The 57,671-nt window shown below is 40.1% G+C and carries 53 protein-coding genes and 1 tRNA gene (1 of these 54 running past the window's edge); 35 read left to right on the top strand and 19 right to left on the bottom strand.

Annotated features, from left to right (window positions below; translation table 11 throughout):
* Nucleotides 1-419: the 5' portion of a RadC family protein gene (radC, locus tag ACH30E_RS13420; protein WP_490825393.1), read on the bottom strand. The gene continues 271 nt to the left of window position 1, outside the view; 419 of the gene's 690 nt are visible here — the first part of the coding sequence; it begins with the start codon at nt 417-419; its stop codon lies beyond the left edge, outside the window.
* A 73-nt stretch (nt 420-492) separates the two neighbouring features.
* Here radC and ACH30E_RS13415 point away from each other — a divergent pair, with 73 nt between their 5' ends.
* Together ACH30E_RS13415 and ACH30E_RS13410 are read left to right on the top strand one after the other, a co-directional pair.
* Nucleotides 493-1,446: a ribose-phosphate pyrophosphokinase gene (locus tag ACH30E_RS13415; RefSeq protein WP_294993615.1), complete on the top strand. Its 954-nt coding sequence runs from the start codon at nt 493-495 to the stop codon at nt 1,444-1,446.
* Nucleotides 1,447-1,936: 490 nt separating this feature from the next.
* Nucleotides 1,937-2,527, top strand: coding sequence for a 50S ribosomal protein L25 (locus ACH30E_RS13410; protein ID WP_294993618.1), 591 nt, complete (start codon nt 1,937-1,939; stop codon nt 2,525-2,527).
* Nucleotides 2,528-2,581: 54 nt separating this feature from the next.
* On the opposite strand, the gene ACH30E_RS13405 is transcribed toward ACH30E_RS13410, so the two are convergent.
* Nucleotides 2,582-3,871 carry a sensor histidine kinase gene (locus tag ACH30E_RS13405; RefSeq protein WP_294993621.1) on the bottom strand — a complete coding sequence of 430 codons (1,290 nt, stop codon included), beginning with the start codon at nt 3,869-3,871 and terminating at the stop codon, nt 2,582-2,584.
* Nucleotides 3,872-3,971: 100 nt separating this feature from the next.
* Between ACH30E_RS13405 and pth the strand changes: the two genes are divergently transcribed.
* The 9 genes from pth (at nt 3,972) to ACH30E_RS13360 (ending at nt 12,963) form a co-directional block, all read left to right on the top strand.
* Nucleotides 3,972-4,547 carry an aminoacyl-tRNA hydrolase gene (pth, locus tag ACH30E_RS13400; RefSeq protein WP_490825394.1) on the top strand — a complete coding sequence of 192 codons (576 nt, stop codon included), beginning with the start codon at nt 3,972-3,974 and terminating at the stop codon, nt 4,545-4,547.
* A 118-nt stretch (nt 4,548-4,665) separates the two neighbouring features.
* Nucleotides 4,666-5,277, top strand: coding sequence for a fumarylacetoacetate hydrolase family protein (locus ACH30E_RS13395; protein ID WP_490825395.1), 612 nt, complete (start codon nt 4,666-4,668; stop codon nt 5,275-5,277).
* Nucleotides 5,258-7,366, top strand: a complete 2,109-nt coding sequence (locus ACH30E_RS13390) for an alpha-ketoacid dehydrogenase subunit alpha/beta (protein ID WP_490825396.1) — start codon at nt 5,258-5,260, stop codon at nt 7,364-7,366. The genes ACH30E_RS13395 and ACH30E_RS13390 overlap by 20 nt, the downstream gene beginning before the upstream one ends.
* 45 nt (nt 7,367-7,411) lie before the next feature.
* A tRNA-Met gene (locus ACH30E_RS13385) sits at nt 7,412-7,485 on the top strand.
* A gap of 114 nt (nt 7,486-7,599) precedes the next feature.
* Nucleotides 7,600-7,998: a VOC family protein gene (locus ACH30E_RS13380; protein WP_490825397.1), complete on the top strand. Its 399-nt coding sequence runs from the start codon at nt 7,600-7,602 to the stop codon at nt 7,996-7,998.
* Nucleotides 7,999-8,035: 37 nt separating this feature from the next.
* Nucleotides 8,036-8,662, top strand: a complete 627-nt coding sequence (locus tag ACH30E_RS13375; RefSeq protein ID WP_490825398.1) for a hypothetical protein — start codon at nt 8,036-8,038, stop codon at nt 8,660-8,662.
* Nucleotides 8,663-8,997: 335 nt separating this feature from the next.
* A complete protein-coding gene (locus ACH30E_RS13370) occupies nt 8,998-10,218 on the top strand; it encodes a glycoside hydrolase family 5 protein (protein WP_490825399.1) in 1,221 nt (406 codons plus the stop codon).
* Nucleotides 10,219-10,464: 246 nt separating this feature from the next.
* Nucleotides 10,465-12,087: a M20/M25/M40 family metallo-hydrolase gene (locus ACH30E_RS13365; protein WP_490825400.1), complete on the top strand. Its 1,623-nt coding sequence runs from the start codon at nt 10,465-10,467 to the stop codon at nt 12,085-12,087.
* Nucleotides 12,088-12,495: 408 nt separating this feature from the next.
* The gene (locus tag ACH30E_RS13360) at nt 12,496-12,963 is read left to right on the top strand and encodes a response regulator (protein ID WP_294993691.1); all 468 of its coding nucleotides are present in this window, start codon (nt 12,496-12,498) and stop codon (nt 12,961-12,963) included.
* Nucleotides 12,964-13,032: 69 nt separating this feature from the next.
* On the opposite strand, the gene ACH30E_RS13355 is transcribed toward ACH30E_RS13360, so the two are convergent.
* A complete protein-coding gene (locus ACH30E_RS13355; protein WP_294993694.1) occupies nt 13,033-14,427 on the bottom strand; it encodes a hypothetical protein in 1,395 nt (464 codons plus the stop codon).
* 178 nt (nt 14,428-14,605) lie between these two features.
* Between ACH30E_RS13355 and ACH30E_RS13350 the strand changes: the two genes are divergently transcribed.
* The 7 genes from ACH30E_RS13350 to ACH30E_RS13320 are packed head-to-tail and all read left to right on the top strand — an operon-like array spanning nt 14,606 to nt 18,505.
* The gene (locus ACH30E_RS13350; protein WP_294993696.1) at nt 14,606-15,166 is read left to right on the top strand and encodes an RNA polymerase sigma factor; all 561 of its coding nucleotides are present in this window, start codon (nt 14,606-14,608) and stop codon (nt 15,164-15,166) included.
* A gap of 25 nt (nt 15,167-15,191) precedes the next feature.
* On the top strand, nt 15,192-15,512 hold the full coding sequence (locus ACH30E_RS13345) for a hypothetical protein (RefSeq protein ID WP_490825402.1): 321 nt from the start codon (nt 15,192-15,194) through the stop codon (nt 15,510-15,512).
* Nucleotides 15,513-15,522: 10 nt separating this feature from the next.
* A complete protein-coding gene (locus ACH30E_RS13340) occupies nt 15,523-16,074 on the top strand; it encodes a Spy/CpxP family protein refolding chaperone (RefSeq protein WP_490825403.1) in 552 nt (183 codons plus the stop codon).
* 57 nt (nt 16,075-16,131) lie between these two features.
* On the top strand, nt 16,132-16,881 hold the full coding sequence (locus ACH30E_RS13335) for a YHYH protein (protein ID WP_294993704.1): 750 nt from the start codon (nt 16,132-16,134) through the stop codon (nt 16,879-16,881).
* 24 nt (nt 16,882-16,905) lie between these two features.
* Entirely contained in the window at nt 16,906-17,289 is a 384-nt protein-coding gene (locus tag ACH30E_RS13330) for a hypothetical protein (protein WP_490825404.1), read from the top strand.
* Between the two features lie 2 nt (nt 17,290-17,291).
* Nucleotides 17,292-17,930, top strand: a complete 639-nt coding sequence (locus tag ACH30E_RS13325; protein WP_490825405.1) for an SCO family protein — start codon at nt 17,292-17,294, stop codon at nt 17,928-17,930.
* Nucleotides 17,927-18,505 (top strand): toxin-antitoxin system YwqK family antitoxin, encoded by a 579-nt coding sequence (locus tag ACH30E_RS13320; protein ID WP_490825406.1) that lies wholly within the window; start codon nt 17,927-17,929, stop codon nt 18,503-18,505. Before ACH30E_RS13325 ends, ACH30E_RS13320 begins: the two co-directional genes overlap by 4 nt.
* Nucleotides 18,506-18,784: 279 nt before the next feature.
* Here ACH30E_RS13320 and ACH30E_RS13315 read toward each other — a convergent pair whose 3' ends face one another.
* Together ACH30E_RS13315 and ACH30E_RS13310 are read right to left on the bottom strand one after the other, a co-directional pair.
* Complete coding sequence (locus ACH30E_RS13315) at nt 18,785-19,978, bottom strand: pyridoxal phosphate-dependent aminotransferase (RefSeq protein WP_294993716.1); 1,194 nt, start codon at nt 19,976-19,978, stop codon at nt 18,785-18,787.
* Nucleotides 19,979-20,077: 99 nt separating this feature from the next.
* Nucleotides 20,078-20,461, bottom strand: coding sequence for a DUF1573 domain-containing protein (locus ACH30E_RS13310; RefSeq protein WP_294993720.1), 384 nt, complete (start codon nt 20,459-20,461; stop codon nt 20,078-20,080).
* A 321-nt stretch (nt 20,462-20,782) separates the two neighbouring features.
* Between ACH30E_RS13310 and ACH30E_RS13305 the strand changes: the two genes are divergently transcribed.
* Nucleotides 20,783-23,173 carry an alpha-ketoacid dehydrogenase subunit alpha/beta gene (locus tag ACH30E_RS13305; RefSeq protein ID WP_490825407.1) on the top strand — a complete coding sequence of 797 codons (2,391 nt, stop codon included), beginning with the start codon at nt 20,783-20,785 and terminating at the stop codon, nt 23,171-23,173.
* Between the two features lie 150 nt (nt 23,174-23,323).
* Here the strand turns inward: ACH30E_RS13305 and ACH30E_RS13300 are convergent, their stop codons facing one another.
* From ACH30E_RS13300 to ACH30E_RS13290, 3 genes are all read right to left on the bottom strand, one after another.
* Nucleotides 23,324-23,743: a thiol-disulfide oxidoreductase DCC family protein gene (locus ACH30E_RS13300; protein WP_294993726.1), complete on the bottom strand. Its 420-nt coding sequence runs from the start codon at nt 23,741-23,743 to the stop codon at nt 23,324-23,326.
* Nucleotides 23,744-23,896: 153 nt separating this feature from the next.
* Nucleotides 23,897-24,619, bottom strand: coding sequence for a YebC/PmpR family DNA-binding transcriptional regulator (locus ACH30E_RS13295; RefSeq protein WP_294993729.1), 723 nt, complete (start codon nt 24,617-24,619; stop codon nt 23,897-23,899).
* Between the two features lie 93 nt (nt 24,620-24,712).
* Nucleotides 24,713-26,212 (bottom strand): amino acid permease, encoded by a 1,500-nt coding sequence (locus tag ACH30E_RS13290; RefSeq protein ID WP_490825408.1) that lies wholly within the window; start codon nt 26,210-26,212, stop codon nt 24,713-24,715.
* Between the two features lie 152 nt (nt 26,213-26,364).
* Between ACH30E_RS13290 and ACH30E_RS13285 the strand changes: the two genes are divergently transcribed.
* From ACH30E_RS13285 to ACH30E_RS13270, 4 genes are all read left to right on the top strand, one after another.
* Nucleotides 26,365-27,612 carry a dicarboxylate/amino acid:cation symporter gene (locus ACH30E_RS13285; RefSeq protein ID WP_490825409.1) on the top strand — a complete coding sequence of 416 codons (1,248 nt, stop codon included), beginning with the start codon at nt 26,365-26,367 and terminating at the stop codon, nt 27,610-27,612.
* A gap of 22 nt (nt 27,613-27,634) precedes the next feature.
* Complete coding sequence (locus ACH30E_RS13280; RefSeq protein ID WP_294993738.1) at nt 27,635-28,321, top strand: DedA family protein; 687 nt, start codon at nt 27,635-27,637, stop codon at nt 28,319-28,321.
* A 61-nt stretch (nt 28,322-28,382) separates the two neighbouring features.
* Nucleotides 28,383-29,615 carry an MFS transporter gene (locus ACH30E_RS13275; protein WP_294993741.1) on the top strand — a complete coding sequence of 411 codons (1,233 nt, stop codon included), beginning with the start codon at nt 28,383-28,385 and terminating at the stop codon, nt 29,613-29,615.
* Between the two features lie 210 nt (nt 29,616-29,825).
* On the top strand, nt 29,826-30,827 hold the full coding sequence (locus ACH30E_RS13270) for a glycosyltransferase family 9 protein (RefSeq protein WP_490825410.1): 1,002 nt from the start codon (nt 29,826-29,828) through the stop codon (nt 30,825-30,827).
* A 98-nt stretch (nt 30,828-30,925) separates the two neighbouring features.
* Here the strand turns inward: ACH30E_RS13270 and ACH30E_RS13265 are convergent, their stop codons facing one another.
* The 8 genes from ACH30E_RS13265 to ACH30E_RS13230 form a co-directional block, all read right to left on the bottom strand.
* A complete protein-coding gene (locus tag ACH30E_RS13265; protein WP_490825411.1) occupies nt 30,926-33,355 on the bottom strand; it encodes a TonB-dependent receptor domain-containing protein in 2,430 nt (809 codons plus the stop codon).
* Between the two features lie 191 nt (nt 33,356-33,546).
* Nucleotides 33,547-34,476, bottom strand: a complete 930-nt coding sequence (gene mdh, locus ACH30E_RS13260; RefSeq protein ID WP_490825412.1) for a malate dehydrogenase — start codon at nt 34,474-34,476, stop codon at nt 33,547-33,549.
* A gap of 139 nt (nt 34,477-34,615) precedes the next feature.
* Nucleotides 34,616-35,128: a TlpA family protein disulfide reductase gene (locus tag ACH30E_RS13255; protein WP_490825413.1), complete on the bottom strand. Its 513-nt coding sequence runs from the start codon at nt 35,126-35,128 to the stop codon at nt 34,616-34,618.
* Between the two features lie 10 nt (nt 35,129-35,138).
* Nucleotides 35,139-35,927, bottom strand: coding sequence for an ABC transporter ATP-binding protein (locus ACH30E_RS13250; RefSeq protein ID WP_490825414.1), 789 nt, complete (start codon nt 35,925-35,927; stop codon nt 35,139-35,141).
* Nucleotides 35,928-35,951: 24 nt separating this feature from the next.
* Nucleotides 35,952-37,169 carry a diaminopimelate decarboxylase gene (lysA, locus tag ACH30E_RS13245; RefSeq protein WP_490825415.1) on the bottom strand — a complete coding sequence of 406 codons (1,218 nt, stop codon included), beginning with the start codon at nt 37,167-37,169 and terminating at the stop codon, nt 35,952-35,954.
* Nucleotides 37,170-37,218: 49 nt separating this feature from the next.
* Entirely contained in the window at nt 37,219-38,034 is an 816-nt protein-coding gene (gene scpB, locus ACH30E_RS13240; protein ID WP_294996777.1) for an SMC-Scp complex subunit ScpB, read from the bottom strand.
* Between the two features lie 130 nt (nt 38,035-38,164).
* Complete coding sequence (gene atpG / locus ACH30E_RS13235; RefSeq protein WP_294996779.1) at nt 38,165-39,046, bottom strand: ATP synthase F1 subunit gamma; 882 nt, start codon at nt 39,044-39,046, stop codon at nt 38,165-38,167.
* Between the two features lie 141 nt (nt 39,047-39,187).
* Nucleotides 39,188-39,784, bottom strand: coding sequence for a DUF6992 family protein (locus ACH30E_RS13230; protein ID WP_490825416.1), 597 nt, complete (start codon nt 39,782-39,784; stop codon nt 39,188-39,190).
* A 174-nt stretch (nt 39,785-39,958) separates the two neighbouring features.
* Between ACH30E_RS13230 and secA the strand changes: the two genes are divergently transcribed.
* The 11 genes from secA (at nt 39,959) to ACH30E_RS13175 (ending at nt 53,494) form a co-directional block, all read left to right on the top strand.
* Nucleotides 39,959-43,264: a preprotein translocase subunit SecA gene (gene secA / locus ACH30E_RS13225; protein WP_490825417.1), complete on the top strand. Its 3,306-nt coding sequence runs from the start codon at nt 39,959-39,961 to the stop codon at nt 43,262-43,264.
* Nucleotides 43,265-43,362: 98 nt separating this feature from the next.
* Nucleotides 43,363-44,034: a deoxyribose-phosphate aldolase gene (gene deoC / locus ACH30E_RS13220; protein WP_490825418.1), complete on the top strand. Its 672-nt coding sequence runs from the start codon at nt 43,363-43,365 to the stop codon at nt 44,032-44,034.
* Between the two features lie 93 nt (nt 44,035-44,127).
* On the top strand, nt 44,128-44,562 hold the full coding sequence (locus ACH30E_RS13215; protein ID WP_294996787.1) for an SPOR domain-containing protein: 435 nt from the start codon (nt 44,128-44,130) through the stop codon (nt 44,560-44,562).
* Nucleotides 44,563-44,568: 6 nt separating this feature from the next.
* On the top strand, nt 44,569-45,750 hold the full coding sequence (locus ACH30E_RS13210; protein ID WP_490825419.1) for a M20 metallopeptidase family protein: 1,182 nt from the start codon (nt 44,569-44,571) through the stop codon (nt 45,748-45,750).
* Between the two features lie 101 nt (nt 45,751-45,851).
* A complete protein-coding gene (locus ACH30E_RS13205; RefSeq protein ID WP_490825420.1) occupies nt 45,852-46,376 on the top strand; it encodes an ORF6N domain-containing protein in 525 nt (174 codons plus the stop codon).
* Nucleotides 46,377-46,509: 133 nt separating this feature from the next.
* Complete coding sequence (locus tag ACH30E_RS13200; RefSeq protein ID WP_294996790.1) at nt 46,510-48,852, top strand: NADP-dependent malic enzyme; 2,343 nt, start codon at nt 46,510-46,512, stop codon at nt 48,850-48,852.
* A 145-nt stretch (nt 48,853-48,997) separates the two neighbouring features.
* Nucleotides 48,998-49,735 carry an MlaE family ABC transporter permease gene (locus ACH30E_RS13195; protein ID WP_294996793.1) on the top strand — a complete coding sequence of 246 codons (738 nt, stop codon included), beginning with the start codon at nt 48,998-49,000 and terminating at the stop codon, nt 49,733-49,735.
* A gap of 73 nt (nt 49,736-49,808) precedes the next feature.
* Nucleotides 49,809-50,294: a DUF4442 domain-containing protein gene (locus tag ACH30E_RS13190; RefSeq protein ID WP_294996795.1), complete on the top strand. Its 486-nt coding sequence runs from the start codon at nt 49,809-49,811 to the stop codon at nt 50,292-50,294.
* 18 nt (nt 50,295-50,312) lie between these two features.
* Nucleotides 50,313-51,719 carry an MBL fold metallo-hydrolase RNA specificity domain-containing protein gene (locus ACH30E_RS13185; RefSeq protein WP_294996797.1) on the top strand — a complete coding sequence of 469 codons (1,407 nt, stop codon included), beginning with the start codon at nt 50,313-50,315 and terminating at the stop codon, nt 51,717-51,719.
* Nucleotides 51,716-52,876 (top strand): galactokinase, encoded by a 1,161-nt coding sequence (gene galK, locus ACH30E_RS13180; protein WP_490825421.1) that lies wholly within the window; start codon nt 51,716-51,718, stop codon nt 52,874-52,876. The genes ACH30E_RS13185 and galK overlap by 4 nt, the downstream gene beginning before the upstream one ends.
* A 210-nt stretch (nt 52,877-53,086) precedes the next feature.
* On the top strand, nt 53,087-53,494 hold the full coding sequence (locus ACH30E_RS13175; protein WP_490825422.1) for a hypothetical protein: 408 nt from the start codon (nt 53,087-53,089) through the stop codon (nt 53,492-53,494).
* Nucleotide 53,495: 1 nt separating this feature from the next.
* On the opposite strand, the gene ACH30E_RS13170 is transcribed toward ACH30E_RS13175, so the two are convergent.
* The 3 genes from ACH30E_RS13170 to ACH30E_RS13160 form a co-directional block, all read right to left on the bottom strand.
* Nucleotides 53,496-53,891 (bottom strand): hypothetical protein, encoded by a 396-nt coding sequence (locus ACH30E_RS13170; protein ID WP_490825423.1) that lies wholly within the window; start codon nt 53,889-53,891, stop codon nt 53,496-53,498.
* A gap of 66 nt (nt 53,892-53,957) precedes the next feature.
* Nucleotides 53,958-54,452, bottom strand: coding sequence for a hypothetical protein (locus ACH30E_RS13165; protein WP_490825424.1), 495 nt, complete (start codon nt 54,450-54,452; stop codon nt 53,958-53,960).
* Nucleotides 54,453-54,487: 35 nt separating this feature from the next.
* A complete protein-coding gene (locus tag ACH30E_RS13160; protein WP_294996807.1) occupies nt 54,488-54,979 on the bottom strand; it encodes an asparaginase domain-containing protein in 492 nt (163 codons plus the stop codon).
* Between the two features lie 146 nt (nt 54,980-55,125).
* On the opposite strand from ACH30E_RS13160, the gene ACH30E_RS13155 reads away from it, so the two are divergent.
* On the top strand, nt 55,126-57,483 hold the full coding sequence (locus ACH30E_RS13155; protein ID WP_490825425.1) for a TonB-dependent siderophore receptor: 2,358 nt from the start codon (nt 55,126-55,128) through the stop codon (nt 57,481-57,483).
* The last annotated feature ends 188 nt before the right edge of the window (nt 57,484-57,671 follow it).

Below are 57,671 nucleotides of genomic sequence, written 5' to 3'. Positions count from 1 at the left end.
CTGTTTCCATGGTTCAGGTAAAGCACCAGGAATACTTCATGCCCTTTATGTGCAATTTTTGCCCTTAAAAACTCAGCTACATCCTTGCTGCTTTTTACCACTTCTTTCTTAACAATAAGCTGATGTCTCCTTAATCCTAATTCCAATGCGGCAGCAATACTAATGGCTTTTGCAGCCCCCAAACCCTTGATGCCAAGTTTACAGATCGATGGAACGGAAAGGTTTCCCATGCTATTCAGGTCGTTATTGCAATGTTGTAAGAGTTCCTTGGCCAATGAAAGAGCAGATTTGCCAGGAATGCCATGGTTAATGAGAATGGCTAATAATTCTGAATCACTTAGGTTTTCGGCACCTTTCAGGAGCAATTTTTGCCTTGGCTGGTCGTCTGAGGCCCACTCTTTAATTGTATTTCTTTGCATGGTAAAAAAAATGAAATTTTCAAATTATTATTTCTTCGGCGAATCTCTATCTTCGCCGCATATTCCCTCGATTATGAATCCATCTGTCAAGATTTTCTCCGGCACAGGCTCACAGAAGCTCGCCGAAAAAATCGCCCAACAATTTGGTGCACCTATCGGTAAAATCAATATCCAGAAATTCAGCGACGGCGAGTTCCAGCCTATTTTCCTGGAAAGTATCCGTGGCGATTATGTTTTTCTGGTTCAAAGTACCTATGCACCAACCGATAACCTGATGGAATTACTGTTGATGATCGATGCAGCTAAAAGAGCCAGCGCATATAAAATCATCGCAGTTATCCCATATTATGGCTTCGCCAGACAGGATCGGAAAGACAAACCAAGGGTTGCAATCGGGTCCAAACTTATAGCAACTCTGTTGGAAGCAGCCGGAGCGGATAGGGTGATAACGATGGACTTACACGCAGCGCAGATTCAGGCCTTTTTTGACGTGCCTGTAGACCATCTTGACAGTTCGGCAATTTTCATCCCATACATAGAACAATTAAAATTGCAAAACCTCACTTTCGCTGCACCGGATGTAGGAAGTACAAACAGGGTGCGCGAAATAGCCAGTTATTTTAATGCAGAAATGGTTATTTGCGACAAACACCGTAAGCGTGCCAATGAAATAGCCAGTATGGTGGTGATAGGAGAGGTTACTGGAAGAGATATTGTTCTGGTTGATGATATCTGCGATACAGGTGGTACCCTCGCTAAAGCAGCAGGGTTATTAAAAGAAAAGGGAGCAAGAAGCGTACGTGCCCTGATTACCCACCCTGTACTGAGCGGTAAAGCCTACGAGAATATCGAGAACAGTGTGCTGGAAGAATTAGTAGTATGCGACACCATTCCTTTAAAACACGATTCTCCAAAAATAAAAGTCATTTCAGTTGCCGACCTCTTCGCCATTGCAATCAGAAATGCCTACGAAAATAAAAGTATAACCAGCCTCTTTATCCATTCACAATTGAAGGGGAGAGGATGATGAGTAAGCTTTAAGCTGCAAGCTCTTACTGTCCGAGGAAAACAGGCTGTGAGCTTCTAGCCTCTAGCTTCTAGCCATGATTGGTGCTTGTTTTAGGTTTTCTGCTATTATTTGAATAAATGGCAGGGCTTGCGAATTAGAAAATTTTAAGTCAGTTACTTAAAGAAATATTTGGTTGTCGTAAATGCACTATCTGCTATTAGTAGAACACGGATCTCCATGATTTTCAAGAACTATCATGATAAATCCTGAAAATCATGAAAATCTGTGTTCCAACATACGCTACACCTATGACTCGCTGTTAAATTTCCCCGGACATCATTGGCCCTAACTTTCATCTGAAAAAACTATATAATACTAAATTATCAGATTGATAATCAATAGTTTATATTCTATTTTGATATTATTTATTTGCTAGTAGCTAGAAGCTGGCAGCTAGTAGCCAAAAATCGAAGATTTTCCCGTACTTTTGCCGTCCAAAATTTTAAACATGAAAACAATTACAATCGAAGGACAACTGAGGACCGAACATGGCAAAAAAGCCGCCCGCCAGATTCGCTCTCAGGAAAACGTGCCAGGTGTAATTTACGGGGGTGCACAGGAGATTAATTTCTACGCTCCTGCAAAGGCTTTCAAGCCCTTAGTTTACACAAGCGAATTCCAACTGGCAGAAGTTAAAGTAGACGGTAAAACTTTTAAATGTATTCTGAAAGATCTTCAGTTCGACAAAGTGGATGATTCATTGATCCACGTTGACCTGCTTGAACTCGTAGACGACAAAAAAGTAGTTGCTACTTTACCACTCAAATTTGTTGGTACTTCTGTAGGTGTTAAAGAAGGTGGTAAACTGGTTACCAAAATGAAAGCACTGAAAGTAAAAACACTTCCTAAAGACCTGAGAGAGAACATCTCTGTTGATATTACCTCACTTGAACTGAATGGCAATATCCGTGTAGAAGATGTAATCGCAGAAAACATGGAAATCCTCAACTCTCCACGTATTCCTATCGCTTCGGTGGTAATGACACGTCAGTTAAAGCAGGAAGAAGCTTCTGCTGCTAAAGAAGAGAAGAAAAAATAATGGGTATCTACTCCAATATTTTAACCCCGGTACAAAATGCCGGGGTTATTTTTTTTATATAGTAGCTGGTATGGAAACATAAAAAACGGTACCCTTGGGTATATTCGTTTCTACCCATATCCGGCCATTGTTTTTTTCTACAAACTCTTTACAAAGTTTTAAACCAAGACCGGTCCCTTTTTCATTCAAAGTACCTCTTCGTGAAATGATATTTGCTGCGGAGAACAACGCATCGCGGGTTGCTTTATCCATGCCATCACCTTCATCTGCAATGGCAATAATTGATTCGTGGTTTAAAGTGCGGTGATTTATGTGAATTGTTCCATTTTTATAACTGTACTTAATTGCATTAGACAATAAGTTTCTTAAGATAATCTGCAGGTGATTTGGATCTACCCATATCGGGCCACCTTCCGCACTAATTTCCACCTTCAAGCCTTTATTTTCAATCTCAGCCTGAAGCATGGAAAGCACCTGGTCCAAACCCTGCCGGAAATCTATTTTTTGAGCAGCAACCTCAATGCCCTCCAATTGACTATTACTCCATTGCAGTAGGTTGTCAAGGCCGCCCTGTAATTGTTTTACATTAAGTGAGATATGATCCGTTATTTTAGTGAATTGCTCATGCGTAAGTTGCTGCTGCTTCAACAGATCTAGTGTACTTTTTAATTGGGCAATCGGTGATCTTAAATCATGCGCAATAATAGAGAAGAGTTTTTCTTTTGTCGTGTTTGAATCAGTCAGCTCATGATTTTTCTTTTCTAAACTTAGCTGACTCTGCTCAAGCTGGGTCTCGTAAAATTTTTGCTCAGAACGATAAAACATCAGCCCCAGAAAAGAAAGGATAATAGCACTGGTCATATTAATCAATACCCTCGAATGAGGTAATTGCTCTAACATCCAGGGAGTAGTATCGGTAAAACGGAGAAAAATAAAGCAGGCAATGGTAAGTATAGAAAGCCATATTATGGTTGAACTTTTCTTGAAAATTAAACTAATAACTACCAGGTTGGTTATAAGATAATACTCATTGCCGTTTTGAAATTTTATGGCGCTAAGACATAACACACTGGTAGATAAAATAGTTAAGACAATGCGGGCTATATGAGCAAAACGAAAATAATTGATGACCAAAAAAATCATTCCTCCTATAAAGTTTAAACTCAACAATCCCGAATTCCAGTAATGCCCTTCAGACAGATTAATAAAAATAAAAACAAGACTATGTAATGAGCCTAGCATCACCATGAAGTTCAATACGCGGGTCTTTTTTCTCTCAATCGCATCAAACTCCACGAGCACACCAATATTGATGATCTTGTTAAAAAGAGGAGGAAATTTCATAGAAAGGGGTACTTCGGATTGAAAATTATAATATATCATTGAAATCCCTTCTTTTTATTTGAGTTACGGATCAAATGGTTGGGTTATTTTTGTATATACTATGAACAAGTTTCTGATAATCGGGTTAGGCAATATTGGTGATGAATACAAGCATACCAGACATAATATCGGGTTCGATGTACTTAGTGCCTTCGTATTAAAACACAATGGCTTCTTTAAATTAGACAGGTTGGCCGAAATAGCCGAAGTAAAGTGGAAGGGTAGAACATTTATCTGTATCAAACCAACTACCTACATGAACCTGAGCGGTAAAGCATTTAAATATTGGATGGATCGCGAAAAAATTGAACTGTCTAATACTTTAACCATTGTTGATGACCTTGCCCTACCATTAAGCAAACTCAGGTTGAGAGGTTCGGGGTCAGATGCGGGTCATAATGGGCTAAAAGACATTCAGCTAACATTGGGTACCGACCAGTACCCCAAACTTCGGTTTGGTATTGGAAATGAGTATCCTAAGGGCAAACAGGTCGATTTTGTATTGGGTAAATGGTTGCCTGCAGAACAGCCTGTTGTACAGCAGAAAATCGATAAATCTGTTGAAATAATCGAGTCGTTTGCTACAATTGGACTGGAAAAAACAATGAATATGGCAAATAACCTCAATTTTTTATAATATACATTTGCGTTTATTCGTTCTCAGTTTCAATATTATCCTTAATCCTCGTTTGAAAAGCCCAACCCTATTCAGTCAGGGTATTTGATTGATTTCTGGTAATATTAAATTAATGTGTATGAAAATTTTTTGTGTAGGCAGGAACTATGTGGCGCATGCGACAGAATTAGGAAACGCTGTTCCTGAAGAGCCGGTGATTTTTATGAAACCTAAATCGGCACTACTTCAACCCAACACACCTTTTTATTATCCGGCATTTACCAATGAACTTCATTATGAAGGTGAACTGGTATTGCGGATTTCTAAAAATGGTAAATACATCCAGGAACATCAGGCAAATCGTTATTACGACGCGGTTACAGTTGGTATTGATTTTACCGCGCGCGACCTGCAGGCTGAACTTAAGAAAAAAGGATTACCCTGGGAAAAAGCGAAAGCCTGGGACCAGTCTGCCGTAATAGGTAAATGGACACCCATTCAACCCGATACATTAAAATCGCCCTTGCAGTTTTCCCTGCATAAGAATAAAGAAGTGGTGCAAAATGGGGATACTGCTAATATGATTTTCAATTGCGATTTTATCATCGCACATATCAGTCAATATTTTTCTTTAAATATCGGCGACATGATATTTACCGGCACACCTGCGGGTGTAGGTGAATGTGTAGTTGGTGATATACTGGAAGGTTATCTGAAAGAAGAAAAAATGTTTGAATTGGAAATCAAATAACAAAACCCACCAGTTAATACGATTGATGCTTACGCCAGAAATATTATTGCAGGCATATAAATACATGGTAACTGCCAAAGCCATGTGCGACACTTATGATGCCAACCGAACGATTTGTAAATATGTACATTCCACCTCACGCGGGCATGAAGCCATTCAACTGGCTACCGGTATGCAGTTATTGCCCTGCGATTGGGTGAGCCCTTATTACCGCGACGACAGCATTATGCTTTCAATAGGGTTTCAACCTTATGAACTAATGCTTCAACTACTGGCAAAAAAAGAAGACCCGTTTTCAGGAGGTCGTTCTTATTATTGTCACCCCAGCAGTCGCGATGAAAAACGCCCTTTTATCATTCACCAGAGTAGTGCAACAGGTATGCAAACCATACCTACTACCGGACTGGCACAGGGAATACAGTACCTGGAGCTAACTGCTTCTGATAAATTGCCTAAAGCTGATGGACAATTACCCATTGTAGTTTGTTCATTGGGAGATGGAAGCGTGACAGAAGGTGAAGTAAGTGAAGCATTACAGTTTGCTGTACTAAAGCAATTACCTATTATATACCTCGTACAGGATAATCAATGGAGCATCAGTGCATCTGCTGAAGAAGTAAGGGCTATGAATGCCTATGATTATGCTGCAGGATTTAAAGGGTTGAAAAGATGGCAATGTGATGGCAGCGATTTTATCAGGAGTTATGAAACGATGGCTGAAGCCATAGAATATACGCGTACTGAGAGAAAACCAGCATTGGTTCATGCTAAAGTACCCTTATTGGGTCACCATACCAGTGGGGTACGCAGAGAGTTTTACCGGAACAGGGAAGACCTGCTGAAACATGGCTCTTATGATCCCCTTCCAAAACTTCGCCTCTTACTGGCAGATGTTGGAATAGCCGAACACCAGATCAGTATCATCGAAAAAGAAGCAACAGAGAAAGTGCTGGCCGATTTTCAACGAGCACAGTTATCTCCTGAACCAGACCCGTCAACAGTTGAAGAACATGTATTTGCACCAACGCCGGTACGCGAGGAGAAAGGCCAGCGAGCCCCAAAAAATGGCGAGAAGGTATTGATGGTTGATGCGGCACTTCATGCCATTGAAGAGTTGATGGAAGCTCATCCTGAAGCCATATTGTATGGTCAGGATGTTGGAGCCCGCTTAGGTGGTGTGTTTAGGGAAGCTGCGACGCTTGCAGATAAGTTTGGTGATCACCGGGTATTCAATACCGCTATTCAGGAAGCATATATAGTTGGTTCAACAACTGGACTTTCGGCACTGGGTATAAAGCCAATGGTGGAAGTACAGTTTGCGGATTATATATATCCAGGTTTTAATCAGTTGGTAACAGAATTATCGAAATCATGCTATTTATCGAACGGTAAGTTTCCGGTGAGCATGGTTTTAAGGGTGCCTATTGGTGCTTATGGCGGCGGTGGTCCTTACCATAGCGGAAGTGTAGAAAGCACATTATTAACGATTAAAGGCATCAAAGTAGCCTATCCTTCTAATGCAGCCGATATGAAGGGCCTGATGAAAGCTGCTTACCATGATCCAAATCCGGTAATTATGCTGGAACATAAGGGACTCTATTGGAGCAAAGTGCCAGGTACAGAAGAGGCTAAAACAGTGGAACCTGATAAAGAATATATTTTACCTTTTGGTAAAGCAAATGTGGTATTGGCTGCAGATCCGGAAAAAGTGAAGAAAGGGGAAACGGTTTGCGTAATTACCTATGGGATGGGTGTTTACTGGGCCAAATCTGCGGCCCAAAATTTTGCCGGCCAGGTTGAAATACTTGACCTGAGAACCCTGTTTCCATTGGATGAGGAGCAGATATACCAAATGGTTAAAAAGCATGGAAAAGTATTGGTATTGAGCGAAGAACAGCAGAATAACTCATTTGCCGAAGCACTGGCACTACGGATAAGTAACCAATGCTACCATTTCCTGGATGCCCGGGTGGAGGTATTAGGCTCACTTAATTTACCGGCAGTACCCATAAATCTGGTCCTTGAAGCTGCCATGTTGCCCAATGCAAATACTGTATCGAATAGGATTGCGAAAATGTTGGCATACTAAGACCGAACCCCTATATTTGCACCCCGTAAATGAAAATTTACAAATGGCGGGGTAGCTCAGGTGGTTAGAGCGTTGGATTCATAACCCAAAGGTCTCGGGTTCAACTCCCGATCCCGCTACTTGTCCGACGAAGTTTCAACGAAGTCGGGCTCATCATAAGGAAAGCCCATAGACCTTACTCTATGGGCTTTTATATTTCAAACTATTCTCAATTGTTGCATTTATTTTGCACTATGCAACAATTTTTAGCCCAAATTTCCCTGGTTGTAAAAGAGTATGATGAAGCAATTGACTTCTATGTAAATAAACTTGGCTTTGAGTTAATTGAGGACACCGTTTTAAGTCCTGATAAAAGATGGGTTCGAATTAAACCTGCAAATGCTCCAACCCAAACTTGTCATTTATTATTGGCAAAAGCTTCATCAACCGAACAGCTAAATGTAATCGGCAATCAAACCGGTGGCAGGGTGTTTTTATTTCTTTATACAGACAACTTCAATAAATCCTATGAATTACTATTGAAGAATAATGTAAAGATAGTAAGACCTCCAAGTGAGGAAAGCTATGGCACGGTGCTCGTATTTAGTGACCTGTATGGAAATTTATGGGATCTCATAGAACCCAAAGCTTAACGAGTATCAAATAAGACAGAAAGTCTATCTTGAGTTTATGAAACCTAATGAAGTCTATAGTCTGAAAAGACCCGTCAAACTAATTCAGGTATTTAGAAATGCAAGTCTATTTGCAAAGGGGGAGAAGATTTTTGAAAAAGGTCGTGATTGGCTTAACTGGCCCGACCAAAAATCTCCGGGTGGATATGTAAAGGATGGTATACTTTATCTACCTAAAATCACAGAAGTTATCGATAGTTTAAATAAGTATACCATACTTTTTCTACTGGATGATTTTTCTGCAAAAGAAAAAGATAAACTCTTCAACTGGAAATCACAATACCATCTTTTTACCCAGTCATCCGGTTCAATTGGAATTGATTTTCTTCAAATAAAAAATGACGAAGCATTGTCGATTTTTTTCAACGGGCCGAATTATACCTGGTATCCTAAGCGAACAGCTTCTTTTAAATTGGCAGAATTGAAACAAGGAAAACCTGTTGAAATTAAACTCAATGGAAAATCAGATGGCCACCACCAGCGTTATTATTTTGAAGAACAATTTTTGTTTGATTACCTGGGCGATTTTTCTTCCTTTACCATCTTGCCAGACTATTCTCCTCCAGTATTAAAAAAAGTTCCAACCGATAAAAAAACGGTTGATCTGAGAGAATTAATCTGGTAAAATATGTACATGGAAAAGCCCCCGGTTAGGGGGGCTTTCTGGTGCTTAATAAGAACCAATATACTGCCATATAAGGTCCTCCGAATTCAGGTCCACCAAACTTGGTGGTATAATATCCGATCTCAAAAACAGAGATTCAAATTGAAGTGTCAAAATTACAATTAATATTTTGTTAAGGCTAGTTAATTGTTACGATCTGATTATTTTCAATGACAAACGGTTGGCGAATTATTACTTTTTTCTGAATCTTGAAAAACTAACAGATGTTTACATTCAGCAGCTGCAGAACTATTTAAAGGCTTTTATGCATAAATTGTTTACCAAAGATTGCGGCCATGAAACACTTATTGCTGATTGTATTTATTTGTTATTCCTTATCAATTAATGCGCAAACATCTTTTGTAACGGTTAAAGGGAAAGAAATCATAGCTCCTGATGGTAAACCCATGCTTATCAAAGGAACCAATCTGGGAAACTGGTTACTACCTGAAGGATACATGTTCAAATTTGAAAAAATAAATGCACCCTGGATGATTGAACAAGTGCTGTTAGAATTGGTAGGCCCAACCGCGAATACAAAATTCTGGAAACAATACCTCGAAAGCTATATAACCGAAACTGATATACAACTCATAAAAAAAATGGGTGCGAATTCTGTGAGGCTGCCATTTGATTATCGGTTGTTTACCAATGAATCTTACCTGGGGGCTAACGACAGCACCAGGGGATTTTTTTATTTGGATAAAGTAATTCAATGGTGCAAGAAAGCAGGTTTATATCTGTTACTTGATATGCATGGCGCGCCTGGTGGACAAACCGGCGATAATATTGATAATAGTTATGGGTATCCTTTCCTGTATACGGATAGTGGGTGTCAGCGAAAAGCGATTGATATCTGGAAATCAATAGCGCATCGGTACAGCAAAGAAACAATCATTCTTGGGTATGATTTATTAAACGAACCAATCGCACATTTTTTCGAACAGGATAAATTGAACCCCTTACTTGAACCTTTATACCGACGCATGGTTCAGGCCATCAGACAGGTAGATAAGAATCACCTCATTTTTTTAGAAGGCTCCCAATGGGCTTCCAGGTTTGATGTTTTCTCTCCGCCTTTCGATAAAAAACTTGTGTATAGTTTTCATAAATACTGGACAGATACCACACAGGAGGTAATTAAGGATTATGTTGATTTTCGTGATAAATACAATGTGCCTATTTATGTAGGTGAAACAGGTGAAAATGACGACAATTGGATTTTAGCATTCAGAAAATTACTGGAGAATAATAATATCGGCTGGCATTACTGGCCATATAAAAAAATGGAAAGTACGAGTTGCCTGATAACTTTTCCCAGTCCCACTTCATGGGATAGTCTTGTGGCCTATACCAAAAAACCGCGCAGCTCCTTTGAGGAAATCCGAAAAGCTCGTCCGCAGGATATCGGTTCCATTCAACAAGCACTAGACAGATTTCTCATTAATTTAAAACGACCAAATTATCGGTTTAATGAAAAGTATATAACAGGTATCGGATTGGTTGGTACCTGGTGATCGAATCATGGGGATCGATTATGCTTATAGACCTTAGACCATAGTCCATAGTCCATGGTCCATGATACATGGTTTATATGAATTGGTTGGTAACTGGTAAATGAATGAAGGAATTAGCGTATACTTATAGACCATAGTCCATAGTCCATAGACAATGGTCCATGGTCTATGGACTATGGTCTACCCGTTCATCCTAAAAAAAGTGTCTCACTTTTACTTTACAGGGGGTTTAGCTATCTTACGGACATGAAAACCAACACTAGCTTATTGCGAAATGGTCGTATCAGGTATATGGCCTCCGCACTTTTCCTTGCTGTTACATTATGCTCAGCGCAAACCGGCTTTGCACAGCGCCCCGGATTTGGAGGCCAGCAGCAGGCAATTAAAGATCCTATTGTAGATGCCATAGTGAAAGAGGGTACCGAGAATTCTCAATTAGAGAAACTTGCACATGAATTAATGGATGGTATTGGTCCTCGTTTAGTTGGTAGTCCTAAAATGAAACAGGCGAACGATTGGGCCGTATCAAAGTATGCAGGTTGGGGTATTACAGCCCGTAATGAAAAATGGGGCGAATGGCGCGGATGGGAGCGTGGTATTACTCATATTGATATGGTTGCACCCTGGACCAAATCGCTCGAAGGCACACAATTAGCCTGGAGTCCTAATACCGGCGGAAAAACGGTAACCGGTGAAACCGTAATTATTCCTGACCTGGCAGATTCTATTGCTTTTCAGCAATGGTTACCTTCTGTCAAAGGAAAATTTGTCCTGGTATCAATGGCACAGCCTACTGGCAGACCTGATTATAACTGGGATGAATTTGGCACCAAAGAGTCTGTAGAGAAAATGAAAAAAGAAAGAAGCGCGCAAACCATGGCATGGTCAGCACGCATCGCAAAAACCGGATACAATGCCCGTACCCTTGCTGTAGCATTAGAGAATGCTGGTGCTTTAGGAGTGGTACAATCTAACTGGTCAAATGGCTTTGGCGTAAATAAAATTTTTAGCGCTAATACTAAAAAAACACCCACTGTTGACCTTGCATTGGAAGATTATGGTTTACTCTATCGTTTAACAGAATCTGGTAGCAAGCCACAAATAAGTGTACGTGCCGATTCAAAAGAAACAGGTGTACAACCCACTTTTAATACCATTGCAGAAATAAAAGGTTCTGAAAAACCAGATGAATACGTGATGTTGTCTGCCCACTTCGATTCATGGGATGGTGGTACAGGTGCAACCGATAATGGTACAGGAACACTTACCATGATGGAAGCTATGCGTATTCTGAAGAAAATATTACCCAACCCTAAAAGAACCATCCTAGTGGGGCATTGGGGAAGTGAAGAACAGGGCTTGAACGGTTCACGTGCATTCGTGGAAGACCATCCTGAAATTGTCAATAATCTTCAGGCTTTGTTTAACCAGGATAACGGAACTGGAAGAGTAACCAATATATCTGGCCAGGGATTCCTGCATTCTTATGAATACATTAACCGTTGGTTATCAAAAGTGCCGGGTAATATCCGTCAGCACATCACCACTAATTTCCCTGGTTCACCCGGTGGTGGTGGGTCTGATTTTGCCTCATTCCTTGCAGCAGGTGCTCCTGCTTTCTCACTAAGTTCATTAAGCTGGTCGTATGGAAACTATACATGGCATACCAATCGCGACACTTACGATAAAATTGTTTTTGATGATGTTCGCAACAATGCCATTTTAGCCGCAATTATGGTTTATATGGCGAGTGAAGACAGCTCAAAAACTTCTCGTGAAAAAAGCGTTTTACCTATCAACCCAAGAACAGGAAAACCAGGCGAGTGGCCTAATCCTACAAAGGCAACACGCAAAGGTGGTTTAAATTAATTTTTGTCTGTAACTATCATAAAAAATCCCTGGTATGTATGTACCAGGGATTTTTGTATTTAAACACCAGTTTTTCGCATCAAAGCATATAAAAGATCCGAAAGCTTAAATCATGGCTTTTGGTCCATAGTCCATAGACCATAGACCATGGACTTTGGACTATGGTCTATGGTCCTTCGTCCAATAGCGCCCCCACTCCTGATTCACACATGTAGTGCTTCTACTACAATTGGTATCCAAGTTCCTACCTGCTTTTAAAGGAAACCAGTATTGTTGGTGGCTGATAATCAATCGTACTTTGTTATTGGAATTAAACAATGTTTGCCGTTAGCATAGAAAATAAGCAACAGCAAATTTTGCTCTTCCTACCCTTGAAAACTGAATAATTTCTTACCTAAAACAAAGTATATGTTCCGGAAAGTATTGGTTGTAAATGATGATGAAATTTCTTTGTTTGTTTCCAGTAGGATGATTGCTAAAACCGGTTTTGCGGCTGAAATAATTACCGCTGTAAATGGCTTGAAAGCATTGCAGGTATTTGATCAGCTTTTATTGAATAGTAAAGAACCTGCTGAAGTACCAGAACTGGTTTTCCTTGATCTGCATATGCCTGTAATGGATGGATGGGAGTTTCTGGAACTTTTTTCTGAGAAATATGCATACATATTTCCTTCTGTGCGGTTTGCGATACTTTCTTCATCCATTGATCCGGATGACTTGTACAAAATAAAACGATTTTCCGCTATTGTAGATATGGTGCCAACTCCACTGAGTTTTGAAATTCTTTCAGGACTAAAGGAAAAATATGCACAAAACAATTTTCAATTTCCTCCGATTAACCATGCTACAGCTTTGCAGGATCAGATGATTGCGTGAATGGTCAATAGTGAATAGTGAATTGGTTTTAGAATTTAAATTTCATTCCATTTCATTTCATTCCTGTTATTACTCTGGGCAGTCTAGTTTGCTGATTACTCTTTTCTTGTTAAATGGATGAATGCTTAGCATCAGGTAACCACCTCCGCTCAGGTTTTTAATTTGTTTCGCCCATTGAAGATTGTGTACGCCAAGTACCAAAGGCCCCGCTTTGAATGCAGCACCTATATGAAACTGTTTCTGACTATTGTATTGTATGGGTAAATAAAATCCCCAGTTAAGTGTTTCCCATCTTGGGGTAATGGTTAGCAGGTTAATTTCACGTGTTAGCAAACGCTTATAATCTGAAGTGCCATGCAGGTTGATATTCAGGTCCGCATTGATGAATAAATTATTGCCAAATGACCGGTCAATGTTGATGATTAGTCTGGTAGGACTGCCAATCTTAAACTGTTTGTTTACGCTGTCAGCATTGGTGAATACGGTGGCTAGGCTATCACGTAAATCACGACCGTTTTGGATATTGGTGAATTTTTGATCCATTACTATATCTGTAATTCCCGGATCTATATTCCTGAACTGAGAGCTAAACTCGCTCGATTTGTATTTGTTAGCACCTATATCCATTAATGCTACACCAATTTTCCATTGGTAATTCAGCGAATTATTCTGTTGATAGCTATTCGTTTTTTCTTCATATAATAAATATTCCACTCCAAGACTAAGCCCAAAATTTGTCAAAGTATTTTTTAAGAAATCTTTTGTGGATGATGAAGTTCCAGAGGCGGTTTCATCATAATTTGACGAGTATCCGAAAGAACCACCACCTGTAACAAAAGTGTACAGTGTATCTGTTGTATTATGGGCTTCGAGAAAACTTAATTTGTTGATACGCGTATAAGCGCCTGAAATGTTTTTCATTACCTGCAAGGTAACTCCGCCTGTAAGTCTGCTGTTATGGTTTTCACTCAGTATGGTAGAATAATTAAAATCGCCCTGTAACCACCCTGAATGGGTTACAAAACCTTCAAGGTAAGGGGTCGTTCTGTTTTGCTGCATAAAATCGTGTATACTGTAAATAGTATCACTTGCAGATAATGGGGCTGTTCGGACATGATTATAACTTCGGGCCCTTAGGTTAAATGCAAAAGCATGTTTGTTATTTGGCTTGTATAAAATATTAAACAAGCTTATATCAACGTTATTATGTAAAAACCTGCTACGATATCCACTGTTTAGTAAAACAGAATCATTGCGCATGTGCAATGAATTCGTACTCACCCTTGCCTGGGCAGTGAATAGGGTAAGATCCCATTTAAAGGCCGAGTTGATAGAGGCGGCCGGATTGTTTTTGATTGCTGTGCTCCCTGCATAAGGCGATCCATAGGTTGACTGGTAGCCCTGAGCAAGCAGTTTAAGGGTGAAAATGCTACAAGCTATGCAGGTAATCAGGTATTTCTTCATAATGTACACAGATACCCACTTTTCTAAGCTTGTTGCTTAAATAGGCAGGGAAAGCTGTTAAACAGTTGATAAAAGGGTTTCTGGGGCAAGTTAACAACCCTGCCCGGAATCAAAAAAATTATTGCATAGCCGAAGGATTTTGTAGGTTGGTACGTCTAATCTTCAATTGATATCTTTTTTGAACCAGGAAGACCTTATTCTACAACTGAAGGCCCGAAATGAACAGGCTTTCCGACAGCTCATTGAAAGTTGTCAGGATATGGTATTTAATACGGTTCTGGGTATAGTTCAGGACTTTCAGGAGGCTGAAGACCTGGCCCAGGAGGTTTTTATCCAGGTTTACCATTCCATTGATGGATTCAGGGGAGAGGCCAAACTTCAAACATGGATTTACCGAATTGCTATTACGAAAGCCCTGGATTGGCAAAGAAAGAAAAAACTCAGGGAAGGTATCCGAACAGCAGCATCCTGGCTGGGAATTGGCGATAAATCAGCAGAGCCGGCCCATTTTGTTCATCCTGGTGTTCAATTAGAGCAAAAAGAAAAGGCTGCCATAGTTTTTAAAGCCATACAAAGTCTGCCGGAAAATCAAAGGGTATGTTTTCTTTTATTACGTACCGAAGGACTTAGCTACGAAGAAGTAGCAGAGATATTGCAGATAAGTATAAAGGCTGTAGAATCACTAATGCATAGGGCAAAAGAAAACCTCCGCAAAAAACTGGCTGATGAACGACCATAAATATTTAACCTATTAAGTCATTAATATGTACAACGAAAACCAAAATAGTAATGACCCGCAAGATTTTTTGGGCAATATTACCAGGGCAAAAGCACCTGATTTTTTTCAAACCAGGCTAATGGCCAGACTGGAGAAAGAAGTGATAGCAGCGCCGCCGTCTATTTTTCAGCGGATATTAAAACCGATTCCGGTGCTTACCTTATTGGTTTTTCTGGCAGTGCTGAACCTGTACACTTTAAGCGATACTTTTTTGCATAAGGAAAAAACTAAAGAGCTTTCAAAGGACAATATTTCCGGATTTGCAAGCGAGTACCAAATCTTTAATACCGTTGATTTCAACAACTAAATAAATCGACATGAATTTTATCACAAAAAATAAATGGTTTGCAGCAGCTTTTCTGGTATTGATTTTACTCAATATCGCTACACTGTCGGCATTTTGGTGGATGAAAAGAGACCGTGCACCTGAAGACCGGCCCCCACAAAACGGGGCAATGGCTTTTCTGGTTAAGGAATTAAGTCTCGACAGTCTGCAACAGGAGCAATTAAAAGTTTTGCGGGATGAACATCGCATGGCTTCACAAGACGCAAGAAAAAATAATAGAGAAGCAAAAGAAAAATTTTTCAGCTTATTGCAAAACGATGAAACAACCGAGGCGGCAATTGATGAAGCAGCAAAACTTTCGGTTCAATATGATCTGGTGCTTACCAGAAATACATTTGATCATTTTAAAAAAATAAGGGCAATGTGTACACCCGCCCAAAAGAAAAAATTTGATGAGATTATCAATGATGTGCTGAGAATGATGAATGGTCCGCAAGGCCCTCCTCCACCAAGAGATGGTGGTATCCATCACCCTCCTCCAGGAGGCCCGCCACCAAGGGAAATGCCGGAACCGGAAAAATAATTTTTTTTTAAGCGAAGGTTTTTTCGGTTGCAAACATCTAATTATAAAATGACAGGTATGAAACAATTTATTTTTGCAACCACAAGCCTTCTTATCGCAAGTGCAACCCTGTTCTTATCTTGTAAAAAAGATACTGCAGGTGCTGGAACAACCACGAATGCAACATTACCAGATGTGTTCAAGAAATTTAATACTACAGTTACCATTTCAGTGGAAGGTAATTATGTGGTATTAAAAAGTACCGGAATCCCTGATCATAAGAGCCCATATTTTGCAACTACAAATGCACAGTATGAAGCATACAATGGTACTAATCCTAATTATGCCAAGAATCCTAATAGTATACAATCGCAGAGTTATGTTTTTAAAATTCCGGTAAGTCCGGTAAAAGCATCTGCTTCAACTACTACACCTTTGGGCCCAATGGGGATTTCAATAAACGGCGTTCCACTGTTTAATCAGTATGCAGCAGGAAATGCCCCACTCACTAATGAAGTCAATAGTTTTGATCAGTACAATGGACACCCGCAACAAACTGGTCAATACCATTACCATGTTGAACCACTGTTCATCACACAACAAAAAGGAAGAAATGCACTGATAGGATTTTTACTTGATGGTTATCCCGTGTATGGACCTATGGAAAACGGATCCATACTAACAACAAGTCAGCTAGACGGATATCATGGACATTTTGCGGTGACAGCAGATTATCCGAATGGGATTTATCATTATCATATCACTGCTGATGCTCCTTATATAAACGGGAATGGATTTTATGGTACACCTGGAACTGTTACTCAATAAATAAAAATACTGTATGAAAAAATTATGCATTTTACCCCTGGTACTGATAGCCACCTGCGGTCTGTTGCAGGCGCAACAAGCAGGTGGCCCCCCAAACCGCCAACTTCGGCAGAACGTTTAAAGCGAATGAATGAAAAATTAAAAGAGTCACTTAAACTAACTGCCAAACAGCAGTCGGTTGTAAATGATGCGTATAAAATGTTTTTCACTGAAGTAGATAAGCTTCGTCCACAAGCTCCACCGCCGCCGCCACCGCCAGACAAGGCAAAGGTTGAACCACTTGCACAAAAACGTGATGCTGCCATCAAAGCTGCATTAACCGCAGAGCAGTATAAAAAATACCTTGAAATAGAGCAAACCCTTCGCCCCAAAGGCCCTCCCGGAGCCCCTAAACCTCCTAAAGAATAATTATGTGGAAGTATTGTTGTTTGATAATCGTGGTAGTTATACAAGCTTGTGGTGGAAAAGAAAATGTGGATGAAGGTCTGCCATTTTATGTAACGGCTGATTTTACGCCGCATTGGTTCACAGAGAAAGAATTAAAAGGACAAATACACCAAATTCCAGATTTTTCGTTCATCAACCAATCTGGACAAGCTGTAACAGCATCAACGGTCCAAAATAAAATTTATGTGGCTAATTTCTTTTTCACCAATTGCCCTGGCATTTGTAAAAGACTAACCAATAATGTATCTCTGGTGCAAGATGCTTTTGTAAATGATGACGAAATTTTGATCTTATCGCATTCGGTTACACCTGAAGCTGATTCAGTAGGCAGATTACAACAGTATGCAAAACAGTACAAGATTAACCAGTCACAATGGCATTTGCTCACCGGAAATCGTGGGGATATTTATTCAATAGCTCGAAAAGCCTATTTAGCTGATGAAGATTTGGGAGAAACACAAAATGAAAACGACTTTCTGCATACTGAAAATGTATTATTGATTGATAAACATCGTAGGATAAGAGGGGTTTATAAGGGAACATCAGAAACAGATATACGAAACCTCATTACCGATATAAAACGATTGAAAAAAGAATCATGAAGTGGTATTGGATGATAGGAGCCCTGTTAGTTTGTTCCTGCAAAGAGAACCTTAAACAAACTATTTATACAAACACCACACCTGTAATTCCTGCAATCACTTTACGTTCGGATAACCTGAACTTAAAACTGGTAAATGGACAGTGGTTTTACCATGATACGCTGTTTAGTGGCAGGTTAGAAGATTTTTATACCAGTGGTATACTGAAGAGCAGGCAGAGTTTTTACAAAGGCAGGGAAGAGGGTTGGCTAATTGAGTGGTTTGAAAATGGACAAATAGCTTCGCAACGATATTACCGGGTGGGTGAGAAAGAAGGAGTACACAAGGGTTGGTGGGAAAATGGGATGCCCAGATTTACTTATCATTTTTCAAGTGGTAAATATCATGGTGATTTTTCGGAATGGATGGAGAATGGACAGCTGGCAAAGCAAATCATTTATAAAGATGGAAATGAGGTCAGTGGCAAAGCCTGGCGGGATAATGGAAAACTGTATATGAGCTTCGAAGTTCGGGGCGGAAGACGTTATGGTTTAATGAATGCTAAGCCTTGCTATTCCCTTAAGAGCGAAAAATAAAAAGTCCCCTGTAGAAACAGGGGACGTCTTCGATTGCTTGCCATATAAGAAAAAAGATAATTCGGTGTTTGTTCCTTCTCCTCTGATTCAATTACCAATCAAAAATAAGTGTTTATTTGATTTCAAAGTAATTTTTTTTATAATTAATATATTTTTTTCTTTTTTATGCAAAAAATAGCATGTTTTGCATAAAATTACAAATATTTAATTATTTATTAATATTAAAATAATAATGGGCTGTATTGGTGAATACAGCCCATTATTGTATTGAAAATCAGCTTATTGTTTGCCTGGGTAAACTTTTAGTGCAGCTTCCAGACAATCCATAGCAGAATCTATATCTTTTAAATTTAATACGTATGCAAGCCTAACTTCCTGCTTACCTAAACCAGGGGTTCCATAAAACCCGGTTGCTGGTGCAAGCATGACGGTTTGATGCTCATGTTCAAAGCTTTCCAGTAACCACTGGCAGAAAATATCTGCGTCATCAATAGGTAATTTGGCTATTGCATAGAAGGCCCCTCCTGGATTTGGACAGAATACACCCGGCATCGCATTCAGTCTTTTTACCAGTAAATCTCTCCTCGAACGATATTCTGCTTTGGTAGTATCGAAGTAATCAGCCGGCAAATCAATAGCTGCTTCCCCTGCAATTTGAGCAAAGCTGGGTGGGCTTAGTCTTGCCTGCGCAAATTTCATTGTAGCATCTAATACTGATTGATTGCGGGTAATAAATGCGCCGATTCTACCACCACAGGCACTGTATCTTTTACTGATGGTATCCATAATAACTACGTGGTCGTCTACACCTTTCAAGTGTAATGCGCTTACCTGGCTGCCATCATAACAAAATTCGCGATAGGCTTCATCAGAAAAAAGATAGAGATTATGACGAATGATGATATCTTTTAGTTGCTCCATTTCAGCAGCGCTGTATAAATAACCGGTTGGGTTATTGGGATTACAGATTACGATTGCCTTGGTTTTGGCGGTTATTTTTTTCTCAAATTCTTCAATCGGGGGGAGGGCAAAACCATTTTCAATATGAGATGTTACCGGCACAACGGTTACGCCTGCAGCAACTGCAAAGCCATTATAGTTTGCATAAAAGGGTTCAGGAATAATAACCTCATCACCAGCATCCAGACAGGCCATAAAACCAAATAAGATGGCCTCACTCCCGCCTGTAGTAATGATAATTTGCTGAGGGGTTACGTCAATCCCAACCGATTTGTAATAACCAACCAATTTCTTACGATAGCTCTCGTTACCCGCACTATGACTATATTCCAGCACTTTGAAATCGCTGTTTCGCACGGCGTCCAGTACCAGTTTGGGGGTTTCAATATCGGGTTGGCCAATATTTAGATGGTATACTTTGGTGCCTTTTTTCTTTGCAGCTTCTGCGTAAGGTACCAGCTTTCTGATGGGGGATGCAGGCATTGCCTGTCCACGTTGACTAATCGATAACATGCCGCAAAGATAGGGTGCAGTACTACATCAAAACAAAAGCGGTCCCTCGATGGGACCGCTTGCATAAATATCAACTATCAATCAGGGTATGGAAAACAATTATTTGCCCGGTTTACCCGCTACTACCTCACCCTCAATTGTTAAAATTACGGGATCATTAATGCCCGCAAACTTAACAGTAACACGCTTGCTGAAAGCACCCAGGGCCGCAGCATTATAAGTTACTTTTATGGTGCTTGATTTTCCTTTCAATAAAGCTTCTTTTTTGTACTCTGGTGTTGTGCAACCACATTCTGCGCTTGCAAATTCAACCACAAGCGGTTTTGAGCCATTATTGGTATAAGTGAAAATATGGGTAACAGGTTTGTTTTGTTCAATTTTGCCAAATTTGTATGAACCTTCAGCGAATTTAATGTCCTGCTGCGCCATAACACTAACCGTACTTATTAGACCAATGATGGCCAGGAATAAAAACTTCTTCATATAATATTTATTTAATTTTCATTTCAAAGTTACAACAGAAACTAAAATACACCATTTAGAGAACCTTAAATTTTATAAGATGGTCCATGGGCCGTGGTCCATAGTCCATGGTCCATAGACCATGGTCGATAGTCCATAGTAAAAACAATTTCGGCTCTCTGGCTCTCCTATGGACCATGGTCTATGGACTATGGTCTCCATCAACATCAACCCTGGTATCTACTACTGCTAATATCATGCCTTTTTTTGCAATAAATCCACAATTTATCCGAAAAACTAATTTCCGTTAGTCCATTCAATTGGTAATGTTATTTTTGTCGCATGGAATCAACTTCTACCCTCGGGTATAAAAACGACATGCTGTCATTCGATGGATTCAGGAATGCAGTGATAGAAGATTACAGGACTGCTGTAGTTAGCAGGGAAGTTAGCCTATTGGGGCGTCGCGAAGTTTTAACGGGTAAGGCCAAATTTGGCATTTTTGGTGATGGTAAGGAAGTAGCCCAAATTGCGATGGCTAAATTTTTTCAACCCGGTGATTTCCGTAGTGGATATTATAGAGATCAGACTTTCATGTTTGCAGCCGGATTAGCAAGCGTTGAACAATATTTTGCTCAACTATATGCCGATCCGGATCCAATGCATGAACCATTCAGTTCAGGTCGTCAAATGAATGCCCATTTTTCCACCCGATTTGTTGATGAACATGGTAACTGGCTCGATCTGGCGAATAGAAAAAATATATCTTCTGATATAGCCCCTACTGCCGGACAAATGCCGCGCGGATTAGGACTAGCTTTTGCTTCACGATGTTTTAGGGCAAGCAAACACCAGGACCAACTCGAGCAACTTAGTCATAATGGAAATGAAATCTGCTTCACCACTATCGGTGATGCAAGTACTAGTGAAGGACATTTTTGGGAAACAATAAATGCTGCAGGTGTATTACAAGTGCCTTTGGCTGTATTTGTATGGGATGATGGATATGGTATTTCAGTACCGAAAAATTTCCAGACTACGAAGGGATCTATCTCTGCTGCTTTAAAAGGTTTTCAAAAACAAGCAGATACAAATGGTATACATATTTATAAAGTGAAAGCGTGGGATTATGCAGGCATGTGTGAAGTATTTGAGGAAGCCCTTGCTAAAGTGCGTGAAACACATGAACCCGCTTTATTTCATGTAGAAGAAGTTACGCAACCACAAGGTCATTCAACCAGTGGAAGTCATGAGAGATATAAAACACCTGAAAGATTGGAATGGGAGAAGGAGTGGGATTGTATCAAAAAGATGAAAGAGTGGATGATCGAAAATGGGCTCGCATCTGTTGATGAACTCGCGGCTGTTGAGGCAGAAGCAAAAGAAATGGTTAAAACAGGCCGTAACCTTGCGTGGGAAAAATATAGTGCTCCTATTAAGGCCCAGGCAGCTCAGGCAAGTGAACTTATTCGCCAGTCGATGGTGAATGATATTGATAAGTATAACCAGTTGCAACAAATGGCCAATGAACTGGCCGCTAACAAAGAGCCACTTCGCAGAGATGTTTTACGCACCATTGCATTGGCCATTGAAGTAGCACCAGGTTCACCAACTGCACAAGACCTGAAAGCCTTACGCAGTGCATTATTAGAAGAAAGTAAAGGTTTATATAATAGTCATCTTTATAATGAAGGTGTTAAAAGCGCATTGAAGGTTCCTGAAATTAAACCCATGATACCTTTTGATGCTGCTAATATGAATGGCTATGAGATACTAAACAAATATTTCGACAACCTATTCAGTAGCAATCCTAAAGTATATGCATTTGGGGAAGATGTGGGATATATTGGTGATGTTAACCAGGGCTTCGCAGGGTTACAGGAAAAACATGGTAAGGATAGAATATTAGATACAGGTATTCGTGAACTAACGATTGTTGGACAAGCCATTGGTATGGCATTGCGCGGGTTGAGACCTATTGCAGAAATCCAGTACCTGGATTACCTGCTCTATGGTTTACAACCATTAAGTGATGATGTTTGTACAACCCATTTCAGAACCGGCGGACAACAAAGCTGTCCTGTAATTATTCGCACAAGGGGCCATCGTTTGGAGGGAATCTGGCATAGTGGATCGCCCATGGGAATGGTGATTAACGCCTTAAGAGGTATGCATGTTTGTGTACCAAGAAATATGGTTCAGGCTGTAGGTATGTATAATACATTATTACAGGCTAATGATCCTGCTATTGTGATAGAATGTTTGAATGGATACCGACTCAAAGAGAAAATGCCGGAAAACCTGCTTGAATATACAGTTCCATTAGGTGTTCCTGAAATCATCAGACCTGGTGAAGATGTAACCATTGTTTCTTATGGTTCTACTTTGCGTATAATCCAGGATGCTGTTGAAAGATTAGACAAAGATGGCATTAGTTGTGAAATCATTGATGTACAAACCTTGTTACCATTTGATACAGGTCATGTAATTCTTTCTTCCCTTCAAAAAACCAATCGAATTATTTTCATTGATGAAGATGTGCCCGGTGGTGCTGCTGCATACATGTTTAACAAAGTAATGGAAGAGCAGGGAGGATATAGATGGCTGGATGCCAGTCCGAGAACACTAACCGCAAAAGCACATAGACCAGGTTATGGTAGTGATGGCGATTATTTCTCTAAGCCTAATGCAGAAGATGTAATCGATGCTGTTCAATCATTAATGGCGGAGTAGGGTATTAGGTGTTAGGTGTGTGGTATTGGGTGTGTGGTATTGGGTATTAGGGTTGTCAATAAACCCTTTTAATACCAAAACTTAATACCTTACACCTAATACCTAATACCTAACACCTAATACCTAACACCTAACCCCTCTAATTGCTGATTAATTATAAAATAATGCTTTTAATTCAGGTGTAGGAACCCAGCATGCTTCTTGTTTACCGAACCATTTATATCGGTTGCGGGCGATGAAGTCGTAAAAGAAATTGCGGATAAAAGTTGGGATAAGGATGAGTGGGTAATACAAGATTCCCCATCCACCGCGCATATACTTCATTACTTTAAGTGCGGCAGTTGATTTAGTGTAGAGTTGCCCATTCTCTAATAAAAGAAAGGAATTAAATGTTGTTGCAGGAAGCGTAAAATGGTCCAACACTTGCTGTCCCAATTCTCCCTGTAAAGATGCAAAACGAAACCTACGTGAAGGATCATGTTTAATCACACGCTGTATACTGGCGTTACATAAATTACATACACCATCAAATAAGATCACTGGATGCTGAAGATCCTTTAGCGTTTGCATATGCAAAGGTACTGAAATTGTATGGCTCTGGTTTAGCTCCTAGCTGCTAGAGGGTATAAAAATACGATCTGCCCATCCTTCGAATAAGCAGATCGTTCAATATTCTAAGCCTTAATTTCTTATGTATTTTCTAGCAGCTAGCAGCTAGAAGCTCTATCCCATATTATGAAACACCTTATTCACGTCCTCATCCTGCTCCAGTCTTTCGATAAGTTTACTCACATCTTCTGCCTGTTCATCGGAAACAGGTACCGTTGTGGTAGGTATCCATTCCAGCTCTGCGCTGATAGGGGTAAGGTTTTTGTCTTCAAGGGCTTTTTGCAGGTTACCGAAATCTACAAATGCGCACCTTAGTACGATGATAGGGTTGCCATTATCATCGTTACTTTCACCCAATTCTTCTAATCCAAAATCAATCAGCTCAAGTTCCAGGTCATCGATGTTTAGTCCTTCAGGTTTTAATTTAAAAACCCCCATTTTTTTGAACTGAAAGCTCACGCTGCCACTGGTACCCATTGCGCCATTCCCTTTATTGAAATGACTTTTTACATTGGCTACTGTTCTTACATGGTTGTCTGTAGCTGTTTCAACCAAGAGAGCCACGCCATGCGGGCCATATCCTTCATATAAAATTTCTTCATAGTTGGAAGTGTCTTTTCCCTGTGCGCGTTTGATAGCGGCTTCTACCCGGTCTTTAGGCATACCAACGCTCCTCGCATTCTGGAAACAACGACGGAGGGCCGGATTCGTTGCTGGGTCGGGGCCACCAGCTTTCACTGCAATTACAATCTCTTTACCAACACGGGTAAACTGTTTGGCCATCCTGTCCCAACGGGCAAACATGGTAGCTTTACGAACTTCAAATATCCTTCCCATAATAATTGTTTAAATGAACGGGCTGCAAAAATAAGCCTATTGGTCATAAAAAAACCCGCTACTTGAGCGGGTTTTAAAATCGGGTACTTCGTATTATGATTCTTTACGGAGTTTACTGTTCTTTTTGCTGTATAGGAAGTACACAACCAGACCAATTGCCATCCAGGCAAAAGCCACTTTAAGGGTTTGTCCATCCAGGGCAACGATCATGCCCAAACATACAACCGCACCAAGGATAGGTACGATAGGTACAAGAGGGGTTTTGAAAGGCCTTTCAATATCTGGCGATTTCATACGCAGAATCCACACGCCAATACTTACCAGTACAAATGCAAACAGGGTACCGAAACTTGTTAAGTCGCCCGCCACATGTCCGGGAACAAAGGCTGAAAACAGACCTACAAATACAAATAGAATCCAGTTTGCTTTATAAGGAGTTTTGAATTTAGGATGCAATTCACCAAAAGCTTTCGGAATCAATCCATCATTACTCATGGTATAGAATATACGGCTTTGTCCCATCAACATCACCAGGATTACAGAAGAGAAGCCCGCGAGGATAGCTACCGTCACTGCTGTAGACAGCCATGCGTATTTAGTCATGTACGTAGATATCGCATATGCTACAGAAGCTTCACGTCCTTTTTCCGGATCAACAAATTCCTGCCAGTTAGCAACACCGGTTAAAACGTGACCAAAGAGTATGTACAGGATGGTACAAACAACCAGTGATCCGAGGATACCGATAGGCATATCACGTTTAGGATTTTTAGCTTCCTGAGCAGCAGTACTTACCGCATCGAAACCGATAAAGGCAAAGAACACTATGGCTGCTCCACCAAGAACACCTCCCCATCCATGTTTGAAAGTACCAGAGTAATCAGCAATTACCTTACCGGCACTATCGGTAACAGCGGCGGTTCCTTCAGGAATCATGTAAGGTGTGTGGTTTTCAGGGCGGATATATTGCCATCCCAGCACAATAAAGAGGATAACAATCGCTACTTTAATAAATACGATAATAGCATTTACGATAGCAGATTCCTGTGTTCCTTTGATCAATAACATGGTTAGTAATAAAAGAATTATTAATGCGGGAGCATTGATAATACCTTTATGTAATACCCCGGCTGAGTCGGTAAAACTCTCGAAGGGGCTATGCGACCATTCATAGGGTATACCTCCATCTAATAGTTTATTGAGATACTCACTCCAGGCAATAGATACCGTTGCAGCGCCCAGGGCATATTCCATAATAAGAGCCCAGCCAATGATCCAGGCAACCAGTTCACCCATGGTTACATAACTGTAAGCATAGGCACTACCGGCAATAGGAATCATTGCTGCAAATTCTGCATAACATAAACCTGCAAAAGCACAACCAATAGCGGCAACAATAAATGAAATGGTTACAGCAGGTCCGGCAGCTTGTCCGGCAGCAGCGGCTGTTCTCACAAACAATCCCGCACCGATAATGGCGCCAATACCAAGGGCTATCAGGTTACCGGCACCCAGGGTCCGTTTTAATCCTTTATCGCCCTGATCTGCTTGTGCCAGTAATTGGCCCAAAGGTTTCTTTACAAATAAACTCATAATACAGTTTGGTTAAGTTTCTGAATAGAAAAGTTTTGGCAAAATAGGTATTTATTGCTTTCAGCCCCCAAAACTTTTAAGAATCGGTGATTTACCACTCTATATAGGCCATTTCACCAGAAATACTATATTGCGGCACTAATAGAGCCCCAATGAAACAATCGAACAAGCTCACCTTGTATATTGTGATTGCGATGATTGCCGGTGTTATCCTTGGCTATTTTGTACATGAAAATGCCGAAGCCGCAACCATACAGTCTTTTTCTACCAACCTCAAACTCCTTACTACCATATTCTTACGCCTGGTGCAAATGATTATTGCCCCATTGGTATTTTCAACCCTGGTTGTTGGTATCGCCAAATTAGGCGATCTCAAAACTGTTGGTCGAGTAGGGGGGAAAGCATTACTCTGGTTTGTATCTGCATCATTAGTGAGCCTTTTATTAGGAATGCTCTTGGTGAATCTGTTTCAACCCGGACAGGGAATTGATCTTCAAAATGCGGATGTAACTGGTGCCAAAGACCTGGTTGGTAAAACGCAGGAGTTCAGTATTCAGAAATTTGTGGAACACGTATTCCCCAAGAGTGTGATTGAAGCCATGGCCACCAATGAGATTTTACAACTGGTGGTTTTCAGTATATTTTTTGGTGTAGCTACCGCCGCTTTGGGTGAAAAAGCCAAAATTGTGGTTAAAGGCCTGGATGCCGTTGCGCATGTAATCCTTAAAATGGTTGGATATGTAATGAACTTTGCACCTATTGGTGTATTTGGTGCTATTGCTGCCGTAATTGCAGCCAAAGGATTAGATGTATTTGTTTTTTATGGCAAATACCTGCTTTACTTCTTAATGGGTATTGCGGCCCTCTGGGCTATTTTGCTCACAGTTGGTTTTATTATCCTGGGCAAACGATTGCCAGAATTATTGAAAAGAATATTCCCGCCGCTGATTATTGCATTTAGTACAACCAGCAGTGAAGCAGTTTTTCCAAAACTTACAGAAGAGTTGGAAAGGTTCGGTTGTAAAGACAAAATCGTTTCTTTTATCCTGCCCCTCGGTTATTCTTTTAACCTGGATGGAAGTATGATGTATATGACTTTTGCCAGTATCGCCATTGCTCAGGCTTATGGCATTCAACTTGATCTCGGGACACAATTAACCATGCTTATAGTGCTGATGCTTACCAGCAAAGGTATCGCAGGTGTGCCAAGAGCCTCATTGGTTGTAGTTACCGCAACCTGCGCCATGTTTAATATTCCACCTGAAGGTATTGCACTAATATTGCCTATCGACCATTTCTGTGATATGTTCAGAACAGCTACTAATGTGGTTGGAAATGCACTTGCTACAAGTGTTGTGAGCAAATGGGAAGGTGCATTAGATGAACCTGTTGAAATTTAATTGACCCTTAAGCATTGTTTGCATGTTACAATTATTATTATCCGACTTTCACTGGAGCCAGTTATTGCAACCTCAGTTTTATATTGAACATGGTGGCTTATGGTTAATCCTGTTTGTAGTGTTTGCAGAAACAGGATTGTTTGTAGGCTTCTTTTTACCAGGCGATAGTTTGCTTTTTGTAGCAGGCATTTATAGTTCTAACCTTGCCAAAGAATTTATTCCTACCGGAAATGAATACCTTGATTTGTTTTCTTTAATGCTGCTAATATCTGCTGCAGGTATTGCCGGAAATACGGTTGGTTACTGGTTCGGAAAAAGAGTTGGACCAGCCATGTATAACTGGAAAGAAAATATGCTCTTTAAAAGAAAATACCTCGAACAGGCTCATGCATTTTATGAGAAACATGGCGGCGGTGCAATTATCGTAGCCCGTTTTATACCTATCATAAGAACATTTGCACCTATTGTTGCAGGTATCGTTTCAATGGAAAAAAAGAAATTCGTATTCTTTAATATTATTGGTTGTGTAGCCTGGGTTTTCAGTATGTTATTTGCCGGACACTTTCTCCAGAAATGGATACTGAATGAATTTGGTTTTGATCTGAAAGATCATTTAGAAGTTATAGTAATAGGTATTGTACTGGTAACAACTGCACCAGTAATTATTAAACTTTTCTCCGGGAAAAAGAAAAATAATAACGAAGCATAAATAATTTTCTTTCAGACTTCCGGCCTTCCGGACGCTCTGACTAAAATGCAAACCTGCTGCCATGACCGAAAAAAAATACGGAATCCTGTCATTGCCGGTAATCGTAGCCGCATTAGGATATTTCGTTGATATCTACGATCTCTTACTCTTTACCATCGTTAAAAAAACCAGCATGCTTGGTGTAGGCGCAACAGACGCAACCATGCTGGTTGATAGTACCCGCGTAATCAATTGGCAAATGACAGGGTTATTATTAGGAGGCATTTTATGGGGAGTGCTTGCCGATAAAAAAGGAAGGCTAAGTGTATTATTTGGTTCAATCATATTATACTCACTCGCGAATTTCGCTACAGGATTTGTGCAAACCGTAAACCAATACGCAACTTGCCGTTTTATAGGAGGTCTGGGTCTTGCAGGAGAACTTGGTGCCGGAATTACACTAGTTAGCGAATTATTGCCCAAAAATAAACGAGGAATCGGCACATCATTGGTTGCTGGTATAGGACTGAGTGGGGCCGTAGCAGCCTATTTTACTTACCAATTTACCGACGACTGGCGTCTCTGTTACAAAATTGGAGGAGCATTAGGGATTGCATTATTGTTATTGCGCGTTAGTGTAGCAGAATCAGGAATGTTCAGGGAAGCAAAAGAACAAAAGGTAAAACGCGGTAATTTCTGGATGTTGATCAACAATGGCAAGAGATTGAAAAAATATGTTTTTGCTATTTTAATTGGTCTGCCTACCTGGTACGTAATCGGTATCCTGGTAAACCAAAGTGATCGATTTGGTAAGTCCATGTTCGGAAGCACTACTATCGACTCAGGTCGGTCTATCATGTTTGCCTATGCCGCAATTGCGATAGGTGATATGCTCGTGGGTTTAGTGAGCCAATATTTCAAAAGCAGGAAGAAAGCTTTGCTATTATATTATCTGTTGACTATTGTTGGACTTATCCTCTTCTTCAGCGGGTATAATAATTCTGATACTTCGATGTATGCTATCTGTACATTACTCGGATTCAGCACAGGTTTCTGGGCCATCTTTGTAACTATGGGTGCAGAACAGTTTGGCACAAACCTGCGAGGTACCGCAGCAACAACAATTCCCAATATGGTCAGGGGCGCATTACCACTGATCAATATGCTTTTCCTTGATCTATTCCAGAAATCATGGGGGTGGAACTTAATCAATAGTGGCATTATCACCGGCCTGCTCGTAATGGGTGTTACATTGGTTGCCTTTTATTTCACAGAAGAAACTTTTCATAAGGATTTGAATTATGTGGAGGAGTGAGGTTTGATAGTCCGGGGTCCGAAAGTCTGGAAGTCCGGAAGACAAAACCTTCTTTTGTGAGATTATTATAAAAAAATAGTACAACTCTGTGTAACTCCCGGGTTAACTACTATGTTGAACAGCTACACGCAGTTGAGTTAAAAAAAATAACTTCCGGACTTCCGGACTTTCGGTCTTTCAGTCTTTCAGACTTTCCTCCTAAATTGTGCCATGAAATTTCTGGTAATCCGTTTTTCTTCTATTGGTGATATTGTACTTACCACACCAGCCATCCGTTGCCTTAAGCAACAGGTGGAGAATGCAGAAATACATTTTCTTACAAAGCAATCAATGAAAGCGGTAACGGAAGCGAATCCATACATCGATCGTTTTCATTATTTTAATGGTAACCTGGATCAACTTATTAAAAACTTACAGGCAGAACAATTCGATTATATCATAGACTTTCATAAAAACTTCAGAACCTGGCGTATCAAAAAGGCTTTGAAAGTGCCTGTATTATCCTATAACAAAGAAGTGATCGAAAAAGTATTGCTTACCCGTTTGCACATCAATAAAATGGCGGGAAGGCATATTGTCGATCGTTGTATTGATACACTAGCCCCTTTAGGAGTGGTAAATGATGGGAAAGGGATGGATTATTTTATTCCGGCAGATGTTCGTGTAAAAGCGGAAGATTTGCCTCTTTCGCACAGCGCAGGATTTGTAGCGATTGTAATTGGGGCATCTTATTATACCAAGAAATTACCTGTTTATAAACTCCGTGAACTTTGTCATAAAATTCAATTTCCAATTGTACTGGTGGGAGGGAAGGAGGATAAAATAGAAGGTGAAAAAATTGCAGAAACCGATCCGGTAAAAATCTATAATGCCTGTGGCAAATTCAGTCTGCATGAATCGGCTGAAATCATCCGGCAATCTAAACTGGTTATTTCACACGATACAGGGATGCAATACATAGCCTGTGCATTAAATAAACCTGTGCTGGCTATCTGGGGTGGTACATCACCAGCTTTGGATGTAGAACCCTATTATGGTAAAGATCAAATGCCTCCCCAAACTCAACCAGCCTATCAAAATTTTATCGTGAAAGGATTGGCATGTCAGCCATGTTCCAATTATGGTACTAAAGCTTGTCCGCGTGCGCATTTTAAATGTATGCAAGACCAAGATATCAATCTGATAGCGTCAACTGCGCACAGCTATTTATAGGTGATTGAGGAAGTAAAAGAATCAATTGCATAGTACGATAAAAGAAGAGGCTCCGAATTTCGGAGCCTCTTCTTTTATAATCAAAACCAACTGATGCCTTATCCTTTAATCCTCTTCGCTTCTGTTTCCAAACCTGTCTGACGTTGACGTGCCGCTTTTACCTGGCTATTACCAAAGCGCCATGAGAAGGCTAAACGAACAGTACGGCTTTCATTACGGCCAGAACCATTGATATACAATCCGCCGAAGTTGCTGGTTGCTGTCCATGGATTGGTGAAGAATATATCTGTTACACTCAGTTTAACAGTACCCTGTTTTTTAAGTACTTGTTTCTGGAAGCCCAGATCTAATCCACCTAAAGAACGTGTTTTCCAGGTAGCGCCCCATACACTAGGACCGCTAAACCATCCACTTAATTCTGCAGTATATCCGTTACCGAGTGTAAATGAATGTTGCATGTAAGCACCAAACATTGGGATATCTGTTTTTACTTCATTCTCACCAATCTTTCCTTTAAACATCTGGTAGTTATACCAAACATTTGCATAACCATTCCACCACTTGGCAATAGGTAATGGAGAGCCAATGCTGAAACTCAATATACGCTGTGTTGCTAGGTTTTTCTGCTGAACGAATGTTGCGTTATTAGTAGTATCTGTTGTTTGTGTTGCAAAATCTTTTACATGGCTGTATCCAATAGTAGTATTCAGCATGTATTTGAATGTATGCGACAATTCAACTGTATTTGTGTACTGCGGACGTAAAAAAGCGTTTCCTTTTTCATAAGTCAGCTCATCCAGTTTATTTTCAAATGGATTCAGGTCCTGGTAAGTAGGACGGTCAATCCTTCTGCTGAATGTTAAGTTCAAAGTATGTTTCTGGTTTACCATCCAGGTTAATGCAGCACTAGGGAATAAGTCAAGATAATTACGTTTCACTGTATTATCCGCCTGCATCACGCCATCGGCTCTTGTTAAAACACCTTCACTATTTGTTTGTTCCATACGCAAACCAGTCTGTAAGCTCCATTTTGCATTCAACTGACGTTGGTAGTTTACGTATGCAGCATTTACATTTTCTTTATAAGTAAAGCTGTTACTTCTGCTTAGTATTTTAACAGGAACTCCATTTACATCGTTGAAGAAGTCGAATGTGTTTGTGGTTTTAACATAAGAGAACTTAGCACCATATCCTAATTTACCCTTCCATTTTGGTTGATCCACATCAACTTTAGCGGTGTAGATATCAATATCAGTTGGTGTATAGTTTCTATTAACTATCTGTGAAATGCTGTTACCATTCTGATCAACATAATAGTTAGGCTGATGGCTTCTGCCAGTGCCGCGGAATAAACCATAATCGGCATCAAAATTTATCTCTTTACCTGTGGTATCAGTATAACGATAGTTTACGTTACTGTTCATATTTGTTCTGTGACCAGGTATGGTATTCAGTGCAACAAGCTTTTTTACAAACTGGTTGGTTGGTTTATAAGAAATATTGGTATTACTTTCACTGGTCCAGTCTGTATTTCCAAAATTCGAGGTAACCAGGAACCCTAAAGTACTTCTGCTATTCAAGAAAAGATCAGCACCCACTTTTGCATTCAGGCTTTTGTTATGGCTCCAGTTGGTACTTACCTGATCATATAATGTATCTCTCTGAATACGGTATAGATTCAATGTATTTTCCTGTCTGCCAAGGTTTGCACCAATATTGCTAAACAGGTTCACTTTCTTGTCACGATAGTTTAAGCTTACTGAGCCATTACCCTTCGGAGTAACACCCTGAATAAATCCAAGGTTCATAGAACCATTGGTACCGAATTTTTTATTCTTCTTTAAGCGGATGTTGATGATTCCTGCATTGCCACTTGCATCATAACGTGCACTTGGATTGCTGATCATTTCAATCGCTTCCACATCATTACTATTGATGCTTTTCAGGTAAGCTGCCAAATCCTGACTGCCCAGCTGCGTCATTTTGCCATCAACATAAATACGAACACCAGTTTTTCCTTTCATACTGATATTCTCATTGTTATCTACCTGTATGCCCGGACTTTTCTGTAATAATTCCAGCGCATTGCTACCTGTGGCGTTGATACTGTTTTCTACATTGAAAACCGTTTTATCGGCTTTGATTTCTATCATCGGCTTACGTGAAGTAACAGTAACATCCTGTAGCTTATTCGCAGCAGGTTCGAGGCTAATGGTTCCTGCGTCAAAACCCTGTCCGTTTTTTACTTCAAAAGTACTTGAATAGGCTCTCTCATATCCAATCATGGTATAGTTCAGGAGGTATTTTCCTGCCTGAGCCACCACTAATTCAAAAGCTCCGTTCGCATCGGTTACATCAGCTTTTACGAGGCTGCTGTCAGTTGCTTTTAATAAGGATACTGTTACCGACTGAATCGCTTTGCCGGTATTGTCTGTAATTTTTCCCTTGATACTGTGGCTGTTTTGTGCAAATGCGGTATTGAAAATCGTAGTCAATCCCAATACAGCCAATACTAAAATCCGTCTCATGTTGTTTTGTTTTAGGTCTCAAATCAGACGCAAAGCACTCATAAATGTTACAGCACATTTATGTATTTAGGGATGAGTAGTGACATTCGCATGACGAACGGCAGCCTGTATTTATGAAAAAAGCCCTGTCGGTTTTTTACCAACAGGGCTTGCTGTATGAGCGGTTTTAAAATGAGATGAACAGCGAAGTATTATAAAGTCTTCAATACATCGTTCATGCTTCTAACGGCATCTGCGCTCTTATTGAATAGTGCTTGTTCTTCTGTATTTAATTTGAAATCAAGGATTTTTTCCCAGCCATTTTTACCAATTACAACAGGTACACCAAGACAAATATCATTTTGTCCATATTCACCTTCCAGGCTTACGCAGCAGGTAAACAATTTTTTCTCATCACGGAGAATACTTTCAACCAGTGCGGCACCTGCTGCTCCGGGAGCATACCATGCAGATGTTCCGATCAGTTTGGTTAAAGTTGCACCACCAACCATTGTATCTGCAACAATTTGTTTTTGTTGTTCTTCTGTCAGGAAATCAGTTACCGGTGCACTGTTCCAGGTTGCGTAGCGAATCAAAGGAATCATGGTTGTATCGCCATGTCCACCAACTACTACTGCATTTAAGTCTGCAGGACTGCAACCCAGGTGCTGGCTCAGTTGATATTTAAAACGGGCGCTGTCTAATGTACCACCCATACCGATGATCCTGTTTTTTGGTAATCCGGTTGACTGAAGAGCCAGGTAAGTCATGGTATCCATTGGATTGCTTATCACAATAATGATCGCATCCGGAGAATATTTCAGGATATTTTCGCAAACACCTTTTACAATACCTGCATTGGTTCCAATCAGTTCTTCGCGGGTCATACCAGGTTTACGAGGCAAACCTGAAGTAATTACCACTACATCAGAACCGGCTGTTTTTGAATAATCATTGGTACTACCGGTGATGCGTGTGTCGAAACCGAGCAATGCAGCAGTTTGCATCATATCCTGGGCTTTACCTTCGGCGAAACCTTCTTTAATATCTAATAATACCAGTTCTTCTGCCAGTGCGGCGCGGGCAATATTGTCGGCACAGGTAGCTCCAACGGCCCCGGCACCTACTACAGTTACTTTCATAGTACAATGATTATTTAGAATTGAGGAATTTTTTCGCTGCAAAGGTAAGGGTTGTGCATGGTTTAGCAGAGGAAGTTTCTGGATTTGACCGATAAATAACAGACCTTTTAGCTTAAAGAAAATAGATATCCAATCCGGCTTACTGCTGCTTATAGGAGGATAGAAGCTTATTCAACTCCGGCATTTCAACACCACCTTCAAAAGCCTTTACATAATTACCTTTTTTATCATACACGGCCACATAGGGAGTGTATTTTACCTGAAAAAAGGAAGGTATTCCATAAGTTGGGTCACGACCTACTTTTAGGTTTTTATGGTTTCCGAAACCATAGGTTTCAGCAAATCCTTTAATATCAGCCATATCACGGTAGCTAGCCCAGAGGATGAAAGTGTTTTTCAGGCTATCCATATTATTCATCATTTCTTTAGCCTCGTACTGACAGTGCCCGCAGTCTGGACTAAAATAAACGATGATGGTAAAATCTGCTTTTGGTAATTGCTCATGGGTAAACCAGGTGCTATCTGTTTGTAATAAATTGAATTCAGGTAATTTCTTTGTTTTCATGAATGGAGGCAGATCATTACCCGTATTCTGTGCAAATAGCAGAACACTGCAAAAAATGGTCGCTATGAATAATGAAATGTGTTTCATGGTATACCTGTTATGGATTCTTCTTATTAATTCCGTTTAATTCCATCATCCGCATCTCTTTAGCATCTTGCAGGAATTCTGATGCAAAAATAAATTTATTCAAGAGCTCATCTTTACTGAAGATGATGTCTTTATTAGTGCCTTCCCATTGCTTTCTTCCCTGGTGCAGGTATACAATATGGTCTCCGATTTCCATCACACTATTCATGTCATGGGTAACAACTATGGTTGTAATATTGAACTCAATGGTTATTTCCTGAATTAATTTATCAATTACCAGCGATGTTTGGGGGTCGAGTCCGGAATTCGGTTCATCACAAAAAAGATATTTGGGATTGAGTACAATTGCTCTTGCAATACCTACCCTTTTTTTCATGCCACCACTGATTTCAGAAGGGTAACGTTTATGTGCATCTTTAAGGTTTACGCGATCAAGTACTTCGTTTACCCTTTTCTTTTTTTCAGCCTGCGACCAGTTTGTAAACATATCCAGTGGAAATAAAACATTCTGTTCAACAGTCATAGAGTCAAACAATGCAGTTCCCTGAAACAACATGCCGATTTGCTGACGTAATAATTTACGATCCTCATTGTTCATTTGCAGCATGTCTTTCTGATCGTAATGTATTTCACCTACTTCAGGGCGAAATAATCCGACCATACATTTGGTTAAAACGGTTTTACCACTTCCACTTGTTCCAATAATGAGGTTACATTTACCAGCTTCCATAACGGCACTGATGTCGTCTAGAATGGTGCGGTCGCCGAAAACCTTTTTAATATTTTTTATTTCAATCATGAGTCTGCAAACTACTCTTTTGTTTTAGAATGCTTCCACCTGGTTTCTTAATAAATCCTCAAAAACATCCCTTTTTCTGATCAGGAGGGCTTTATCATCTTTAATAAGTACTTCAGCCGGACGATAACGGGAGTTAAAATTGCTGGCCATTTCAAAACCATAAGCACCTGCATTATCAAAAACCAGGATATCACCTTCTCGGGTTTCGTTTAATGCCCTATCCCAGGCAAATGTGTCTGTTTCGCAGATATTACCAACAACTGCATAGTTTTTAATTTCTCCTTGTTCATTGCTGATATTCCGAATACGGTGATATGCTTCGTAAAACATGGGTCTGATCAGGTGGTTGAAACCGGTATCGATACCAATGAAACTGGTTGAAGGCGTATGTTTGATTACATTCACTTTGGCCAACAGAAAACCTGCCTCACTCACAAGAAATTTACCCGGCTCAAACCATACCTGAAAACTGCGATGGTAAATTGATTCGATCTTTTGCTCAAATGAAAGGATGGCATTTGCCAGCAATTGAATATCTGTACCTTCTTCTCCATCGCGGTAAGGCACTTTAAATCCACCACCGAGATCTAAGAACTGTAAAGCGGGAAAATGTGGAACAAGGTCAAAAAACACATCTGTTACCTTCATGAAAACGTCCACATCTTTAATCTCACTTCCTGTATGTACGTGTAAGCCGGCAATGCAAATCTGGTGTTCCTGCATCAGGGCAATGATTTCATCTAATTGCTCGATAGGTATTCCAAACTTACTGTTTTCGTGCCCGGTTGAAATTTTAAGATTTCCGCCTGCCATAATATTTGGACGTAAACGTATACCTACCGGATAACTCGCCCCGTATTTTTTTCCAAATTTCTCCAGGTTAGAGAGACTATCAATATTGATATTAATACCCAGCGCAACAGCTTCTTCTATTTCTTCGAAAGCAATTCCATTACTGGTGTATAATATATTCTGTGGACTGAATCCAGCATATACTGCAAGTTTTGCTTCATTGATTGAACTGCAATCAACATTGCAGCCAATTTGCCGGATATGTTTGAGGATATTGATATTGGTAAGTGCCTTACAGGCGTAAAAAAAACGGACCTTATCAGTTCCTTTGAAGGCATTCTGTAGCTGTAAGTACTGATGTGAGATACGGTCAGCATGATATACATATAAAGGTGTACCAAATTCCGCCGCGATGTTTCTTAATTGCTCGTTCGATGGTTTTAATGACATGCCACGAAGATACTTGTCTTCGCGTTAATCCTAAAAACTGTAAGAAAGCTTATGCGAGATTTTCGTCGGAATCTGGTTCCTCACCATGTTGCTCCTCGTCGGTAGAAGAGTCAGTTTCTGTTGATGCATCTGCCTCATCCGACAACATTTCTGTGTCTGCGGCATTTTCATCACCTTGAATAATGAGTTCGCCATCTTCATTTACGGTAAGCAGGGAAGTATCTCCGTCGATAGGCTGTTCAGTTTCCTGCGTTTCTTCTGCTACCGGTTGGTCGGTAAAATCTTCCGGGCGGATAACGGTTCCTTCCACAATCTGTTCTGCCAATACTTCTTTGATTTTTGGAAGGTCTTCCGGAGAATTAATACCGAAATAATCCATAAAGTTTTTGGAAGTAGCGTACACCAGTGGCTTTCCGGGCATTTGTTCGTTACGGCCACTGATTAATATGAGTTCTTTTTCCAGTAATTTCTGGATACTGTAATCGCTGTTTACACCACGGATCGATTCAATCTCTCCTTTGGTAATAGGTTGTTTGTAAGCAATAATTGCCAGGGTTTCAAGTGCAGCATTACTCAATCGCTTCAGGAATTTGTCTCCGTTTAACTGAGCAATGGTTTTGTGGAAATCTTTTTTGGTAAGGAATTGCCATCCCCCGCCACTCTCACGAACCTCAAATGGGTAAAATTCAGAATCATATTTCTCACAGATACCCTGGATCGATGCTTCTACCTGGTCTAGGGTTACCCTTTCTTCAAGAAAGCCAAATGTATTGTTGATGAGTTCAACGATATCTAATGAAGTAAGTGGTTTTTCGCTCGCGAAAATCAACACTTCAATGTGTGGTATGATTTGGCTTATTTCCATTATAATTTGAAAATTAGTGAATTTGAAAATTTGAAAATAACGAAATGCTTCAAAAAGAATGGAAAATCTGTTGCCCTCATTTTCAAATCAGCACATTTTCATCCGCCTGAGGCGGACAAATTATCATTTACTATCCCTGTAAAGCTGCAGCACCACTTACGATCTCAGTAAGTTCGGTTGTAATGGCTGCCTGACGTGCACGGTTGTAGCTGATTTTAAGTGTTTTCAGCAGTTCGTTTGCATTTTCACTGGCTTTATCCATGGCAGTCATACGTGCGCCATGTTCACTGGCATTACAATCTAAAACTGCTTTATATAATTGTGTATTGAGGATTTTAGGCATTAGTTCCGCAATCAGGTCTTCCTTAGCTGGTTCGAAAATAAAGTCTGATTTTTTAACCGAACCCGTATTGGCAACTTTAGGGATAGGCAGGAATTGCTCTACTGTAAATCGCTGTGTTGCAGCATTTTTAAATTCACTGTAAACTATTTCTACTGCATCAAATTCTTTGTTTTCAAAAGCCTTCATCGCAGCTTGTGCAGCTGTTTGAACGTTTTCGAAATTCAGGTTCAGAAAAATATCTTTAAAAGTTGCTTCTGCTTTATAGCCAGCTTTTAATAAGCTTTCGTACCCTTTTTTACCAATGTTCCAAATGGTAACATTGCCTTTTTTCTGCTGGGCAGCATATTTTTCAGCGATCGTCTGCTTGGCCAGTTTAATAAGGTTTGCATTATATCCACCGCATAATCCACGGTCACTGGTAATTACTATCAATAGTACTTTCTCAACAGCTCTCTCTTCAGCCAGTTTAATGGTCATGTCGCCTTCCGCATTGCTGACAATATTACTCAGCATTTCCTGCAGTTTTTGTGCATATGGTCTCATTTGCGTGATCGCATCCTGAGCGCGACGTAATTTAGCCGCACTTACCATTTTCATTGCTTTGGTAATCTGCTGGGTACTCTGAACACTCTTAATCCGGTTACGTACTTCTTTTAACTGACCTGCCATGGGGTAAAAAGTTTCAATTTTTCAAGAAACAGGGTACTGGAACATTCCGGTATGCCCTTTTCAATTTGGCTGCAAAAGTAGCAGAAACACCCTGAAATTCCATCAAAACTTTGCTTTTTTAATCACATATACTTACCCGCCTTAGAACCGGTAGTTAAGTGCAAGTCCATTCGATCCTAGCCCAAGTTCCAGGTTGCCACCTTGCTTTTCGAGCCATTTGGTGTTTTTATGGTGTTGCCCATATTGGATAAGGTCGAAAATCAATAAAAACCCACCCTGTAATAATAAGCTATTCCCATAACCAACATTCCTGTCGTTATTCAGGCGGGTGCCCCGTTCCTTTAGATATAATCCTGTAGAAATATATGCTAGGTCCAGTCCGGTATTTAATAGTAGAATTTTTTCTAATCTATACTGTGCTTTTAGGTTGGATTCCCGATTGTACTGTTGTTTAAGCTGTTTTCTTATTCCAAGCAATCCAACGCCTGCTATGGCCAGGTTTACCGTATTCCAATAAGCGTTCATTTGATGCAAAAAATGCTCACTTCCATGAGTATTACTGGCCGAAATGGTGCCTTGAATAATATTGGCGCCAGCCCAGGCACCTAATACATACATATTATTTTGTACCAGTTTAATCCTTTCCCTTGCTATTGAATCTGGCTGGTTTACCTGGGCCTGTGCCAGAAAGGCGCAAAATATGGCCATAATCAGCAAACCGCTTTTTGTAATATTCATGCTATTCCGTTAACTAATTGATAAATAAACCCTAGTTTTTTGTCAACGCACGCACTCTACCCAAATTCTTTACCTTTGGCGGCCTCAGTTGAAAAAGTGCCAAATTGGCTCAATTTTTTTTTGCGCACCGTTTTTGACTGTTAAAATTTTCTAATACACCAGATTAAGATATATATGTTGAAATTTATCTCAAAATTATTCGGTAGCAGTAAAAGTGAAAAAGATGTGCAACAAATTATGCCCATCATCCAAAAAATTGGCCAGTTCTACGACCAGTATCAGCAACTGACCCACGATGAGCTCCGAAACAAAACACAGGAATTCAGACAACGCATTAAAGCCCATCTTGTTAATATAGATGCTGAAATAGAAGCCAAGAAACAGGCTGCTGAAAATCTTCCTGAAAATGAAATACATAATCGTGATATCATTTATCAGGAAGTTGATAAGCTGAAAAAAGAAAGAGATAAAAAAATTGAAGAAATACTGGCTGAAATTCAACCAGAAGCTTTTGCGGTTGTGAAGGAAGCATCCAGACGATTCAAAGAAAATGAAGAGTTGGTTAGTACTGCAACAGCATTAGATCGCGACCTGAGCGTTAAGAAAGATTATATCCGTATTGAAGGTGATAAATGTATTTTCAAAAATACCTGGACAGCAGCAGGTGCGCCTGTTACCTGGAACATGGTACATTATGATGTTCAGTTAATCGGAGGTAGTGTATTACATCAGGGTAAAATTGCTGAAATGGCTACCGGTGAAGGTAAAACACTTGTATCTACCTTACCTGCTTACCTTAATGCACTTGCTGGAGAAGGGGTGCACATTGTTACCGTGAACGATTACCTCGCAAGAAGGGATAGTGAATGGAATGGTACTTTGTTTGAGTGGTTGGGACTTCGTGTAGACTGTATCGATAAACATGAGCCAAGTACAGAAGCACGCCGCAATGCATACCTCGCTGATATTACCTATGGTACCAATAATGAATTTGGTTTCGATTATCTGAGAGATAACATGGTGCATTCACCCGCAGAAATGGTGCAACGCAAACATCATTTTGCCATGGTGGATGAGGTGGATTCCGTATTAATTGATGATGCACGTACACCATTGATTATATCAGGTCCTATCGGACATAACACCGGAGAGCAGCAGTTTTTTGAACTGAAGCCACGTATCGAAAAATTAGTGGAAGCTCAGAAAAAAGCAGTAAACCAATTCCTCAACGAAGCCAAGAAGAAAATAGCCGAAGGCAACGACGATCCAAAAGATGGAGGTCTTGCATTGTTTCGCGCTCATCGTGGGTTGCCTAAGAATAGTGCACTGATAAAATTCCTGAGTGAGCCTGGTATGAGGGTGAAATTGCAAAAGGCAGAAAATCATTATCTCGCAGACCAACAGCGCGAAATGCCTAAAGCAGACGAAGAATTGTATTTCTATATTGATGAAAAAAATAATTCGGTTGAACTTACCGATAAAGGTATTCAACTGATTACCAAATCAGGTGAAGATGCTAACTTCTTTATCCTGCCAGATATCAGTATTTCTTTAGCTTCAATCGATAAAAACGAGGCTATTTCTGCAGAAGAAAAATTACACAGCAAGGAACACCTGATTAATGATTATGCTGTAAAAGCTGACCGTATTCATACGGTACAACAATTGCTAAAAGCCTACACTTTATTTGATAAAGATGTAGAATATGTGGTAATGGATGGCGCGGTTAAAATTGTTGATGAACAAACCGGTCGTATTCTCGATGGTCGTCGTTATTCCGATGGCTTACACCAGGCGATTGAAGCAAAAGAAAATGTAAAAATCGAAGCGGCTACACAAACCTATGCAACGGTTACACTCCAGAACTATTTCAGGATGTACCATAAGCTTGCTGGTATGACAGGTACTGCTGAAACAGAAGCGGCTGAGTTCTGGGATATTTATAAACTGGATGTAGTTGCAATACCTACTAACGTAGTTGCTATCAGGAAAGATGAACAGGATCTGGTATATAAAACCAAACGTGAAAAATTTGGCGCCGTTATTGAAGAAGTTGCTAAGTTACGTGAAGCAGGCAGACCAGTACTGGTTGGTACCACATCGGTAGAAGTAAGTGAATTGTTGAGCAGAATGCTTCGCCAGAAACAAATTCCGCATAATGTACTTAACGCCAAACAACACGCCAGAGAGGCGCAGATTGTTGCAGAAGCTGGCTTGCCCGGCGCTGTTACGATTGCAACCAATATGGCGGGTCGTGGTACGGATATTAAACTCGGACCAGGTGTGAAAGAAGCTGGTGGTTTAGCAATACTTGGTACAGAGCGACATGAATCGAGAAGGGTTGACAGACAGTTGAGAGGTCGTGCCGGACGTCAGGGTGACCCCGGATCTTCACAGTTCTTTGTTTCTCTGGAAGATGATCTGATGCGCATGTTTGGCAGCGAACGTATAGCCAAAATCATGGACTTTGCCGGGTACAAAGAAGGAGAAGTGATTCAACATAGTATGATCACCAAGTCTATCGAAAGGGCACAGAAAAAAGTGGAAGAAAATAACTTTGGCATTCGTAAGCGACTGTTGGAGTATGATGATGTGATGAATAAACAGCGTACGGTAGTCTATACAAAACGTAACCACGCATTATTCGGCGAACGTCTCGCGCTTGATCTTGATAACGCTTTCTACGGAGTTGCAGAAGATCTGGTGAATTCCTTTAAAGAACAAAATGATCATGATGGCTTCAAACTAGCCGCAATTGTAAATTTTGGTATTGATACAGATATTACAGCCGATGAATTTGCGAAAGGCAGTGATCAGCAAATAGCCGAAAAACTTTACTTGCAGGCTGTTACTAATTACGATAGAAAAAAGCAAGAGATGGCGCTTCAGGCAATTCCGGTATTTAAAAATATTCGTCTCCAGCAGGGAAACCATATTGAAAATGTAATTGTTCCTTTTTCCGATGGAAGAAAAGGGATGCAGGTGCTGGCAAATATGGAAAAAACCTTGCAAAGCAACGGAACTGAATTGGTGAATGCACTTGAAAAAACAGTTACCCTTGCTTTGATTGATGATGCATGGAAAGAACATTTGCGCGCGATGGACGACCTGAAGCAAAGTGTACAAACTGCAACGTACGAACAAAAAGATCCTTTGGTGATCTATAAAATGGAGGCATACAATATATTCAAAAAAATGGATGGAGAAGTGAACACGAATATTGTTCAATTCCTTTGTCATGCAGGTATCCCCTTAAACGATGGTGATGAAGTTCGTGAAGGGCGCCAGCAGAAAACAGATTTGAGCAAGCTTAGCACTAGCAAGGAAGATATAGATGCTCCTCCAACAGAGAATGATTATTATGATCCTACACCAGTTAAACAACAACCAATAAGCGTTGGCCCCAAAATCGGCAGGAACGATCCTTGCCCATGCGGAAGCGGGAAAAAATATAAAGCCTGTCATGGTAAGGATTTGTAGGATGAGTTTGTGGCCCATAGACCATGGTTAAAACAAAAGCCTTCCGAGTTGGGAGGCTTTTGTTTTATATTTTTGTGCATCACTGATAATTTGAAGATATGTCTACACTTAACCAATATATCGATCATACCATATTGAAACCTACAACACTGGTTTCAGATATCGAAAAGCTTTGCAATGAAGCAAAACAGTTTGGTTTTGCAGCCGTTTGTGTACCACCCAATTTTGTGAAGAAAGCAAAACTTGCCTTAGAGGGGAGTAAAGTGAAAGTGGCAACAGTTATTGGTTTTCCTTTTGGTTATTCGGCTGTAGAGTCTAAAATAGCCGAGATAGTACTTGCTATAGTAGATGGTGCAGATGAATTAGATGTAGTAATTAATATATCTGCTATAAAAAATGCCGATTGGGTTTATCTGGCAAATGAAATTAATCATATCATGCCGGTTGTGAAATCAAAAGGTAAAGTTATTAAGGTTATCATCGAGTCTGGCTTGCTAACAGACGATGAAATTATTAAATGTTGCGAGTTGTATGGCGTGGCAGGAATTGATTACCTGAAAACCTCTACAGGTTATGCGGAAAAAGGAGCAACCATCGAAGCAGTGAAATTGTTCAGACTTCATTTGCCTGAACAGGTACAGATTAAAGCTTCAGGGGGCATTCGCGACCATGTATTTGCCCAACAACTCGTGGATGCCGGGGCAACCAGGCTCGGATGCAGTGCCAGTGTTGCCATAGTACAGGGGTCTGAAGGAAAAAGTGGCTATTAGAATAACCTGTTAAAGCAATTCAACAAATACCAGTCATCTGATTCGGAGCCGTATCTTTGTATAATATTGTTTATCTTACTGAAAACAAGCATTATGTCTGTGCTGATTCGTTGTATTTCCATTTGCTTATTGTTATTCTCCGCTATGGAATTGTGGGCCGCTGATACAATTGTGGTAAAAAAAGATAGCAGACTTGATTTACTTACTGCAAAACAGGCTCAACTTAATAAACGCACAGCAATGCTCACGAGCGATGGTCAATACAAAGGATATCGCCTGCAGGTAATCAGCACAAATAGCCGCGACCAGGCATTCCGTATTAAAACAGAATTACTAAGTCGTTTCCCCGATCATAAAACCTATACATCTTATCAGTCACCACTCTTCAAAGTTCGGATCGGTAATTTTGTGAGAAGAGAAGATGCCGAGCAATTCAGGAAATTATTGAATCGCTTTTATCCTAAAGGTGTGTATGTAGTAGAAGATGTGATTGAATATAACCTCGCCGAGGATGAACTCGCACAATAAAGTAACATGTTATTACAAAAGATAAAAGATTTAGCATCAAAATATGCAGCAGATAGTATAGCCATTCGCTCACACCTGCATGCGCATCCTGAACTAAGTTACCAGGAATTCGAAACCTGTCGTTTTGTACAATCAAAATTGCAGGAGATGGGTATTCCTTTTGAAACAATGGCGAATACAGGAGTTGTAGGTATTATTAAGGGAAAGAACCCCGACAGTCGCGTTATTGCCTTACGCGCAGATATGGATGCATTGCCTATTATGGAAGAAAATGATGTGGCGTATAAATCACAGAACCCAGGAGTAATGCATGCTTGTGGACATGATGTACACACTTCAATATTATTGGGCGCATCCAGGATTTTGCAGGAATTAAAAGACGAATGGGAAGGAACGGTAAAATTATTGTTTCAACCAGGGGAAGAAAAAAATCCCGGAGGAGCAAGTTATATGATCAGGGATGGTGCTTTAAAGAATCCAGCTCCACAAGGTATCATTGGATTACATGTTCATCCCGGATTAGAAACAGGTAAACTTAGTTTCAGAAAAGGGCGGGTAATGGCCAGTGCGGATGAAATTTATATCACCATCAAAGGAAAGGGCGGGCATGCAGCATCACCCAATCTTACAGCGGATACCGTTTTAATTGCATCGCATCTGGTAGTTAGCTTACAACAGGTTATCTCAAGAAATAAAAATCCATTGTCGCCATCAGTATTGTCGATATGTTCAATTCAAGGTGGACATACAACCAACGTAATACCCAGCGAGGTGAAGCTGATGGGCACATTCAGGGCGATGGATGAAGCATGGCGCTTTAAAGCACATGAACTAATTAGAAAAAATGCTGTAGGACTTGTAGAATCTATGGGAGGTGAAATAGACTTACATATTGATATAGGATACCCTACGGTTGATAATGACCCTCATTTTACCGGAAATGCCTGGAAGCAGGCCGATCTCTACATGGGAAAGGAAAATGTACTCGAAACAGAAATGCGAATGGGTGCTGAAGATTTCGGATATTATACACAGGTAATACCCGGGTGTTTTTTTAGACTTGGCGTAAGAAATGAAGCAAAAGGAATTGTACATAATGTGCATACCCCACTATTCAATATCGACGAAAATGCCATCGAAATTGGAATGGGTAATATGGCCTGGCTGGGAGCAACCGTATTGGTTTAATTTGCAAGTAGTACGGGTTGTCTCAGTGAATTATTACGCAATTTTCAGTCATCTGTCCTTTCAACATCATGGATCAATAGTTTAGTGCCAAATACCAACAATTGGAACCAATACATATTCAACATAAAATTTATACCCTTCGTGAACAGAAAGTAATGCTTGATTTTGACATTGCTTTATTGTACAATGTTGAAACAAAAAGACTAAAAGAAGCAGTAAGACGCAACCTGAGTCGGTTTCCACCTGATTTTATGTTTGAAATCAACCCTGAAGAGTATGCTTCTCTAAGGTCGCAATTTGCGACCTTAGAGAAAAAAGGTAAGGGGAAACATAGTAAATACAGTCCTTTTGCTTTTACAGAACAAGGTATAGCGATGCTGAGCGGGTTACTAACCTCACCAAGGGCTATTGAAATGAATATTGCTATTATGCGGGCATTTATCGCTGTCAGGAAACTAATGCTGCAATACAGTGAGCTGACAAATGAAGTTGAAATGATCAAAAGATCGGTTGCTAATCATGACGAGCAACTAAACCTTATTTATGAAGCCATTGAAAACATACTGGATGAGCAGGCTGAATATAAAGCCCTTCAAAACCGCAATCGGATTGGTTTTATGAAATAAAAGCACCTATTTTATTTATATTGTATTTTGCAGCCCTAAATCTGGGTTGCCGGGTCAGCGGACCGAACCCCGAAGTGAGTGACACAACCTAAGTTGAGTTATATTGTGTTGCCGGTTAACGAAAATAAAAGCTATGGCTAAAATTACAGATCTGAGGAAGGAGCAAGCCCTCGAATACCACTCAAGTGGCAGACCAGGAAAGATAGAAGTAGTTCCAACCAAAGAAGCCAAAACACAACGTGATCTATCATTGGCTTATAGCCCGGGTGTGGCGGAACCATGTAAAGAAATACATAATAATCCCGAAGACGTTTATAAATACACTGCAAAAGGAAACCTGGTTGCCGTAATCAGCAATGGAACGGCCGTATTAGGTTTGGGTGATATTGGTCCAGAAGCCAGTAAGCCGGTAATGGAAGGAAAGGGTGTATTGTTTAAAATATTCGCTGATATTGATGTGTTCGATATTGAAATCAACGAAAAAGATCCCGAGAAATTTGTTCAGATTGTAAAAGCACTGGAACCAACTTTCGGAGGAATAAACCTGGAAGATATTAAGGCTCCTGAATGTTTTTACATTGAGCAGCAACTGAAAAAGCAGATGAATATTCCGGTGATGCACGATGATCAACACGGAACAGCGATTATTAGTGGGGCTGCTTTATTAAATGCACTTGAGTTACAAAAAAAGAAAATAGAGAAAGTTCGTTTTGTAGTAAATGGTGCAGGCGCTGCAGCAATGGCTTGTACACAACTCTATGTTGCTTTAGGCGCCCGGTATGAAAATTTCACTCTTTTTGATAAAGACGGAGTATTGCATGAAGGCAGAACAGACCTTGATGAAATACGCAGAAAATTTGCGGTAAAAAAAGCTGATCTCACTCTGGAGAAGTCCATGAAAGATGCGGATGTTTTTCTGGGACTAAGTGTAGGTAATGTAGTAACGCAGGATATGGTTAAATCCATGGCTAAAAATCCGATCGTATTTGCGATGGCCAATCCTGATCCTGAAATTAGTTATGAAGATGCTATTGCTGTAAGAAAAGATATCATTATGGCAACAGGCAGAACTGATTACCCTAATCAGGTTAATAATGTACTAGGCTTTCCTTATATATTCAGAGGAGCATTAGATGTTCGTGCCACACAGATCAATGAAGCCATGAAACTGGCAGCAGTAAAAGCCTTGGCAGAACTTGCAAAATCAGCTGTGCCTGATATTGTGAATATGGCCTATAACCAGACCAATATGTCGTTCGGTCCGGAATACATTATTCCTAAACCTTTAGACCCAAGACTGTTATCAACCGTGGCCCCTGCTGTTGCTAAAGCAGCTGTTGAAACAGGTGTTGCTCAGAAAAAAATAGCCAACTGGGACGCTTATGTTCTTGAATTAAACAGAAGACTTGGCCTCGATAATCAATTACTACGTGTAATTGGTAACAAAGCACGCAGGGATCCAAAGCGATTGGTATTTGCTGAAGCCGATAACCAGAAAATTCTCAAAGCTGCCAGTATTATATACGATGAAGGTGTTGCTTATCCAATACTACTGGGAGATCCGATTAAAATTAACAGAATTGCCGAAGAGTATAATATTGATATAACTGATCTGCCAATCATAGATCCGCGTAGTGATGAAATGGAATCGAAGCGCGAATTTTATGGAGAACTTTTCTTTAAGAAAAGACAAAGAAGAGGATTCAACCATTATGAGAGTCTGAAGATCATGAAAGACAGAAACCATTTTGGTTGTATGATGGTTGAAACAGGTGATGCTGATGCAATGTTATCAGGACTTACCAAAAACTATGCAGAAGCAATCCGGCCAGCATTGCAGATTATTGGTACGGAAGAAGGAGTGAAGAAAATAGCTGGGATGTATTTATTACTCACCAAAAAGGGGCCACTGTTTTTAGCAGATACAACGGTGAATTTTAATCCTACGGCAGAACAACTGGCAGATATTGCCATGATGGTAGCCAAAGAAGTGCGGAATTTCAATCTAACACCTCGAATGGCAATGCTGAGCTATAGCAATTTTGGCAGTAGTGATTCACCAGAAGCTAAATTGGTTTCAGAAGCCACACGTATTCTCAAGCAAAGAAACCCATCGTTGATTGTTGATGGTGAAATGCAGGGTAGTATGGCATTTAATAAGGAAATCCTGCGTGATAACTATCCTTTTAGTGAGTTAGTAGATGAAGATGTAAATGTATTAATCTTCCCTAATCTGACAGCAGGAAACGTGGCATATAACTTACTAAAAGAAGTAGGTGGCGCTGATGCTATTGGTCCCATACTACTTGGACTAAAAAAACCTGTTCACGTATTGCAATTGGGAAGCACGGTTAGAAGTATTGTGAATATGGCATTGGTAGCAGTAGTAGATGCACAGTTAAAATGCCGAATGGATACCAATGATGTTGTACAGCGAAGCAGTTGGTGGAAGCGATTAAAAAAGCGGAAGAAATAGGACTTTGTACAAAAAAGTCATTCAACTATTGGTAATTAAGGCGATTTTGAAAAGAGTAATAACACAATTGCTATATGCTATGAACAATTAGCCATATGTAATAAGGTGTAATGTCGTTATAACGGTAATTTGAAAAAATAAAGCAATGTCATTTTTTACCCATTTAGGATCATATCTGCTCATGTTGAAGGGGATGTTTACCAAACCTGAAAACTGGCGTATGTACTGGAAAGAGTTTATGCACCAGTGCGTAGAAATCGGGTTGGGTGCATTGCCCATCGTAGTCATTATCTCCTTGTTTTTGGGAGCGGTTACTACTGTTCAAACCGCTTATCAGTTAGTGAGTCCACTGGTGCCTCAGGCTACTATTGCACAAATTGTAAGAGATAGTATGATTCTTGAACTTTCTCCTACGGTTGTAAGTATTGTGCTGGCTGGTGTGGTAGGCAGTAAGATTGCCAGCGAACTGGGTAATATGCGGATCAGTGAACAAATTGATGCACTGGAAATCATGGGTATCAATACAAAGAGTTACCTGGTATTGCCGAAAATTCTCGGATCATTGTTGGTGATACCATGTCTGATCACTATTTCAGCCGTATTAGGTATCTGGGGTGGAAGAACTGCTGGTAATATGGCGGGTATTCTTGCTCCTGATATTTTCGATATTGGATTAAGACAAAACCTGAACCTGTACAATATCAATTTCGCGCTGTATAAGTCATATACATTTGCCTTTATTGTAAGTAGTATATCTGCTTACTATGGTTATAATGTGAAAGGTGGGGCATTGGAGATAGGAAGGGCAAGTACAAGTGCAGTGGTAGTAAGTTGTATCCTTATCCTTTGTGCAGATTACCTGCTGGCAGCTTTGCTATTGTAATTCAGTTAAAATCAATTGTTTTTTATAATGATTCGCTTTGTGAATCTTACATTTATGGTGTAAGTGCAAAGCCATGAATCCTAATTTTGAATCTTTTCGAAAACAAATTTCGAATCCTTTAAAGTTCAGGCTGTTTTTATTACAGCGACTACCAGCAGCATTTTTTTGCGGGCTAAAAATCACTGATTTAAGCCAGGATGCTGCGGTGATTAGCGTTCGTTATAGCTGGTTTTCTCAAAACCCTTTCCGTTCCATGTATTTTGCGGTTCAGGCAATGGCTGCTGAAATGAGCACCGGCATTTTAGGTTTTGCACAAATTTATCAACGAAAGCCACCAGTAAGCATGCTGGTTTTAAAAGTAGAAGGTGATTTTTTGAAGAAAGCAACGGGACTTATAAAATTCCATTGTTCGGATGGTCCCAGTATTTTGGCGGCCATTGAACAAACCATTGCAAATGGCGAACCTCAAACTGTTCGGTGCAAATCAGAGGGCACCAACGAGCAAAATGAATTAGTGGCCACTTTTTATATAACCTGGACTTTTAAATCCAGGCAATAACTGACGAAAGCAACGATTATGAAAATAGCATTTCATGGTGCCGCAAGAACCGTTACTGGTTCAAAGCACTTACTGACATTACAGAATGGGAAAAAGATTTTACTTGACTGTGGTCTCTTTCAAGGCATGGGCAGAGACACAGAAGTTTTGAATAGCTCATTTGGTTTTGATGCCAGATCAGTAGATATCCTCGTTTTATCGCATGCGCATATCGATCATTCAGGACTAATACCAAAATTGGTGAAAGAAGGTTTTGAGGGAAAAATCTTCGCAACTCCAGCAACCAGGGAATTAGGGGCTATTTTACTGGAAGATTCGGCGGTGATTCAGCGTGACGATACAAAATTCATCAATAAAAGAAGGGCCAAGCAGGGCTTGCCTCCTTATGAACCACTATATGACCTTGATGATGCCGCAAAAGCCCTTGATTTGTTTATTGATGTGAATTACAATGAATGGACAAATATTACCGAGGGTGTGCAATTGATGTTTACAGATGCAGGCCATATTATTGGCAGTGCTGCAGTGCATTTAAAGATTACAGAGGAAGGTAAAACAATTCAATTGAGTTTTAGTGGTGATGTGGGTCGTTATAATGACGCTATTCTTCGTTCACCTGCTGAATTTTCGCAGGCAGATTATATCATTCTCGAAAGTACCTACGGAAATAAATTACACGATGAAGTACATGGTACACCAGATACACTTTTAAAATGGATAGAAGGAACTTGCATGGAGAAAAAAGGGAAACTTATTATCCCGGCATTTAGTGTAGGCCGTACGCAGGAATTATTGTATGCACTTAATCAATTAGACCTTGAAAACAGGTTGCCTCGTGTTCCTGTTTATGTAGATAGTCCTTTAAGTAGGGAGGCAACAGAAATGCTGAAAGCATACCCGCAATATTTTAATAAACGCATTCGTAAAGTGATGGAGAAAGATGATGATCCATTTGATTTTCCCGGTTTGAAGTTTATTAAAACCGTTGATGAAAGCAAATACCTGAATGAACTGCCACAACCCTGTGTGATAATTTCTGCAAGTGGTATGGCAGATGCTGGCAGGGTAAAACACCATATTATGAACAATATCGGCGATAAGAAAAATACCATTTTGCTGGTAGGTTACTGCGAACCAGGATCATTGGGGGGAAGGCTTTCGCGCGGAGCTGAACAGGTAAAAATCTTTGGGGAAATGTACGAGGTTAAAGCAGAAGTTGGTCAGATGAGGAGCATGAGTGCTCATGGAGATTATGATGACCTTTGTCAGTTTCTTGCTTGTCAGAATCCCAAACTAGTAAAAACACTTTTCCTGGTCCACGGAGAATATGATGTGCAACAGGATTTTGCGAGCAGACTCATTCGCAAAGGATTCAACGAAGTAGTAATCCCCGAAATGCATTACCAAACAAAACTGGAAGGATGAATATTTTGATTAAAGATGCCGGGCGATATTATCATGAACATTTTGGTGAACCGGCATTTATCGTGAGGTCTCCGGGAAGGATAAACCTTATAGGTGAACACACTGATTATAACGATGGATTCGTGTTGCCTGCAGCCGTTGATAATGCTGCTTTTATTTCTATAGGTGAACGTACGGATAATCAGATTCATTTATTTTCTGTGGATTATCAGGAATATTATACGGGTAGTACGGAAGCTATTACGCAAAGCCCTCAGCAATGGCCTAATTATATTCTTGGTATAGTTGATGTGCTTCAGAAATCTGGGTACAAATGCAAAGGGTTTAATGCAGTATTAATAGGGGATGTTCCAATCGGAGCAGGGATGTCTTCTTCAGCTGCTGTTGAATGTGCCACCATTTTTGCGCTTAATGAGTTATTCGGTTTTAAACTCCCACGTATGGCAATGGTAAAGCTTGCGCAAAGAGCAGAGAATGAATTTGTAGGTGTACGCTGCGGCATGATGGATCAATTTGCAAGCATGTTTGGAAAAAAAGGTAATGCCATTGAATTAGATTGCCGATCAAACGAATTTGCCTACTATCCGCTTAAATCAGATGAATACGATTTATTACTGGTGAATACCAGGGTAAAACATTCATTGGCAGAATCGAATGAATATAATACACGAAGACAAAATTGTGAAACTGGTGTGACAATGGTTCAACAGTTTTTTCCTGAAGTTCGGAGTCTAAGGGATGTTACACCTGAAATGTTGTCAAAGGCAATAAATACAATGGAAGATGAAGTATACAAACAGTGTTTATATGTGGTGGAAGAAATTATAAGGGTTCAGGAAGCTTGTGAAGACCTCCGTCAGGAGGATATTGAGGCTTTTGGTAAAAAAATGTTTGCTACACATAAAGGGCTTAGTACTTTATACAAAGTGAGTTGTACAGAACTGGATTTTCTGGTTCAATTTGCTGCTGGCTATAAAGATGTAATTGGATCCAGAATGATGGGCGGAGGATTTGGTGGATGCACAATAAACTTGATCAAAAAGTCAGGAATGGCAGGTTTTGTCGACAGTGTATCTGAGGCTTATTTAGAGCATTTTAAGGTACTGCCTGATATATTTCCGGTTCGTACAGCTGATGGAACAAGTATGATTGTATAAGCTCTTTAGGAATATTTATCGACAAATGGTTTGTAGAAACTTGGCCGAAAGCTTGCAAGGGTGAAAAACATGTTGTAATTTATTCTATCATAATTATTCACAAAGAAATGAGTCAAAGCCAAAGTTTATAAAAGGATATATTAACAACTGATAAGTACAATACTGTTGAATGTTTTTGGTGATGGCTCAAATCAATAAAAACTTTCACACATGAAAAACTACCATATCGTGTCGCGCATCGCGATCTATCTATTGGCTGTTGTAATGATTTGTTTTGGCTTTTATCACTTTCAGCATGCAAGAGAACTGGTTGTTTATATTCCTTCCTCTTTGCCTGGTGGCATTGTTTGGGTTTACTTAGTAGGCGGAGCTTTTATTCTGGTAGCAATTTCTTTCATTACCAACCGAATGGTAAAGACATCTGCATACCTGCTTGCAATTATGCTTTTTGTTTTTATCCTTACACTACATCTTCCCAATTACCTTAATGCTGGCGATAAGGAAATGAAAGCAATGGCCTTAGTAAATCTCTTAAAAGATACGGCCATCGCAGGTTTTGCACTGCATATTGCTGCAGGTGCTCACCACCAGAAATTGCATTTAGAAGAAAGTGACTAAATCAGTCATTAGAATATTTTATAGGAACCCATTTTGCAGGGGCATTGGGTACTATTGAGGCACATCTGATGCAGGCAGGATCATATTCCATCTGCTTCAGGATTTTTACGTCTACAACTAATCCCCTCAGCGAGTGTGCAAATGTTTTGAATTTTGAAAGATCGGCACAGCTTAATTCCGTGGAAAATACATGATCATAGGTAATTCCATCAAGTTCATACCCATCAACACCAAATCGATAATAGTCTTCATCCAGGATTTGTACCACTGCAGTGCCACAAACTTCATCCAGAATTTTTATCTTAAACTTCTTTTTGAGTAAAGCCTCATCGTTTTTTTCACAGCCAGAAAAAACAAGTGTCAAAGTAGTTATAGCGGCTAATAATATGCTTTTCATTCCTTCTTTTTGTCTGTTGACCCAAAAGGAAGCAAATATGTTGCTTTTTTGATTGTTTTTTTAAGATCACTCAGATGCCTTGTCTGCTTCGTCTAATCGATCTTTTGTTCGTCGGCCTTTGATGGTTCCCCTCAAACAATATTCACAATTACAGGGCTTTTTGTTATGGCTATCGGGCATATACCGCCAACCCAGGGTTTGAGGAAGGTGTTTAATTTTGGTGATTTCGGTGCTTTCTATTTTTCGGGGAACAATTAATTCATAGCCAAGTGGGTCTGGCATCGACATAATTTCCTTGATAGCGGTGCCGAGGGTAATAAATCTGTGAGGTCTACCATATTTTCCGGCGTATACTTTTTCGGAACTATTGAGACGAAAATATATGCCCACAAAAGTTTTGGCTCCTGATTGTTTTAGTTCACGCAGCCATTGATGGGTAACAAAAAAATTAGGTAAAACAGGCATACAATAGACGCCTGCGCTATAACGGTTGGTTTTAATTCCGTTTTTTATAATTTTCCCGGAATTTCTTTCGTCTGCCAGGTGAACAAGAATAGGCATTGTGTTTAATTACGGCTACTGTGTAAATACTTGTTTTAGGAATGGGCTATTTCTTCAAAAGAACCTGTTTCCTTGTTTTTTCGAACATTACCAGCAGTAAAGACCCTTCCGTTCATAGCTACGTAAACCCCGGGAGGAAGAGATTGAACAAATGCAATTGCGCAGCCGAGATTGAATAATCCGTCAGAACTTCCGAATTTAATAGGAATCATAGCGCCGGTAAGTACAACTGTTTTATTTTTCACCTTCTCTGCAAGAAATTCTGCTGTATGCGTCATGGTATCTGTTCCGTGGGTAATGATGATCTTGTCTTCCTTGCAGTCGTTGCAATAGCCTGCGATGGTTGTGCGGTGAACATCATTCATTTCCAGGCTGTCAATCATCATTAAAGTCTGGATGCTTGCCGGAGCCATACATCTGCCCTTTTGTAAAAGCTCATCGAGGTGGGTGTCTTTAAAAAAGAGTTCACCATTTAACATATTATACTCTTTGTCGAAAGTACCTCCTGTGGCAAATATGCGAATCATCGTTCAAGTGGATTGATTGCCACAAAAATACATGAAATAGGAGATGGATTGGCGGATCTTTCCTGATTGCGTAAAGTGTTTTTCCCAATACGGCATGGCTGAGGGATGGTTAAGCGCTTGTTTTGCACTTCAAAATTATTAAGATTATGAAGAAAGGAATAAGCATGGCAGTTATGATACTGTTTAGCTTTTACGCAATGGCGCAACAGGCATCGATAAAAGGTAAAATCCAGACTAAAGATGGCAGTCCTGCTGCCGATGTGAATATCATCCTTCAATCAAACAAAGCAACTACAGCAGCTCAGGATGGCTCTTATGTTTTGAGGAATATAATGCCTGGAAAATACCAGCTAAAAATTTCATTTACAGGACTGCAAACGATAGAGAAAGAAGTGTCTTTATCAGCTAATCAGGTAATGGAGTTAAATTTCACCATATTAGAAACAGCCCGAGAGCTTGATGAAGTAATAGTAGAAGCAAGAAGAAGGGCTAATGAAAAAGCCCTTACCATTGGGAAAGCACCTATTTCAGCTCAAGACTTGCCTCAGGCTGTAAGTGTAATTGAACGTAGACTTATTGAAGACCAGCAGGCACAAAGATTAAGTGATGTATTAAAAAATGCAAATGGTGTATATCTGGCAACTACGAGAGGATCTACGCAGGAAAACTTTAGTGCAAGGGGGTATGGGCTAGGCTCTGGTAATTTATTTAAAGATGGTGTTCGGATTAACTCCGGAGCAATGCCTGAAACTGGTTCACTCGAAAGGGTAGAAGTTTTAAAAGGAAGTGCAGCTATTTTATTTGGTAATGTTTCTGCAGGTGGGATAGTAAATATGGTGACCAAGCAGCCTAAGTTTCAAAATGGAGGTGAGATCATGGTCCGGGCGGGTAGTTATGGATTATTCAAACCCTCATTCGACATTTATGGTCCTGTTTCATCAAAGATTGCTTTTCGTGTAAATGGCAGTTATGAAACAGCAGACAGTTATAGAAACTTTGTTCATTCGACGAGGTATTATGTAAACCCAAGTATATTGTTTAAACTGGGCAAAAAAACAGACCTGCTTATACAAACCGATTACCTGCAACATAAATTCACGCCAGATTTTGGTATTGGCTCCATAGCTAATACACAAATTCCTGATGTAGATCGGGGTGCTTTTTTTGGAGCTCCCTGGCAATATGCAAAAACACAACAGGCGAGTGCAACAGCTACACTACGACATAGCCTGAATGATAAATGGAAACTGAATAGTACGATCTCTTACCAGGATTATAGCCGCGATTACTATTCTATTGAAAGGATACAGGCACAGGCTAATGGCGACTTTTTCCGTCCGTTGAATCGTACCAAAAACCAGGAAGATTATTTAAGCGCTCAGATAAATTTTACTGGCACATTCCAAACTGCATCCTTGAAACATGTTTTGCTGGCAGGTATGGATGTGGACTATTACAATACAACAGCTTACTCATTTAACCAGCCAACCGTTTACGATACTATCAATATTCTTGATCCGAATAAATATGTTGCCAGAACAGATATTCCTGTAGCAAATGCGATACGTATGGTTAAAACGCCAACTATTCGTTTTGGCGCTTACCTGCAAGACCTTATCAGTGTAAACAAACATTTGAAAGTGCTGGTTGGACTTCGTTGGTCTATTCAGGAAGGAAGGCCTGCATCGACCACCAATTTGGTAAATAATGTGACAACAATGGGTGCTGTAAAAACCGATAAGGCATTTTCTCCAAGAGTAGGTGTTGTGTACCAGCCAACTGAGCGTACGAGTTTGTTTGCATCATATGCTAATTCATTTGTTGTGAATAGTGGAACGGATGTTTACGGAAATACCTTGCAACCATCATTGATTGATCAGTATGAAATTGGTATCAAGAATGATCTGGTAAAACATCGTCTCACTGCCAATCTTACTGTATACCGTATAATCAATCATAATCTGGCACAAACCGCACAGTTTTTAGCGGATGGTGTTACGCCAAATTCGAATACAGCAATAAAAGCATTAACGGGTCAAACAGCCAGTGATGGTTTTGAGATAGACCTGATCAGTCATCCGGCAAAAGGCTTGGATATCACTGCTGGTTATAGCTATAATTTCATTCGATACACACGTACACCAGATGTGAAAGGAAACTTCGTGGAAGGAGAACGTTTACAAAATTCTGTAGGAAGTACAGCTAATGCTTCGGCTTTCTATAGTATAAAAGGGTGGAAATTTGGTGCAGGCATTTTTTATACAGGTAAACGATATGCTGGTTTTAATAATACCAAACAACAGGCTCAAAATTACAACCGTATGTTTGAGGTAGACGGATTTGTAACAGTTGATCTGAGTGCAGGATATAGTTGGAAGAAAATCAGTTTGCTGGCCAAACTTTCTAACCTCACCAATACGTTTAACTACTACACGCACGAGAATTACAGTATCAATCCAATTGCGCCAAGGCAATTAATGGCAACCGTGAGGTATAAGTGGTAATACATTGGTACAAATAATAGTACTTAGTTAAAGCCATCCAGCTTAGTTGGGTGGCTTTTGTTTTAAAAGGAAGAGATAGTGAAAACAAAAAGGCACTCAATCTGAGTGCCTTTTGTACCCGGTACGGGAATCGAATCTGCCGGAGGGAGTTTTTTTGCTTTTCCCATAAAAAATGTAATTGATTATCA

Source organism: Sediminibacterium sp. FW305-C-61 (assembly GCF_058231065.1).
The sequence above is the reverse complement of the archived record's forward strand: the minus strand, read 5'-3'. Positions and strand labels throughout refer to the sequence as shown.

Bases quoted from the DNA above. Each gene is read 5' to 3' on its own strand.
- ACH30E_RS13165 (WP_490825424.1), bottom strand. From the start codon at position 54,452: ATGCCTATTCTTGTTCACCTGGCAGACGAAAGAAATTCCGGGAAAATT.
- ACH30E_RS13320 (WP_490825406.1), top strand. From the start codon at position 17,927: ATGAAGTGGTATTGGATGATAGGAGCCCTGTTAGTTTGTTCCTGCAAA.
- ACH30E_RS13285 (WP_490825409.1), top strand. From the start codon at position 26,365: ATGAAACAATCGAACAAGCTCACCTTGTATATTGTGATTGCGATGATT.
- ACH30E_RS13210 (WP_490825419.1), top strand. From the start codon at position 44,569: ATGTTATTACAAAAGATAAAAGATTTAGCATCAAAATATGCAGCAGAT.
- ACH30E_RS13250 (WP_490825414.1), bottom strand. From the start codon at position 35,927: ATGATTGAAATAAAAAATATTAAAAAGGTTTTCGGCGACCGCACCATT.
- secA (WP_490825417.1), top strand. From the start codon at position 39,959: ATGTTGAAATTTATCTCAAAATTATTCGGTAGCAGTAAAAGTGAAAAA.
- ACH30E_RS13380 (WP_490825397.1), top strand. From the start codon at position 7,600: ATGCAACAATTTTTAGCCCAAATTTCCCTGGTTGTAAAAGAGTATGAT.
- lysA (WP_490825415.1), bottom strand. From the start codon at position 37,169: ATGTCATTAAAACCATCGAACGAGCAATTAAGAAACATCGCGGCGGAA.
- ACH30E_RS13370 (WP_490825399.1), top strand. From the start codon at position 8,998: ATGAAACACTTATTGCTGATTGTATTTATTTGTTATTCCTTATCAATT.
- pth (WP_490825394.1), top strand. From the start codon at position 3,972: ATGAACAAGTTTCTGATAATCGGGTTAGGCAATATTGGTGATGAATAC.
- ACH30E_RS13375 (WP_490825398.1), top strand. From the start codon at position 8,036: ATGAAACCTAATGAAGTCTATAGTCTGAAAAGACCCGTCAAACTAATT.
- galK (WP_490825421.1), top strand. From the start codon at position 51,716: ATGAATATTTTGATTAAAGATGCCGGGCGATATTATCATGAACATTTT.
- ACH30E_RS13355 (WP_294993694.1), bottom strand. From the start codon at position 14,427: ATGAAGAAATACCTGATTACCTGCATAGCTTGTAGCATTTTCACCCTT.
- ACH30E_RS13275 (WP_294993741.1), top strand. From the start codon at position 28,383: ATGACCGAAAAAAAATACGGAATCCTGTCATTGCCGGTAATCGTAGCC.
- ACH30E_RS13365 (WP_490825400.1), top strand. From the start codon at position 10,465: ATGAAAACCAACACTAGCTTATTGCGAAATGGTCGTATCAGGTATATG.
- scpB (WP_294996777.1), bottom strand. From the start codon at position 38,034: ATGGAAATAAGCCAAATCATACCACACATTGAAGTGTTGATTTTCGCG.
- deoC (WP_490825418.1), top strand. From the start codon at position 43,363: ATGTCTACACTTAACCAATATATCGATCATACCATATTGAAACCTACA.
- ACH30E_RS13340 (WP_490825403.1), top strand. From the start codon at position 15,523: ATGAATTTTATCACAAAAAATAAATGGTTTGCAGCAGCTTTTCTGGTA.
- ACH30E_RS13305 (WP_490825407.1), top strand. From the start codon at position 20,783: ATGGAATCAACTTCTACCCTCGGGTATAAAAACGACATGCTGTCATTC.
- ACH30E_RS13410 (WP_294993618.1), top strand. From the start codon at position 1,937: ATGAAAACAATTACAATCGAAGGACAACTGAGGACCGAACATGGCAAA.
- ACH30E_RS13190 (WP_294996795.1), top strand. From the start codon at position 49,809: ATGAATCCTAATTTTGAATCTTTTCGAAAACAAATTTCGAATCCTTTA.
- ACH30E_RS13395 (WP_490825395.1), top strand. From the start codon at position 4,666: ATGAAAATTTTTTGTGTAGGCAGGAACTATGTGGCGCATGCGACAGAA.
- ACH30E_RS13300 (WP_294993726.1), bottom strand. From the start codon at position 23,743: ATGCAAACGCTAAAGGATCTTCAGCATCCAGTGATCTTATTTGATGGT.
- ACH30E_RS13315 (WP_294993716.1), bottom strand. From the start codon at position 19,978: ATGTTATCGATTAGTCAACGTGGACAGGCAATGCCTGCATCCCCCATC.
- ACH30E_RS13170 (WP_490825423.1), bottom strand. From the start codon at position 53,891: ATGAAAAGCATATTATTAGCCGCTATAACTACTTTGACACTTGTTTTT.
- ACH30E_RS13345 (WP_490825402.1), top strand. From the start codon at position 15,192: ATGTACAACGAAAACCAAAATAGTAATGACCCGCAAGATTTTTTGGGC.
- ACH30E_RS13360 (WP_294993691.1), top strand. From the start codon at position 12,496: ATGTTCCGGAAAGTATTGGTTGTAAATGATGATGAAATTTCTTTGTTT.
- ACH30E_RS13310 (WP_294993720.1), bottom strand. From the start codon at position 20,461: ATGAAGAAGTTTTTATTCCTGGCCATCATTGGTCTAATAAGTACGGTT.
- ACH30E_RS13160 (WP_294996807.1), bottom strand. From the start codon at position 54,979: ATGATTCGCATATTTGCCACAGGAGGTACTTTCGACAAAGAGTATAAT.
- ACH30E_RS13255 (WP_490825413.1), bottom strand. From the start codon at position 35,128: ATGAAACACATTTCATTATTCATAGCGACCATTTTTTGCAGTGTTCTG.
- ACH30E_RS13330 (WP_490825404.1), top strand. From the start codon at position 16,906: ATGCATTTTACCCCTGGTACTGATAGCCACCTGCGGTCTGTTGCAGGC.
- ACH30E_RS13200 (WP_294996790.1), top strand. From the start codon at position 46,510: ATGGCTAAAATTACAGATCTGAGGAAGGAGCAAGCCCTCGAATACCAC.
- ACH30E_RS13295 (WP_294993729.1), bottom strand. From the start codon at position 24,619: ATGGGAAGGATATTTGAAGTTCGTAAAGCTACCATGTTTGCCCGTTGG.
- ACH30E_RS13280 (WP_294993738.1), top strand. From the start codon at position 27,635: ATGTTACAATTATTATTATCCGACTTTCACTGGAGCCAGTTATTGCAA.
- ACH30E_RS13175 (WP_490825422.1), top strand. From the start codon at position 53,087: ATGAAAAACTACCATATCGTGTCGCGCATCGCGATCTATCTATTGGCT.
- ACH30E_RS13290 (WP_490825408.1), bottom strand. From the start codon at position 26,212: ATGAGTTTATTTGTAAAGAAACCTTTGGGCCAATTACTGGCACAAGCA.
- ACH30E_RS13415 (WP_294993615.1), top strand. From the start codon at position 493: ATGAATCCATCTGTCAAGATTTTCTCCGGCACAGGCTCACAGAAGCTC.
- ACH30E_RS13230 (WP_490825416.1), bottom strand. From the start codon at position 39,784: ATGAATATTACAAAAAGCGGTTTGCTGATTATGGCCATATTTTGCGCC.
- ACH30E_RS13195 (WP_294996793.1), top strand. From the start codon at position 48,998: ATGTCATTTTTTACCCATTTAGGATCATATCTGCTCATGTTGAAGGGG.
- atpG (WP_294996779.1), bottom strand. From the start codon at position 39,046: ATGGCAGGTCAGTTAAAAGAAGTACGTAACCGGATTAAGAGTGTTCAG.
- ACH30E_RS13155 (WP_490825425.1), top strand. From the start codon at position 55,126: ATGAAGAAAGGAATAAGCATGGCAGTTATGATACTGTTTAGCTTTTAC.
- ACH30E_RS13185 (WP_294996797.1), top strand. From the start codon at position 50,313: ATGAAAATAGCATTTCATGGTGCCGCAAGAACCGTTACTGGTTCAAAG.
- ACH30E_RS13325 (WP_490825405.1), top strand. From the start codon at position 17,292: ATGTGGAAGTATTGTTGTTTGATAATCGTGGTAGTTATACAAGCTTGT.
- ACH30E_RS13335 (WP_294993704.1), top strand. From the start codon at position 16,132: ATGAAACAATTTATTTTTGCAACCACAAGCCTTCTTATCGCAAGTGCA.
- ACH30E_RS13405 (WP_294993621.1), bottom strand. From the start codon at position 3,871: ATGAAATTTCCTCCTCTTTTTAACAAGATCATCAATATTGGTGTGCTC.
- mdh (WP_490825412.1), bottom strand. From the start codon at position 34,476: ATGAAAGTAACTGTAGTAGGTGCCGGGGCCGTTGGAGCTACCTGTGCC.
- ACH30E_RS13265 (WP_490825411.1), bottom strand. From the start codon at position 33,355: ATGAGACGGATTTTAGTATTGGCTGTATTGGGATTGACTACGATTTTC.
- ACH30E_RS13215 (WP_294996787.1), top strand. From the start codon at position 44,128: ATGTCTGTGCTGATTCGTTGTATTTCCATTTGCTTATTGTTATTCTCC.
- ACH30E_RS13270 (WP_490825410.1), top strand. From the start codon at position 29,826: ATGAAATTTCTGGTAATCCGTTTTTCTTCTATTGGTGATATTGTACTT.